Annotated in this window: 52 protein-coding genes (1 of these 52 only partly in view); 23 read left to right on the top strand and 29 right to left on the bottom strand. The window is 61.3% G+C overall.

The window, feature by feature from the left end:
• Window positions 1-330 carry the start of a GMC family oxidoreductase gene (locus tag JFT44_RS23290; RefSeq protein WP_120733546.1) on the bottom strand. It extends 1,317 nt beyond the left edge of the window, so the window shows 330 of its 1,647 coding nt (coding positions 1-330); its start codon is at window positions 328-330; its stop codon lies beyond the left edge, outside the window.
• 130 nt (window positions 331-460) lie between these two features.
• On the opposite strand from JFT44_RS23290, the gene JFT44_RS23285 reads away from it, so the two are divergent.
• Entirely contained in the window at window positions 461-1,348 is an 888-nt protein-coding gene (locus tag JFT44_RS23285; RefSeq protein WP_057439441.1) for a LysR family transcriptional regulator, read from the top strand.
• Window positions 1,349-1,505: 157 nt separating this feature from the next.
• On the opposite strand, the gene JFT44_RS23280 is transcribed toward JFT44_RS23285, so the two are convergent.
• The 5 genes from JFT44_RS23280 to JFT44_RS23260 all read right to left on the bottom strand — a co-directional run bounded on the left by JFT44_RS23280 (window position 1,506) and on the right by JFT44_RS23260 (window position 8,941).
• Window positions 1,506-3,365, bottom strand: coding sequence for a DUF3857 domain-containing transglutaminase family protein (locus JFT44_RS23280; RefSeq protein ID WP_198831233.1), 1,860 nt, complete (start codon window positions 3,363-3,365; stop codon window positions 1,506-1,508).
• Window positions 3,366-3,516: 151 nt separating this feature from the next.
• Window positions 3,517-4,614 (bottom strand): DNA alkylation repair protein, encoded by a 1,098-nt coding sequence (locus tag JFT44_RS23275; protein ID WP_169990473.1) that lies wholly within the window; start codon window positions 4,612-4,614, stop codon window positions 3,517-3,519.
• 119 nt (window positions 4,615-4,733) lie between these two features.
• Complete coding sequence (locus JFT44_RS23270) at window positions 4,734-6,080, bottom strand: glutamine synthetase family protein (protein WP_169990472.1); 1,347 nt, start codon at window positions 6,078-6,080, stop codon at window positions 4,734-4,736.
• 22 nt (window positions 6,081-6,102) lie between these two features.
• Entirely contained in the window at window positions 6,103-6,660 is a 558-nt protein-coding gene (locus tag JFT44_RS23265) for a helix-turn-helix domain-containing protein (RefSeq protein WP_057959121.1), read from the bottom strand.
• Between the two features lie 121 nt (window positions 6,661-6,781).
• Window positions 6,782-8,941 carry a WG repeat-containing protein gene (locus tag JFT44_RS23260; RefSeq protein WP_169990471.1) on the bottom strand — a complete coding sequence of 720 codons (2,160 nt, stop codon included), beginning with the start codon at window positions 8,939-8,941 and terminating at the stop codon, window positions 6,782-6,784.
• 130 nt (window positions 8,942-9,071) lie between these two features.
• On the opposite strand from JFT44_RS23260, the gene JFT44_RS23255 reads away from it, so the two are divergent.
• Window positions 9,072-9,377: an RcnB family protein gene (locus JFT44_RS23255; protein ID WP_198831232.1), complete on the top strand. Its 306-nt coding sequence runs from the start codon at window positions 9,072-9,074 to the stop codon at window positions 9,375-9,377.
• Between the two features lie 161 nt (window positions 9,378-9,538).
• Window positions 9,539-10,729, top strand: a complete 1,191-nt coding sequence (locus tag JFT44_RS23250) for an MFS transporter (protein WP_057959124.1) — start codon at window positions 9,539-9,541, stop codon at window positions 10,727-10,729.
• Between the two features lie 148 nt (window positions 10,730-10,877).
• Here the strand turns inward: JFT44_RS23250 and JFT44_RS23245 are convergent, their stop codons facing one another.
• The 3 genes from JFT44_RS23245 to JFT44_RS23235 all read right to left on the bottom strand — a co-directional run bounded on the left by JFT44_RS23245 (window position 10,878) and on the right by JFT44_RS23235 (window position 13,018).
• On the bottom strand, window positions 10,878-11,126 hold the full coding sequence (locus tag JFT44_RS23245; protein WP_057439435.1) for a DUF1652 domain-containing protein: 249 nt from the start codon (window positions 11,124-11,126) through the stop codon (window positions 10,878-10,880).
• Window positions 11,127-11,137: 11 nt separating this feature from the next.
• Window positions 11,138-11,389: a CsbD family protein gene (locus JFT44_RS23240; protein ID WP_057439434.1), complete on the bottom strand. Its 252-nt coding sequence runs from the start codon at window positions 11,387-11,389 to the stop codon at window positions 11,138-11,140.
• A gap of 132 nt (window positions 11,390-11,521) precedes the next feature.
• A complete protein-coding gene (locus JFT44_RS23235; protein WP_057439433.1) occupies window positions 11,522-13,018 on the bottom strand; it encodes a PAS domain S-box protein in 1,497 nt (498 codons plus the stop codon).
• A 211-nt stretch (window positions 13,019-13,229) separates the two neighbouring features.
• Between JFT44_RS23235 and JFT44_RS23230 the strand changes: the two genes are divergently transcribed.
• Together JFT44_RS23230 and JFT44_RS23225 are read left to right on the top strand one after the other, a co-directional pair.
• Complete coding sequence (locus JFT44_RS23230; RefSeq protein ID WP_120733539.1) at window positions 13,230-14,198, top strand: hypothetical protein; 969 nt, start codon at window positions 13,230-13,232, stop codon at window positions 14,196-14,198.
• An 85-nt stretch (window positions 14,199-14,283) separates the two neighbouring features.
• Window positions 14,284-14,904: a hypothetical protein gene (locus JFT44_RS23225; RefSeq protein WP_225923796.1), complete on the top strand. Its 621-nt coding sequence runs from the start codon at window positions 14,284-14,286 to the stop codon at window positions 14,902-14,904.
• A 40-nt stretch (window positions 14,905-14,944) separates the two neighbouring features.
• Here JFT44_RS23225 and JFT44_RS23220 read toward each other — a convergent pair whose 3' ends face one another.
• Entirely contained in the window at window positions 14,945-16,114 is a 1,170-nt protein-coding gene (locus tag JFT44_RS23220; RefSeq protein ID WP_170060312.1) for a hypothetical protein, read from the bottom strand.
• Between the two features lie 14 nt (window positions 16,115-16,128).
• Window positions 16,129-17,016 (bottom strand): nitrilase family protein, encoded by an 888-nt coding sequence (locus tag JFT44_RS23215; RefSeq protein ID WP_169990469.1) that lies wholly within the window; start codon window positions 17,014-17,016, stop codon window positions 16,129-16,131.
• A gap of 183 nt (window positions 17,017-17,199) precedes the next feature.
• Between JFT44_RS23215 and JFT44_RS23210 the strand changes: the two genes are divergently transcribed.
• The 3 genes from JFT44_RS23210 (at window position 17,200) to JFT44_RS23200 (ending at window position 19,743) form a co-directional block, all read left to right on the top strand.
• On the top strand, window positions 17,200-17,544 hold the full coding sequence (locus tag JFT44_RS23210; protein WP_057439428.1) for an FKBP-type peptidyl-prolyl cis-trans isomerase: 345 nt from the start codon (window positions 17,200-17,202) through the stop codon (window positions 17,542-17,544).
• Window positions 17,545-17,692: 148 nt separating this feature from the next.
• On the top strand, window positions 17,693-18,913 hold the full coding sequence (locus tag JFT44_RS23205; RefSeq protein ID WP_198831231.1) for a putative DNA modification/repair radical SAM protein: 1,221 nt from the start codon (window positions 17,693-17,695) through the stop codon (window positions 18,911-18,913).
• On the top strand, window positions 18,910-19,743 hold the full coding sequence (locus tag JFT44_RS23200; RefSeq protein ID WP_057439426.1) for a TIGR03915 family putative DNA repair protein: 834 nt from the start codon (window positions 18,910-18,912) through the stop codon (window positions 19,741-19,743). The genes JFT44_RS23205 and JFT44_RS23200 overlap by 4 nt, the downstream gene beginning before the upstream one ends.
• Window positions 19,744-19,921: 178 nt before the next feature.
• Here the strand turns inward: JFT44_RS23200 and JFT44_RS23195 are convergent, their stop codons facing one another.
• The 7 genes from JFT44_RS23195 to ctlX form a co-directional block, all read right to left on the bottom strand.
• Window positions 19,922-20,419 (bottom strand): Lrp/AsnC family transcriptional regulator, encoded by a 498-nt coding sequence (locus tag JFT44_RS23195; RefSeq protein WP_057439425.1) that lies wholly within the window; start codon window positions 20,417-20,419, stop codon window positions 19,922-19,924.
• A 14-nt stretch (window positions 20,420-20,433) separates the two neighbouring features.
• Window positions 20,434-21,276, bottom strand: coding sequence for an ABC transporter ATP-binding protein (locus JFT44_RS23190; RefSeq protein WP_225923795.1), 843 nt, complete (start codon window positions 21,274-21,276; stop codon window positions 20,434-20,436).
• Window positions 21,277-21,279: 3 nt separating this feature from the next.
• Window positions 21,280-21,993 carry an ABC transporter permease gene (locus JFT44_RS23185; protein ID WP_057439424.1) on the bottom strand — a complete coding sequence of 238 codons (714 nt, stop codon included), beginning with the start codon at window positions 21,991-21,993 and terminating at the stop codon, window positions 21,280-21,282.
• On the bottom strand, window positions 21,990-22,691 hold the full coding sequence (locus JFT44_RS23180; protein WP_057960092.1) for an ABC transporter permease: 702 nt from the start codon (window positions 22,689-22,691) through the stop codon (window positions 21,990-21,992). Before JFT44_RS23180 ends, JFT44_RS23185 begins: the two co-directional genes overlap by 4 nt.
• A gap of 102 nt (window positions 22,692-22,793) precedes the next feature.
• Window positions 22,794-23,573: an ABC transporter substrate-binding protein gene (locus JFT44_RS23175; protein ID WP_057439422.1), complete on the bottom strand. Its 780-nt coding sequence runs from the start codon at window positions 23,571-23,573 to the stop codon at window positions 22,794-22,796.
• Between the two features lie 257 nt (window positions 23,574-23,830).
• Complete coding sequence (locus JFT44_RS23170) at window positions 23,831-24,877, bottom strand: ornithine cyclodeaminase (protein ID WP_057960091.1); 1,047 nt, start codon at window positions 24,875-24,877, stop codon at window positions 23,831-23,833.
• 11 nt (window positions 24,878-24,888) lie between these two features.
• Window positions 24,889-25,815, bottom strand: coding sequence for a citrulline utilization hydrolase CtlX (gene ctlX, locus JFT44_RS23165; RefSeq protein ID WP_169961336.1), 927 nt, complete (start codon window positions 25,813-25,815; stop codon window positions 24,889-24,891).
• A gap of 308 nt (window positions 25,816-26,123) precedes the next feature.
• Between ctlX and JFT44_RS23160 the strand changes: the two genes are divergently transcribed.
• Entirely contained in the window at window positions 26,124-27,014 is an 891-nt protein-coding gene (locus JFT44_RS23160) for a GNAT family acetyltransferase (RefSeq protein ID WP_169990468.1), read from the top strand.
• Between the two features lie 126 nt (window positions 27,015-27,140).
• Here the strand turns inward: JFT44_RS23160 and JFT44_RS23155 are convergent, their stop codons facing one another.
• The 5 genes from JFT44_RS23155 to JFT44_RS23135 all read right to left on the bottom strand — a co-directional run bounded on the left by JFT44_RS23155 (window position 27,141) and on the right by JFT44_RS23135 (window position 33,290).
• A complete protein-coding gene (locus JFT44_RS23155; RefSeq protein WP_057439419.1) occupies window positions 27,141-28,160 on the bottom strand; it encodes a branched-chain amino acid aminotransferase in 1,020 nt (339 codons plus the stop codon).
• A 184-nt stretch (window positions 28,161-28,344) separates the two neighbouring features.
• A complete protein-coding gene (gene lpdA / locus JFT44_RS23150; RefSeq protein ID WP_198831230.1) occupies window positions 28,345-29,724 on the bottom strand; it encodes a dihydrolipoyl dehydrogenase in 1,380 nt (459 codons plus the stop codon).
• Between the two features lie 4 nt (window positions 29,725-29,728).
• On the bottom strand, window positions 29,729-30,994 hold the full coding sequence (locus JFT44_RS23145) for a dihydrolipoamide acetyltransferase family protein (RefSeq protein WP_120733533.1): 1,266 nt from the start codon (window positions 30,992-30,994) through the stop codon (window positions 29,729-29,731).
• Window positions 30,995-32,053: an alpha-ketoacid dehydrogenase subunit beta gene (locus JFT44_RS23140; RefSeq protein ID WP_057439417.1), complete on the bottom strand. Its 1,059-nt coding sequence runs from the start codon at window positions 32,051-32,053 to the stop codon at window positions 30,995-30,997.
• Between the two features lies 1 nt (window position 32,054).
• A complete protein-coding gene (locus JFT44_RS23135) occupies window positions 32,055-33,290 on the bottom strand; it encodes a 3-methyl-2-oxobutanoate dehydrogenase (2-methylpropanoyl-transferring) subunit alpha (RefSeq protein WP_198831229.1) in 1,236 nt (411 codons plus the stop codon).
• A gap of 196 nt (window positions 33,291-33,486) precedes the next feature.
• Here JFT44_RS23135 and bkdR point away from each other — a divergent pair, with 196 nt between their 5' ends.
• Window positions 33,487-33,975: a Bkd operon transcriptional regulator BkdR gene (bkdR, locus tag JFT44_RS23130; RefSeq protein ID WP_057439415.1), complete on the top strand. Its 489-nt coding sequence runs from the start codon at window positions 33,487-33,489 to the stop codon at window positions 33,973-33,975.
• Window position 33,976: 1 nt separating this feature from the next.
• On the opposite strand, the gene JFT44_RS23125 is transcribed toward bkdR, so the two are convergent.
• Window positions 33,977-34,852: a tyrosinase family protein gene (locus JFT44_RS23125; RefSeq protein ID WP_198831228.1), complete on the bottom strand. Its 876-nt coding sequence runs from the start codon at window positions 34,850-34,852 to the stop codon at window positions 33,977-33,979.
• A 494-nt stretch (window positions 34,853-35,346) separates the two neighbouring features.
• Here JFT44_RS23125 and JFT44_RS23120 point away from each other — a divergent pair, with 494 nt between their 5' ends.
• Complete coding sequence (locus JFT44_RS23120; protein ID WP_198831227.1) at window positions 35,347-36,972, top strand: methyl-accepting chemotaxis protein; 1,626 nt, start codon at window positions 35,347-35,349, stop codon at window positions 36,970-36,972.
• 46 nt (window positions 36,973-37,018) lie between these two features.
• Complete coding sequence (locus tag JFT44_RS23115) at window positions 37,019-38,242, top strand: HD-GYP domain-containing protein (RefSeq protein WP_198831226.1); 1,224 nt, start codon at window positions 37,019-37,021, stop codon at window positions 38,240-38,242.
• 15 nt (window positions 38,243-38,257) lie between these two features.
• Here JFT44_RS23115 and JFT44_RS23110 read toward each other — a convergent pair whose 3' ends face one another.
• Entirely contained in the window at window positions 38,258-39,121 is an 864-nt protein-coding gene (locus JFT44_RS23110) for an MBL fold metallo-hydrolase (RefSeq protein ID WP_198818230.1), read from the bottom strand.
• Between the two features lie 94 nt (window positions 39,122-39,215).
• On the opposite strand from JFT44_RS23110, the gene JFT44_RS23105 reads away from it, so the two are divergent.
• From JFT44_RS23105 to JFT44_RS23080, 6 genes are all read left to right on the top strand, one after another.
• Window positions 39,216-39,551, top strand: a complete 336-nt coding sequence (locus tag JFT44_RS23105) for a helix-turn-helix transcriptional regulator (RefSeq protein WP_032860171.1) — start codon at window positions 39,216-39,218, stop codon at window positions 39,549-39,551.
• A gap of 54 nt (window positions 39,552-39,605) precedes the next feature.
• A complete protein-coding gene (locus JFT44_RS23100; RefSeq protein WP_198831225.1) occupies window positions 39,606-40,850 on the top strand; it encodes an FAD/NAD(P)-binding oxidoreductase in 1,245 nt (414 codons plus the stop codon).
• A 9-nt stretch (window positions 40,851-40,859) separates the two neighbouring features.
• A complete protein-coding gene (locus JFT44_RS23095; protein ID WP_057439411.1) occupies window positions 40,860-41,663 on the top strand; it encodes a sulfite exporter TauE/SafE family protein in 804 nt (267 codons plus the stop codon).
• Window positions 41,664-41,816: 153 nt separating this feature from the next.
• Window positions 41,817-42,992: a porin gene (locus JFT44_RS23090; protein WP_198831224.1), complete on the top strand. Its 1,176-nt coding sequence runs from the start codon at window positions 41,817-41,819 to the stop codon at window positions 42,990-42,992.
• 242 nt (window positions 42,993-43,234) lie between these two features.
• A complete protein-coding gene (nosP, locus tag JFT44_RS23085; RefSeq protein ID WP_057960094.1) occupies window positions 43,235-44,398 on the top strand; it encodes a nitric oxide-sensing protein NosP in 1,164 nt (387 codons plus the stop codon).
• A complete protein-coding gene (locus JFT44_RS23080) occupies window positions 44,328-46,628 on the top strand; it encodes a PAS domain-containing hybrid sensor histidine kinase/response regulator (protein WP_120733526.1) in 2,301 nt (766 codons plus the stop codon). Before nosP ends, JFT44_RS23080 begins: the two co-directional genes overlap by 71 nt.
• A 489-nt stretch (window positions 46,629-47,117) precedes the next feature.
• On the opposite strand, the gene JFT44_RS23075 is transcribed toward JFT44_RS23080, so the two are convergent.
• On the bottom strand, window positions 47,118-47,783 hold the full coding sequence (locus JFT44_RS23075) for a response regulator transcription factor (RefSeq protein ID WP_198831223.1): 666 nt from the start codon (window positions 47,781-47,783) through the stop codon (window positions 47,118-47,120).
• Between the two features lie 27 nt (window positions 47,784-47,810).
• Window positions 47,811-48,365, bottom strand: a complete 555-nt coding sequence (locus JFT44_RS23070; RefSeq protein WP_115128522.1) for a PQQ-dependent catabolism-associated CXXCW motif protein — start codon at window positions 48,363-48,365, stop codon at window positions 47,811-47,813.
• Between the two features lie 275 nt (window positions 48,366-48,640).
• Between JFT44_RS23070 and JFT44_RS23065 the strand changes: the two genes are divergently transcribed.
• Window positions 48,641-49,267, top strand: a complete 627-nt coding sequence (locus tag JFT44_RS23065) for a response regulator transcription factor (RefSeq protein ID WP_057439407.1) — start codon at window positions 48,641-48,643, stop codon at window positions 49,265-49,267.
• Between the two features lie 42 nt (window positions 49,268-49,309).
• Here the strand turns inward: JFT44_RS23065 and JFT44_RS23060 are convergent, their stop codons facing one another.
• Together JFT44_RS23060 and exaA are read right to left on the bottom strand one after the other, a co-directional pair.
• The gene (locus JFT44_RS23060; RefSeq protein WP_057960075.1) at window positions 49,310-49,957 is read right to left on the bottom strand and encodes a pentapeptide repeat-containing protein; all 648 of its coding nucleotides are present in this window, start codon (window positions 49,955-49,957) and stop codon (window positions 49,310-49,312) included.
• Between the two features lie 87 nt (window positions 49,958-50,044).
• Window positions 50,045-51,937, bottom strand: a complete 1,893-nt coding sequence (exaA, locus tag JFT44_RS23055) for a quinoprotein ethanol dehydrogenase (RefSeq protein WP_198831222.1) — start codon at window positions 51,935-51,937, stop codon at window positions 50,045-50,047.
• 254 nt (window positions 51,938-52,191) lie between these two features.
• On the opposite strand from exaA, the gene pedF reads away from it, so the two are divergent.
• Genes pedF through JFT44_RS23035 form a run of 4 tightly spaced genes read left to right on the top strand, consistent with a single transcriptional unit; the run spans window position 52,192 to window position 55,882 of the window.
• The gene (gene pedF / locus JFT44_RS23050; RefSeq protein WP_057439405.1) at window positions 52,192-52,653 is read left to right on the top strand and encodes a cytochrome c-550 PedF; all 462 of its coding nucleotides are present in this window, start codon (window positions 52,192-52,194) and stop codon (window positions 52,651-52,653) included.
• Between the two features lie 3 nt (window positions 52,654-52,656).
• Window positions 52,657-53,412, top strand: a complete 756-nt coding sequence (locus tag JFT44_RS23045) for a quinoprotein dehydrogenase-associated SoxYZ-like carrier (protein ID WP_120733524.1) — start codon at window positions 52,657-52,659, stop codon at window positions 53,410-53,412.
• A complete protein-coding gene (locus JFT44_RS23040; protein WP_198831221.1) occupies window positions 53,409-54,335 on the top strand; it encodes a quinoprotein relay system zinc metallohydrolase 1 in 927 nt (308 codons plus the stop codon). Before JFT44_RS23045 ends, JFT44_RS23040 begins: the two co-directional genes overlap by 4 nt.
• Window positions 54,336-54,361: 26 nt before the next feature.
• Window positions 54,362-55,882 (top strand): aldehyde dehydrogenase family protein, encoded by a 1,521-nt coding sequence (locus tag JFT44_RS23035; RefSeq protein WP_169961110.1) that lies wholly within the window; start codon window positions 54,362-54,364, stop codon window positions 55,880-55,882.
• Window positions 55,883-56,223 lie beyond the last annotated feature (341 nt).

The raw sequence follows: 56,223 nt of genomic DNA, 5'->3' as shown, positions 1-56,223 counted from the left end.
CCAGCCATCGTAGTCGTTGGCCTGGCCGCGCATGTAGATCATGCCGTTGATCGACGAGCAGCCGCCCAGCACCTTGCCCCGTGGATAGCTCAGGGCACGACCTTGCAGGCCGGGTTGGGTTTCGGTCTTGAAGCACCAGTCGGTGCGCGGGTTGCCGATGCAGAACAGGTAGCCGACGGGGATATGGATCCAGGGGTAGTTGTCGCGCCCGCCCGCTTCAAGCAGCAGCACACGATGGGCAGGGTTGGCGGACAGTCGATTGGCCAGCAGGCAGCCCGCAGGGCCGGCGCCTACTACCACGTAATCGTATTGCGCAGGTGCAATAGTCATCTGGGGTCTCGCTTGTTTTTCTTATTGGCTCCATCCTAGTTGTTAGTTTTCGTCTTAAAAATGTTAGTTTTTACCCAGCTGCTGTGCGTTTTTAAACAGCGCTGCGCTCATGGCCGAGAGGGGAGGTGACATGTTCGACTGGAATGACCTGCGGTATTTTCTTGAGTTGCAGCGCAGCGGGCGCCTGCTCACCGCCGCCCAGCGCCTGAAAACCACGCATGCCACTGTGGCCCGGCATATCGAGGCCATCGAGAAAAGCCTCGGCACTGCGCTGTTTGTGCAGCATGCCCAGGGGTACGAACTGACGCCGTCGGGCGAAGCACTGCTCAAGCATGCCGAAGCCATGGAGAACGTTGCACTGCTCGCCGAAGAAGAGCTGACCCACTCCGCCGCGCCCCTGGGCAAGATTCGCCTGGGGGTCGCCGAAGGCTTGGGGGTGATGTTCCTTGCCAGCCGCATGGGCGGCCTGTTCGAGCGTTATCCGGGGCTGGAAGTGGAACTGGTGGCGGTGCCGCGTTTTGTCAGCATCCTCAACCGCGAGGCGGAGATCAGCATCCACCTGGAGCGCCCTAGCGTCGATCAACTGGTCACGCGCAAACTCACCGACTACCGCCTGGCCCTCTATGCCAGCCGCAGCTACCTGGCGCGTTCGCCAGCCATCGAGAAACGCGAAGACCTGGCCGCCCACGCGTGGATCGACTACGTCGACGACCTGCTATTCAGCCAGGAACTGAAACTCCTCAGCAGCTTTTGCCGCAACCCCCGGGTGGTATTCCACAGCACCAGCGTCATCGCCCAGCACCAGGCGGCGCGCTCGGGGTTGGGGATTGCCGTGTTGCCGTGTTTTGTCGCCGCCGGGGACCCGGACCTGGTGCCGCTATTGCCGGAAGAGGGCATCCAGCGCAGCTACTGGATCAGCTCCCGACGCGAATTGCACAAGTCGGTACGGTTGCGGGTGTTGTGGGATTACGTGGTGGAGTTGTGTGCCAAGGAGCAGGGGCTGCTGTTGGGCGCGTAGCGAAGGGCAAGGGGGATCTACAGAGATCAAATGTGGGAGCTGTCGAGCCCTAGCGAGGCTGCGATGGCGGCGGTACTGCCAGCATTGATGTTGACTGACCTGCCGCCATCGCAGCCTCGCAGGGCGAGACAGCTCCCACATGGGACTGTGTGTGGGCTTAGAGTTTTACTGTCTGGTGTACCTGTTCACCACACGCACGAGCATCGTTGATCATCTTTTCAAACGGCGCGCTGACGATTTCATCATGGCTCAACCAGCGCACTTTCTGGGTCAACCGGTAGTGGTAGCGCAAGCCATCCTTGAGCTGTTCGCCATCGAGTTCCAGGTCATACCACGGCGAGTTGATCTTGCAGCCTTGAACAGGCTTGTCCATCTGCCCGCCGGTCAAGGTAAAGGTGTAGTCGACGGTGTCCGGGTTGCCCATGTACAGGTCGCCCCGTTGCCCGTTGCGGCGGTAGTTGAGCAGGCCGTCCCATTTCTCTTTGAGCGACTGGTCGGTGTAGACGTAGCCTTCGTCGAGTTTTTCCAGGGCGCCCAGGTCGGTCATGCTGGCCTTGACCGTGTAGCTGTCGGGCTGCACGAACCCGGTGGGCTGGCGGGTGACCTGGCAATCGCTGATCTCGCGGCCAAAGTTGTCGCAGATGTTCTGGTCGGTGGCGGTAGCCCCCTGTTCGCGATCAGCCATGCTCAGTTGCATCAGTGGCAGGCGGCTGAAGGTGACGCTGGCGCGGGTCGTGCCGTTGCCCTGTTTGTCGTAATGCACCTGCTTGTCCAGGCGGATGCTGGTGTCAGGGCGTGCCAGGGGGATATGTTCCTCACGCACCCGGCCCTGGGCATCGTTGACCAGTACCCAGCGGTCCTGGATATCGGGCAGGGTCTGGCCTGGAGCGAACACCGGGTTGGTCGGGTCCAGCCACCACACCTGGCCGGCCACTTCGGCGCGCACGATGGCATGGTTGGGCGCACCGGTGCCCGGCACCAGCAGCGAATCCACCACATCCCCACGGCTGACCCAGGCAGTCTCGGCCTTGATCCCGCTGGCCTTGAGCATGGCGGTGAGGAGGATGGACAGGTCCTTGCAGTCGCCATAACCGTGCTGTTCGATCTCCTCCAGGTTAAACGGCACATAGCCGCGATCGGTGGCACGCCAGTCACCCAGGTAACGGTAATGGTCGTTGATGTGCTGCATCAGGCCGGCCACTTGCTGCGCCGGGTCCAAGCCCTTCACCGCAGCTACGGCGGCGGCACTATCAGCCGGCAGCTTGGCCGCGAGGATCTGGTTGTAGCGCTGGGCAAAGCCGCCGAAATGTTTTTGCACATCGAGGCTGCTGCCCACTTCGATCCGTGGGATCAGGCGGATATAGGCGTGGCCCGATTCGTTGATGTAGTTGAGATAGGTCGGCGTCTTTTGCTCGATATCCAGGGTCTTGCGATTGACCGAGGGGGTAATGGTGAAGCCGTCCATCAACTCGGCGCGCCACTCGATCGGCCGTTCCGCGGTGAAGCGCGCCTTGAGCCGGTCGCGCCGCGCATTGCTGGGGCCGAACTGCAGGGCGTAGTGGAACTCGGTCATCAGCGGCTTGGCGGGGTGATGCTCGCGCACGGTGTAGCGGATCTGCGTGCCGACCCGCAGGTTGGGGAATGCCAGGGACGTTTGCTTCAGCCTGGAAAACCCCTGGTCAGGGTTGGGCGCGGTGCGCGTGTCGATCTGTGCTTCGCCAAGCCGCTGTGGCTTGCCGCCGGGCTGGGTGGATTCGGCGTGCAGCACTTCAAAACTATCGCCTTCGGCATAGTTGAAGTCGATTCGCGACAAAATTTCCCGGCCGCTGGGCTTGAGAATGGTGTAGCGGTAGGTGGTGGTGCAATCGGTGCTGGCATCACGGTTGAAGTGGCAGTGCAGCTCGGATTCGTTGGCAAGTGCAGCTTCGGCCATGGGTTGCAACGCGGCATGAGCAGTGTGCGAAACAAGCCCCAGACTGGCGCAAATCAAAGGGCAGTAAAACGAGAAACGGTGCATGGGCGCCTCAGGTGGAACATTGACACAGATACCCTGGCGGGTACCAAGAAGGCGGCAGATGATAATGGATCGCAACACCAAAAACCAGTATTGTCGGACAATAAATATCGCTGAAAGGCCCGAGATAGAGCCTTCGTCTTGGTAAGGGTGGTCAGTCGAGCAGCTCGAAGTCGCTGCTGGCCAGGCGTTCGCCGTTCACCAGCACATGCACCGTATGCCGGCCGGGGTAGTGCTTGCGCGTGGTCATATCGCGGATATGTTGGCCACGCAGCAGCGTATGCCGTTCACCCGCGCCGAGGGTAAAAGCCTTGAGCTTGAACACTTTGGCGGCGCTATGGCCTGCGCTTTTTACATAGTCGATGGCGTAGTCCACCACCAGTTTTTGTGGGGCGCTGGTGGTGGATTCGAGGCTGAACGACAGGTTGATCCGCTCACCCAGGCGAATCACCGGGGGCTCGACCTTGAACTGGTGGATTTTCACCTCGGCCCGCGCCCCGGCCCCCATGATCGTCAGCGCGCGGGTATTGCCCTGCTTGATCAGGCTGCGCAGGGCGTGGCGGGCGATCCAGGCGGTGTGGGGGTTGTCCAGGGACCAGCTTTCGATGACATCCAGCACCCAATCCGGATGGTCCTTGGTGATGTCATTGAGGTGGTTGGCCACGGACTTGCGTACATACAGACTGCTGTCGGCCTTGAGGTTCTCCAGGATCGACGCGCACAGGCGCGGATCGGCCTGCACCTGGGCCAGGCGAAACGACCATGGCAACCTCGGCCGCGAGCCCTCGCTGGCGAGGCGGCGTACGTGCTCGTTGTCATCCAGCGACCATTGCTGCATCACCGCCAGGGTGCGTTGGAAATCCTTGAGCAGAAAGGCCCGCACAGCAAATTCGGCAGAGCCAAATGTGGTGAAGTACTTGAGCGCCGCCATTGAGCGCTGGAAATCATCCAGGCCATAGCTGGCCACATAATGCCCGAGGAACAGGCTGACAAAACCACTGTTCAGGCGCGGGGCCAGGGCATACAAATGTTCGAGGGTTTGCGGATAGTCCAGGGGCATCACTGCGTGCAGGCTTTCACTGACCCGAGCCATGCGCTGCATGACCGACAACCCGGCCAGGTCACGCTTGGCGTGCTTGAGAAAGCCCTTGGCATCGAAGGGCGGGTACACCGCGCTCATCTCATCGGCGATGTGTTGCAGGCGTTCGACGTTGAAGATTTCCTTGAGGGCAGGGGCGCTTTGGTCGGTCATGGGGCAGTCCGCAGGAGAGGGCGATGGTCGGGCTTTTTCAAAGTAGCACCTTACTCAAGGTCGCGAAGCTCAAAATGTGGGAGCCAGCTCCCACAAGGAATGTGCAGGGTGCTCGGTATCTACAGGTACCAGCGATATTCCCGCGCATTGATCTCCTGCTGGAAGGCCAGATGATCCTGGCGTTTGTTTTCGCAATAGACGTCGACAAACTCCGCACCCAAGCCCTCGCGCAGGACCGGTTGTTGCTGCATGGCGCGCACCGCCTCGAGCATTTCCAGGGGGAAGTCATGGCCGCTGGTGCGGTCTTCGTTCAGCGGTGCGATAGGCTCCTGCGCGGCGTCCAGGCCGTGCTCCAGCCCGACCAGGATCGCCGCCAGCACCAGGTACGGGTTGGCGTCGGCACTGGCCAACCGATGTTCGATCCGCAGGTTGCGCGGGTCGGACTCGGGAATGCGCACGCAGGCGTCACGGTCCTCATAGCCCCAGCAGGCCTTGGTGGCCGCATTGACCGTGCCGCCCAGGCGGCGGAAGGCGTTGTGGTTGGGCGAGAAAATCGGCATGCAGTGCGGCAGCAGTGCCAGGCAACCCGCCACCGCGTGGCGCAACGGCTGTTGCTGGTGCGCCGCCAGCAGGTTGTTGCCGGCGGCGTCATACAGGCTCACATGCACATGCATGCCACTGCCCGGATGTTGCAGGTAGGGCTTGGCCATGAAACTGGCGCGATAGCCATGCTTGAGCGCCACGCCACGGGTACTGCGGCAGAACAGGGCGGCCCAGTCGGCGGCGCGCAGGCCATCGTCGAGGTGACCAAAGTTGATTTCAAACTGGCCGGGGCCCAGTTCGGCAGTGACCACCGTAATGTCGATCCCCTGGGCCTGGGCGGTCTGCACCATGTCATCGAGCACCGGCGCAAAACGCGACAGCCGCTCGATATGCAGGGTCGGTTGGTCATCGGGGTCGTCGCTCAACGGGTCGCGGGCAAATTGCGGCAGGCCGTCGTTGAGCTTTTTATCGAACAGGTAGAACTCCAGCTCAAACGCCACTACCGGGTGAATGCCCTTGCGGTGCATGCGTTCCAGGACTTTGGCCAGGACTTCACGGGGTTCGAATTCGATGGGGGCCTCGGTGCCGTCGGAGGTGATCAGCATTTGCCCCAGGGGCTGGGCTTCCCAGCTCACCGGCTTGAGCGTGCCGGGCACCAGGCGGCGGTTGGCGTCGGGGTCGCCGTCATGGAAGCAGTAGTCGCCAATCTTGAACAGACCGCCCTGGGCGCCCAGCAGCACGGCGTTCTGCGGCAGCTTCAGGGGGCTGCCGGCGGCGACTTTTTCCAACATTTCAACCGGGTAGCGCTTGCCGTAGAAACGCCCTGGGATATCCAGGGCGATCAGGTCGACATAACGTACATCCGGATGGTTCTGGCGAAAGGTCCGTACTTCGGCCAGTAACGTGGAGGAATGGCTTTTCACGGGTGACGCTCCTTGGTGTGCCTTAGTTGTAGACCCACAGCACGCGTGCCGGCAGGTCGGTCAGGTTGCCGTAGCGGCAGTGGGCAAAACTGGCGAGGTGAAAGCTGTCGCCGGGGCCGAGAGTCACCGCGTCGGCCTCGCCTTCGACCCACAGCGTCAGGTGGCCTTCGAGTACATAACCGGCCTGCTCGGCGCGGTCGCTCATGGTCTGCTCGCCACTGTTGGCGCCGGGTTCGAGCAGGCTGTCGAGGATCGAAAACGCCCCCTGCATGCTGGGGGAGACGAGGATGTCGGTGATGCCGTTGGCGTAATACACCGTGCGCCGCTCGTTGGGGCGGGTGACCCAGGCCACAGCCTTGGGTTTGGACAGGCTGTAGAAGTAGGTGGTGGGTACGTCCAGCGCATGGCTGATGGCAGTCAGGTCCGCCACGGTGGGGCGCGACAAGCCACGCTCGACCTGGGACAGGAACCCCACGGAGCGCTCGATCTTCTGCGCCAGTTGGGCCAGGGTGAGCTTCTTGTATTTGCGCAGGTCGTGAATCAGGATCGCCAGGGCGTCCAGTTCTTCTTGTTTGTCCATGGGTGCTTCGTGAAATTCTTATCTAAAAATTTCATGAAAAATTACAGGATTAATTTCATGCGCGCAATAGAGAGCCCTTGTAAGAGCCGGCCAGCCAGCTCCTGCAAGGGCCTGTATCACCTCACTCGCGCTCGAAGCTATCGGTCTGGTTGCCATCGGCGTCGAACACATTGACCCGGTTTGGCACCTGGGTATCCCAGATGCTATAGGTCGCTTCGTTGCTGTTGTACGGGAAGCTGTACTGGGTATACGACCCCAGTTTTTTCACCACGCGGTTGTTTTTGTCGATCAATACCAAGCCTTCAAACCCATCCATTTCTGCCGAGGCGAGGTTCTTCTGGAAGGGGTTGAGTTTGCTGTAGGTCACGGGCACGCGCAGTTTGCCGTGTACATCAATGGCGCCATAGCGGCTGCCCTTTTGCACCACCGCCATGCCGTTGGAGAACGGGTTGACGTCATCGAATGGCAGGCTCAAAGGCAGCGCCTTGCCCTGTTCGTTGATAAAGCTGTATTTGCGGCTGCCACGGTCCTGGATCAGCAGGGGCTGGCCCTGGACAAACTGGCCGAAAACGGTCGCGCCGGGAGGGTTGAGTTTCTTCATCTGCAGGTTGTAGACGTCGGTCTGTTTCTGGTCGGCGGAGGTGGCGTAGATAAACTCGCCGCTGCCGTTGATTGCGGAGTAGCGCGGTGCCAACAGCTCCTTGCCGCTCAGGCTCCAGGCGCCGTACAACGAGTTCGAGCCATAGGTGGTCTCGCCAGGGCGGGCGATGAACACGTTGCCGATCACACTGGGGTTGACGTACTTCATGGGCACCACGACCTGTAGCTTCTTCACGTCGTAGACCCCATAGGGGCCGTTGGTTTCACGCTCGACAATCATCAGGTCGTCGTTGACCGCGCTGTCGATGATTTCGAAGGGCAGTTCTTTCAACGTCTGCGTACCCGGTACAAAGGCAAAGTATTTGAACAGCAATTCGCTCCAGCCCTCGCCGGAAGATTTTTCGCCGACCATGATGTGGTACACGCCGGGCATCTCGGTGGTATCAATGCGCTTGAAGCGCGGCTTCACCACCCATTGCCCCTTGCTGTCGATAAAACCGCTGCTTTCGCTGGCGCTGTCGTAGGCGATGTAGCGCTCGCGAGGGGCGGTGCTGCTGTGCATTTCCCAATCAAGGGTTTGGGGTTGGAGCGGGTCCAGCACGTAAATCACGATGCTGGCGGGGGTGTCTTCGAATTGGTAGGTGGCCTGCACGTTACTCAGCTCGCTGTCGGAGCTGGGCAGGTTGCTGGCGAACTGTTCCAGATGATCCTGCACCGCCGCGGCACTCTTGAAGTCGGCGAAGTTGTCTTCCATACGCAGCAGTTCGTTGTAATAGGCCCGCAGGTTGGCCTTTTGTTCGGCGGTGGGCGAGGAATTGGAGCTGTTGCCGCCGCTGTACAGGGTCTTGCCATCGGCCGTCAGGCCCTGGATCACATAGGATTTGTTTTTCGGCGTTGCCAGTTGCAAGGAGGCGCTGGCGTCGCCCAGATGGGTCAGTTGGTACACCTCGCCACCCTCGGCGGTGGCTTTCGGGTGGGCCCGGTCCAGGACGATTTTATTGAAGCCGGGGTAGGCCTGATACGTCAGGGCCAGGCTGATGCGTTCCAGGGGCTTGTTGAGCTTGAGTTCGGCCTGGGTGGTGTCCTGGTCCTGCTCCTCACTGTCCTCATCCTTGATCGCCACCTCGGCGAAGGGCTGCTGCGAGCCGTCGCGAAAGTACAGGGTCTGGATGCGATAGCTGGCTTCGGTCTGCTGATCGGGCAGGGCCCCGCGCTTGAGCACCTCGCGAATCGCCTCGACTTCCAGTTTCAGCCCGGATGCATTGTCGAAGAACAACTGCTGGAACTGCCCCGGTGTGCGCTTGAGGTCGGTCAATGCCGCTTTCAGTTCGGCGGCGGGGAAGGGCACGAACGGCTCCTCATAGTTCAGCTCTTTCTGTTCGCCTGGTGTAGCGGTGGCCGGGCCGACTTCCAGGCGCATGCTTTCGAGCATGGCGATGCGGTTGATGCCGTCGCGCATATCGAGGATCAGGTAATTCAGGCGTTTTTTTGCTTCTGGCAACGGCAGGTCCCGGATGCCATCCACACCGCCCTCATTGAGTTGCGCTTCGCTGTATTCGGGACCGTCAAGCAGGCCGTGGGTGGCGCGGCGGTCCAGCAAGTAATAAGTGGCACCGCCAATCACGGCGATCACGATCAGGGCGCTGGCCAGCAGTTTGGTTCGGGTCAGGGCTGTTTTCATTGTTCTCGGACTCGATGGAGGGCTGGCGCAAGATTAGCAGGCACCGATACCCGTGGCTGTATTGCGGGTGAATGATTGCAGGGCCCTGCTGTCGGAACCTGGGTACGCATTATTTACTGAAGGAATACCCATGAAAGCAACGTCCCTGATTGCCAGCCTGCTGGTTGCCGCCAGCCTGTCCACCGCCAGCGTTACCGTGCAAGCCGAGGACAATCCGCAGAAAACCGTGGAGCCTTCGAACATCAACACCCGAGACTTGAAAGTTGGAGACCGTGCGCCGGATATCCTGGTGCGCAAGGAGTCGGCCCTGGGCGACTGGAAAAAGCGCAGCCTGAAACCGCCCCACGACGACAGCCAGTGGGCGCGGATCAATGATCGTTATGTGCTGGTGAAAATCACCAATGGCACCATCCTCGACATCACCCCTGCCAAATAACGGGTGTGGGGGGAAATGGGCTGATGCCGCTTTCCCCCCCTTCGCTGCGCGCATTTAAAAATTGCATGCACGAATGCATAAAACAGTCTTTTTTGCTGCTCATCCTGAGGTAAGGTAGCTGCGCACGTGTGCTACGACTCTTTTCAGGAAACGAGAGCAGGATGCTGAAAACAATAAAAAACTACCCCCGCAGCGTAAACCTGCTGCTATCGGCCACGCTGGTATTGACCCTGGCCAAGGCGATCACCTTTCCGTACATGGTGATCTACCTGTCCAGTCACTTCGCCCTGGGCATCAGCCAAGTGGGCCTGGTGATCGGCAGCTCGTTGATCGTCGGTTCCCTGTTGAGCGTGTACGGCGGTTTCCTCGTGGACCGGGTCAATAGCTACCGGCTGTTGCTGGGCCTGAGCCTGCTGTTCGTCCTGGGATTCGTCGGCACCTTGCTGGCTCGCGAGCTATGGCTTTTCTACAGTTGCCTGATCCTGATCAACTTGGCGTATGCGGTGATCGATGTCGCGGTCAAGGCCGGCTTTGCCAGCCTGTTGCCGGTCGATGCGCGCAGCGAAGTGTTTTCCATCAAGTACACCCTGACCAATATCGGCTACGCGGTAGGGCCGTTTCTGGGGGCGATGGTGGCCAAGGTCGATATGAGCTTGCCGTTTGTCTTGTCGGTGTTGCTGGGGATGGGGTTCTTCCTGCTGTACTGGCGCTGGGGCGACCGCAGCCTGGCCACGGTGGACGCCGCGCAAAAACCGGTGCCGTTCCTGGCGGTGGGCCGGGTATTGCTGCGCGATCATCGCCTGGTGTGCTTTACCCTCGGCGGCCTGCTCAGTGCCGTGGTATTCGGGCAGTTCACCGCCTACCTGTCGCAGTACCTGGTGACCACCTCGGACGCCGAATACACCTACACCGTGATCAGCGCCATCCTGACCACCAACGCCCTGCTGGTTATCGCCCTGCAATACGTGATCGGTCGGCAGATCAGCCACCGTCACCTGAGCCGCTGGCTGATCTTCGGGCTGGGCATGTTCATGCTCGGGGTGATGGGTTTTGCGCTGTCCACCAGCGTGTGGTGGTGGGTGGTGTCGATGGCGATCTTCACCGTGGGGGAGATCATCGTGTTTCCCGCCGAATACATGTTTATCGACCGCATCGCCCCTGACCATCTGCGCGGCATGTACTACGGTGCGCAAAACCTCTCCAACCTCGGCGCCGCACTGGGGCCGGTGTTGTGCGGCCTGGTGCTGGCCAGCCTGCCGGCGCACTACATGTTCTACATGTTGGCGGGGTTTATCGTGGCCGGGGGGCTGTTCTACTTTATAGGGGCATCGTTGAAGCCGCGCCCGTTGTAGACAAGGCCAAAGCAGCGGAGCTGCGCCCCTGTGGGAGCGAGCTTGCTCGCGATGGCGGTGGGTTAGTCAAGTCACTGTTGGCTGTCTCACCGCCATCGCGGGCAAGCCCGCTCCCACAGGGGTAGGCGTCCCTGCAGAAGGGGTGTTGTCAGATGGAGAGCGCGCCGCCCACGGTGTTGCTGTGCAATTCGTAGCGCAGTTCCTCGACCATCGTTGCGACGTCCTCCGGGGTCTTGAGTTTGTTGACGCTGATCCCGGTGACCACCAGGTCCACGCGGCCGCTCTGGGCGTCAAACACTTTCAAAGTCAGTGACGAGTCGCGGCACAGGGTGAATTCGCAGGTCAGCGGCAACAGGGCTTCTTCGATGCAATTACGCAGTTGGGCCAGGGTAAACATGCCAGCCCCCATCAACGACGACGCAGCAACAGGCCCAGCACCAGGCCCACGCCAGCAACGATCGCCACGGTGGCCAGGGGCTTGCGCTGGGCAAAGTCACCAACAGTGTCCAGCGCATCGCCATAGGTCTGTTGCAATTGGCCGGCCGCCTGGCGCGCTACGCCCTGGGCCTGCAGTTGTTCGTCGTCGGTCATTTCGCCGAGAAAGTCCTGAGCCTTGCCCACGGCTTTTTTCACGCGGCCGGTGACTTGTTCACTGTTCATGCTGCCTCCTTCAAGGGCAAAAAACTCGCCATGACACAGGGCATCAAACCCTGTGCCTACCCTTCAAGGTTAAGCAGCCCATCGCCCGGCAATAAGGCGAATTTGCACTGGTCGCCCTAGTGCATTTGCACCTTATTTCGCACTTTTTGCCCGCCGTTCCCCGGCAAACAACCCGCGTTCCCTGGCCCAGACGATGGCGGCGCTGCGGCTGTGCACGTTGAGCTTGGAGTACACCGTGGCCACATGATTGCGCACGGTATTGGGTGCCAGCTTCAAGCGCGAGGCGATTTCCTTGTCGGCCAGGCCTTCACAAATCAGCCCCAGCACATCCCGCTCGCGGGCGGTCAGGTCGGTGAAGGCGATGGTCGTCAGGTTGGGGCTGTTGACGCTCTTGGCGTTGGCCAGTTTTTCGATCAGGGTCTGGCTGAACCAGGACGCGTCTTTCATCACTTCCTCGATGGCCGACACCAACTCCAGCTCCGAGCGTTTGCGCTCGGTGATATTCATCATCACCAGCAGGTAACAGGTCGTGTCCTGGATGCTCACGGTGTCGGCCGACACCACGCAATCAATCACCTCATTGCCTTTCTTGCGGATTTTCAGGTCCTGGCCGTCGAGGTTGCCGGCTTTTTCCAGAGTGGCGAACAACTGCGTGCAGGCCTCCTTGCTGTCGATGAAGTCGATATCGCTGATGGACTTCCCAATCAACTCTTCGCTGGTGTAGCCGGTGACGCTCATGAACGCGTCGTTGACGTCCACCACCTGCTGATTGTCCGCGTCGCACACCAGGGTCGGCACCGGCGTCAGGCGGAAGGACTTGGCAAACCGCTCCTCGCTCTGGCGCAGGGCGGTTTCGGCCTTGCGCCGGGGCTCAAGGTCAGTGAAGGAAAACAGCATGCATTCCTCATCGTTCATATCCAGCGGCTGGCCGGCGACAATCACCAGCTTGCTGCCGCCTTCGGGCAGCTTCAGCTCGGCTTGCATCTGCGGGATGGTCGCGCCTTCGCCCAGGCGCTGGATTGCCAGCTCCTTGCGCTCGGCCTGTTCCAGCACGTCCAGTTCGTACACTGAACGGCCGATCACCTGGTCGCGGTTGTAGCCGGTCATCTCCAGGAAGCCCTGGTTGACCTTGATATAGCGCAGATCGCTCAAGCGGCAGATCACCGCCGGCGCCGGGTTGGCGTTGAAGGTCTTTTCAAAGCGCTGCTCGGCGCTGGCCCATTCGGTGGCATCGCTCAAAATCAGCACCAGCAGTTCCGGCTTGCCGGCGCTGTCGGTGAGCGCCAGGCTGCGCAGGCGGTGGACCCAGGTGCGGTCGGTGTCGGCGCTGGGCGTGACTTCGACCACCACATCACTGAACTCTTCGCCGTTGGCCACCCGGCTCAGCGGATAGGCTTCCAGGGGCAGCGGGTGATTGTTGCGGTAGCGCAGGGCAAAGCGCTCGGCGTATTCGGCGGTGTTGGCGCCGAGCCCGGCAATGTCATCCAGGCCATGCATGGCCAGTGCGGCTTCGTTGGCCCAGAGAATGCTCTGGTCGATCTCGGCGAGAATCACCCCATCGGACAGTCCGGAAATGATCTGCTGCAATTGGCGGCGATTGGTTTCTTGGGCGAGAACGGCCTGGCTCATGGTTTCTCCAAAATGGCTACATAACGACATCGGCGCCTGCAACAGGGCATGTCTGGCTTGTGTGGAGTACGACAACTGGCCTTGAGCATAGTGCAGACCGATTCAGCTTGACGGGGTGCGAATGCACCAGTCGTCCTAGTGCATTTGTGCCGAGACCGCAGGCGTCGGCCTGGACAAACTGAAGGTCTACTCATTTGTCCAAGGAACGATTATGACCTCCCTCTATGAAACCCATCGCTCGCCTTTTCGTGTGTCCTGGGGCTCGGTACTGGCCGGCAGTGCAATTGCCCTGGTGACCTACCTGGTACTCAGCGTACTGGGCACCGCCATCGGCGCCAGTGCGGTCGACCCCATGGCGGCAGGCAACCCGTTGAGCGGCTTTGGCACTGGCGCCGGGATCTGGCTGTTTGTGTCCACGCTGTTGGCGATTGGCGTGGGCGCCTTTGTCGCCGGCCGCACAGCCCCGGATCGTGGCGGCCTGCATGGTGTCCTGAGCTGGACCATCACTACCTTGCTCACCACGTGGCTGCTGGCGGCATTGGCCACCAGCGTGGTCGGCGCCGCGGGCAATGTCGTAGGCAAAGGCCTGTCGGCGGCCGGTAGCGGCATTGCCGCCGTGGCCCCCGGCATCAGCGACAGCGTCAAGCAGCAGTTGGACGAAAAGGGCATCAGCCTGGATTGGGATAGCCTGCAGGGCGAACTCGACACCTTGCTCAAGCAAAGCGGCAAGGCTGAACTGGATCCGGCTAACGTCGAGCAAACAGCTAACCAGGCAGCGGCAGACGGTCAGCAATCGGCCACTGATGCCGCCACCAACCCGGCCCAGGCCGCGAGCGAACTCAAGCAATGGTTCGAGCGCGTCAAAGCCTCTGGTGAGCCGGCGTTGAATGCGGCCGACAAAGAGGCGCTGGTGAACATCGTCGCCGCCCGTACTGGCAAGAGCCAGGCCGAGGCCAGCCAGATTGTCGAGAACTATGCCCAGGCCTATCAGCAGGCCGTGCAGAAAGTCGAGGAACTCAAGGCCCAGGCCGAACAAAAGGCCCGCGAGGCCGGTGAAGTGGCGGCCAAGCAACTGTCCCGCGCGGCGTGGAGCACCTTGTTGATGTTAGTACTGGGTGCCGCATTGAGCTTTGGCATCGGTCGCCTGGCCATTTCGACCCGCAAAGTGCCCGTGGCTTGATCAAGGCCCATTGATTCGTAACCGCAACACCTTGCGTGAGCGCGTAAACTGTCGGCTTTTTTCGCGCTCACGCAAAGGTATGCTTTTGACCCCGGTAAAAACCACAGCCCTCCTGCTATTCACCACCCTGTTGGCGGCGTGCGGTACCTCACCGCCACGCACCCCTGACGACATCTGCGGCATCTTCCGCGAAAAGGACGACTGGTACGACGCAGCCAAAGTCACCCAGAAGCGCTGGGGTGTGCCGATCCAGGTGCCGTTCGCCATCATGTATCAGGAATCGGGCTTCCGGCAGAACGCCAAGACTCCGCGCAAATACCTGCTGTGGATCATCCCCTGGGGCCGCGTCAGCACCGCTGCCGGCTACGCCCAGGCCAAGGATGAAGTGTGGGGCGACTACCAGAAAAGCACCGGCCGCAACTGGGCCAGCCGCCAGGACTTCGACGACGCGATCGACTTTGTCGGCTGGTACATGGACAAGACCGCCAGCATCAACGGCGTATACAAATACGACGCCTATGGCCAGTACCTCAACTACCACGAAGGCTGGGGCGGCTACCGTAACCGCACCTATGCCAGCAAGGCGTGGCTGTTGCCGGTAGCCGGCAAGGTCAAGGCCCGTTCCGATCTGTATGCGCGCCAGTATGCAGGGTGCAAGGCGGATCTGGAGCGGGGGTTCTGGGGGCGGTTTTGGCGGTGGTTGTAAGGCTGGGAGCGGGTAAGGCTCAAGAGCCTTACCCGGCTGTTTACGCGATCAACCTTCCAACGACGGGCACAATCAGCAAGGTGCTCAACGCCATCGAGATCACATTACCGATATAGGGGTGAAAGTGTGTCGGCAGCCGCCCGGCAATGGCACAGGCCAGCGGCGGCGCGATCAACGCGCCAAGCAACGCACTCGATCCAATCACCATCCAACTCCCGCCATGGGTCAGCACCGCTGCCGGTACGACCGAGACCAGCGGCACGTAGGTGGGATACCAACCGCGCTTGATCCACTGACTGCGCCAGATCAGCACACCCAGAGCCGATGTCAGCGCCTGGGCACCGATCAGTTGCAGCACCAGTCCCGACCCATAGGCGGCACTCAACGGGTTCAAGGCATATGCCAGCAGGACTCCCGCCAGCAGGCCAAGGCTGGCCCACTCATTGCCGAAGAACGGCGCTTCGGAAAAATCGGCCAAGACCCTGCGCAAGCTCCAGCCCAGGCCATAGGTTGGCGGCTTGAGCGGCAATGGTTTGTCTGCGGCGATATAGTCCGAGCGCACCAGAATCGGCACGCGGCGACAGATGACAAAGGCAATCACGCTGCCCGCCGCCATGCCCAGCACGTTACCAATCACCACCGGCAAATCCAGCGGTACACAGACAAAATTGACGATCAGCAAGCACATCGGCGTGACCAGCAGCGCCCCCAACAACGCGCCATTGAGGGTGACCTTCCAACCACCCCCAAACATCAGCACCATTGCTGCCGGCAGTGAAACAAACGCGGCGAAGGTGGGTTGCCAGGTCTCGGCGGTGACCGTCCAACCCCATAACAGGTTGCTCAGCAGCAGGCCCAGCAGGGAACTGGTCACCAACCACGGCCACAGCCCACTGCCGTAGCAAATCGCAAAGCCTTGCCAGCGCTTGCCGGTGCGGCTGGCCCACCAGGCCAGGTATGCACCCGCCAACAACCCGAGGGAGGCAAGCTCATGCTTGTAGAAGGCCACTTCGCTGACATCTCCCAGTACCCAGCGTAGCCAGGCGATGGGGTCGGGAAATGCTGCCACCATATCGCCGTAGCTAGGCCAGGAGCCTTGGTGCGTGAGGACCGTCCAGACAATCAGCGAGATGCTGATGAGCCCCAATGCGATGATCGCCTTATCGACCCGAGATCGCTCGTTCCCAGGTTTCATGAATAAATTTTCCATGACTCGCCCTCCCTTTAGCGTGGCAGGGCGGGGTGCTGGCAATACCCGAGCATCTGATCGTACAGATCATCGCGCCGGTCACGGTGCAGGTCGTTGAGACTGTTCCAGATCGGTGCACTGCGGGCGCTGGTCAGGTCGATATCGGCGAAGAGGATTTCCTGGTGGTTAGCCGACGCCACTTTGCCGATAGGCCAGCCATTGGTCCCGGCAATCAACGAACACCCCAGGTAGCGTGCATCACGCTCCTCACCGATCCGGCTGGCGGCGGCGATAAACACATTATTGACGTGGGCGGCGGTCATGGTCAGGTACGACGCCATGCATTTACCGGCCTCGTCGAACAGCGGCGGCGGCGTCCACACCCAGTTGTTGAGGCTACAAATAATATCGGCGCCTTGCTGGCTGAGGATGCGTGGTACTTCCGGGAACCAGATGTCCCAGCAGATCAACAGGCCAATGCGCCCGATAGGCGTTTCAAACACCGGAAAGCCCAGGTTGCCAGGGGTGAACCAGAGCTTCTCGAGGTTCCATAGGTGGGCCTTGCGGTACTTACCGATCAACCCATCCGGCCCCAGCAATACCGCAGTATTGAATAACTGCCGACCCTCGATCTCATTCAGGCCCGCCACCAGATACACCTGATGGGTGGCGGCAAACGCCATCCAGGCTTGCACACTGGCCCCGCCGGGAACGGGCTCGGCATGCTCGAATGCGTCCTGGCGGCTGCTGAAGAAGTAACCGCAGTTCGACAACTCGGGCAGTACGATCAGGTTAGCCCCACCATTGACCGCCTCGGCAGCCAAGGCCAGGCTGCGATGCAGATTGCTTTCGCGGTTATCCAGGCCGACCTGGGGGTCGAACTGCACGACAGCGACGCGGACAGGGCTTGTTGGTTGGCTCATTGGGGTGTGACCTCTTATTGTTGTGCAACCGGGGTGGTTGATTTTTTATAAGAGGGGAAAAGATGGCTGAGGTTAAGTCAGGCGCTTCTGGCTGAGGCGTAGTCTGGATCCTTAAGAGTGCACTTGCCAAAGGCGCTTGATTCTGGGAAAAAGCCAGCCAGTGTGAACCCAACGAGATCCCCCATGAGCAACGAAGAACTGCAAATCACCGACATCCGCCAAGGCGACGGTAAAGCCGTGGTCAAGGGGGCGCTGATCACCACTCAATACACCGGCACCCTGGAAGACGGTACGGTGTTTGATTCGTCCTGGGAGCGGGGCAAGCCGTTCCAGTGTGTGATTGGCACCGGGCGTGTGATCAAGGGGTGGGACCAGGGCTTGATGGGGATGAAGGTCGGCGGCGTGCGCAAGCTGTTTGTGCCGGCGCATCTGGCGTATGGCGAGCGGGCGATGGGCGCGCATATCCAGCCCCATAGCAATCTGCATTTCGAGATTGAGTTGCTGGAAGTGCTGACGCGCGACGATTGAAGGCTCGGGGTCGCTCAACTGTTCTTGATATGTTTGAAAAAACGTCGGCAGCTCCCACAACTATTTGTTCTACCGTTCGCCGATCTCTCCTTGAATGCCGGGTATCGCTGCTGATACTGTACAAAAATACAGTATCCGGTAGCCCGCCATGCAGTTGATCGAAAAACTCAGCATCCTCGCCGATGCGGCCAAGTACGACGCGTCTTGCGCCAGCAGCGGGGCGCCCAAGCGCACCTCCGAGGGCAAGGCCGGGCTGGGTTCGAGCGATGGCATGGGCATCTGCCACAGCTACACACCCGATGGGCGCTGTGTGTCGTTGCTCAAGGTGCTGCTGACCAATTTCTGCCTCTACGACTGCCAATACTGTGTCAACCGCCGCTCCAGTGACGTGCCCCGTGCGCGGTTCAACCCGGAGGAGGTGGTGAGCCTGACCCTGGACTTCTACCGGCGTAATTGCGTCAGCGGGCTGTTTCTCAGTTCGGGGATCATTCGTTCGGCGGACTACACCATGGAGCAACTGGTGCGGGTCGCCAAGTTGCTGCGTGAGGAGCATGACTTTCGCGGTTATATCCACCTCAAGACCATCCCCGAAGCGGATCCTGCATTGATTGCCGAGGCCGGGCGGTATGCCGATCGCTTGAGCGTGAACATTGAGTTGCCCACCGATAAAAGCCTGCAGATCCTCGCGCCGGAGAAACAGATCGGTTCGATCAAGCAGGCGATGCAGACGATTTTCACCGGCGAGCAAACCGTGCTCAACGAGCCCCGGGCACCGCGGTTCGCCCCGGCCGGGCAAAGCACGCAGATGATTGTCGGCGCCGATGACACCGACGACAGCACCATCCTGCACGGTGCCGAGACGCTGTATGGCAACTTCAAGTTGCGCCGGGTGTACTACTCGGCGTTCAGCCCGATTCCCAATAGCCCGAAAAGCGTGCCCCTGGCGGCGCCGCCGCTGATGCGCGAGCACCGTTTGTACCAGGCCGATTTCCTGCTGCGCAGTTATGGCTTCCGCGCCAACGAACTGTTCGCGGGGCCGGGGGATCTGGCGTTGGATATCGACCCGAAGCTGGCCTGGGCCCTGGAGCATCGCGAGGTGTTCCCGCTGGACCTGAACCGTGCCGAGGCGACGTTGATCGCACGTATCCCGGGGATTGGCCTGCGTACCACCGAACGCCTGGTGGAGCTGCGCCGGCAACGCAAGATCCGTTTTGAAGACCTGGCGCGTATGCGCTGCGTGTTGACCAAGGCCAAGCCGTTCTTCATCACCAGCGACTACCACCCCCAGCAGGCGGAAAGCACCAGCGTGCTGCTGCGCGAGCAACTGCGCGACCGCCCGCAACCGCAACAGATGGGGTTATGGGGATGATCAGCCTGGAATGCGACAACCTGTTCAGTACCTGGCGCGAGCAGGCGCGCTGGCTGCTCAGCCATCAGATCGACCCCAGCCATGTCAGTTGGGGCGAAGTGGAAGTGGCGGACCTGTTTGCCACCGATGAACACTACCCCACGCACAATGGCCCGTTCCAGGCACGCATTCCCAAGGCGCTGCTGGAGCTGCTGGAAAGTGCCGCCTGTTACCACGGTGAGCAGCGCTGGAGCCTGCTGTATGAAGTGCTGTGGCGCGTCAGCCATGGTGACCGCACGGCGATGATGGCGGGGGATCAACTGGGCAGCGAGTTGCAACGGCGGATCAAGCAGGTAAGGCGTGAGGCCCACCATCTGCATGCGTTTGTGCGTTTTATCGCGCTGCCGGCGGCGGCGGGGCCGGAGTTGCCGGAGTACGTGGCCTGGCACGAACCGGCCCACGATATTTTGCACAGTGCCAGCCAGCATTTTGTCGGGCGCATGGGCCGTCATCGCTGGATGATCGCGACGCCCCTGGATGGGGTGTATTACGACGGTGAGCAGTTGATTCATCAACGCCAGTGCCCGGAGCAATGGCAGCAGTTGGCGCAGAATGTCGAAGATCCACACAGTGCCATGTGGCTGACCTATTACAGCCATATCTTCAACCCGGCGCGGTTGAATCCCAAGGTCATGGAGGGGCACCTGCCGAGCCGGTTCTGGAAGAATTTGCCGGAGGGTAAGTTGATACCGGGGTTGATCAGCGAGGCGCGGACGGGGAAGCAGCGGGATGGGCAGGCGAAGCTGATTGGTGAGCGCCCCGGCAAGCGGATTTCAGGCGGGCACGGTTAAAACATGTGGGAAGCATATGGGAAGCATATGGCGGGCTGGCTTGTGTGGGAGCTGGCTTGCCTGCGATAGCATCACCTCGGTATAGCTGATAGACCGAGGCGTCTGCATCGCAGGCAAGCCAGCCCCCACACCAGCCCACCCGCCCACATCTGATCTGCATCGTGTGAGGCGATGGGGTTCAGGCCAACTCAGTCGCGGTGTTTTTCACCACCGCCAGCTCCGGATGGGCCACCAGTTTGTCGATGTGCAGCTCATCATTGTTCAACCAGGTTTCCGTCAGCACGCGGTAGTGCTCCATGTCCCGGCAGCGCATGCGCAGGCTGTAGTCGAAGGGGCCACTGATCAATTGGCACTCGAACACCTGTGGGCAGGCTTTGACGCAGGCTTCGAAGGCTTTTTGCGCCGAGCGCCCGCTCTGGTTCGACAAGGCCACCAGTACCAGCAAGGACAACCCCGGCGAGACCATTTGCACATCAATGATCGCGCCGTAGCCGCGAATCACCCCGCGCCGCTCCAGCTTGCGCACCCGCTCCAGGCAGGGCCTGGGCGTCAGGTGCACCAGCGAAGACAGCTTTTCGTAGGTGATACGCCCCTGATGGCGCAAGACATCAATGATGGCTTCATCAATGCGATCCAGCACTGGGGTGGAATGGGGTCCGTTGGCCTTGGTATCCATGGTCGATTCTGTGTTCACTTCAAGCGGTTGGAGAGAAATTGCTGCAAGCGTTCGCTGGTCGGATGGTCGAGGATCTCGGCGCTGCCTTGTTCTTCGACACGGCCCTGGTGCAGGAACAGCACCTGGCTGGAGACTTGCCGGGCAAAGCCCATTTCGTGGGTGACCATAAGCATGGTACGACCTTCCTCGGCCAACGTCTGTATGACTTTGAGGACTTCTCCTACAAGCTCCGGATCCAGCGCCGAGGTCGGTTCATCGAACAGGATAATCTCCGGCTCCATGGCCAGGGCCCGGGCGATGGCCACGCGCTGTTGCTGGCCACCGGAGAGAAACGCCGGGTATTGATCGGCGACCCGGCCCGGCAGGCCGACTTTATCCAGGTACATCCGCGCGCGTTTCTCCGCCTCGGCGGCACTGACGCCCAACACCCGGCGTGGCGCCATGCAGATGTTTTCCAGCACGGTCATGTGGCTCCACAGGTTGAAGTGCTGGAACACCATGGCCAGGCGCGTGCGCAGGTTCTGCAGTTGTGCCTGGTGCGGCGCCTGCACCCCGGCGCGACCCTGACGCATTTCAATGCTGATGCCGTCCAGGGTGATTACCCCGGCGTCGGGCTGTTCGAGGAAATTGATGCAGCGCAGCATGGTGCTTTTGCCGGAGCCGCTGGCGCCGATCAGGCTGATCACATCGCCCTTGCTGGCGTTGAGCGAAACCCCCTTGAGCACTTCGTGGTCGCCGTAGCTTTTATGCAGGTCTTCGACTTTGAGTTTGACGTTGGCGCCGGCCGCCACCACGTTCGGGCGGGGCGCGGCAGTGTGTGTGGGATGAGCGGCCAGGGCCTGTGCGGACTGATTCATGGGTTAGCCTCGGGTCGGGACAAGAAAGCGCATCCAGCGTCGTTCGGCCAGTCGGAACAGGCCCACCAATGCGAAGGACAGCAGCATGTACAGCAGCGCAGCAATGCCGAAGGCCTGGAACGTGAGGAACGTTTCGGCATTGGCGTCACGGGCCACCTTGAGGATGTCGGCGATGGTTGCGGTAAATGCCAGGGACGTGGCGTGCAGCATCAGGATCATTTCGTTGCTGTAGGCCGGCAATGCGCGGCGCAGCGCGGCGGGGATCACCACGAACAGGTTCATCCGCCAGCCGTGCAGGCCGTAGGCCCGCGCGGCTTCAATTTCGCCATGGGGAATATTGCGAATGGCCCCGGCGAAGATTTCCACGGTATAGGCGCAGGTGTTGAGCACAAAGGCCAGCAGCGTGCAGTTCAAGGCATTGCGGAAAAACTGATTGAGCAGGGCGTTATCCTGCACCACTTCCAGGCTGTACAGGCCGGTGTAGCAAATCAGCAACTGGATATACAGCGGCGTGCCACGAAACAGGTAGGTGTACACCTCCACCGGCCAGCGTAGCCAGAAGTGCTCGCTGACGCGGGCGATTGCCAGGGGGATGGACAGGAAAAACCCGAGGATCACCGACACGATAAACAGCCACAAGGTCATGGCCACCCCGGAAAACCCAGAGCCATCGGTCCACAGGTACGCCAGGCCATATTGCTGGATCAGTTCGATCATCGCGCCACCCCTTTGATGCCGACGTTGTAGCGCCGTTCCAGGCGTTTGAAGATGCGGTTGGAGAGGGTGGTGATCACCAGGTACACCAGGCCCGCAAGGATCAGGAAGTACAACGGGTCATTGGTGGTCTTGCCGGCGTTCTGCGCGGCCTTGACCAGGTCCGCCAGGCCGATGATAGACACCAGCGCCGTGGACTTGAGCAGTACCAGCCAGTTATTGCCCAGCCCCGGCAACGCAAACCGCATCAATTGCGGGAACATCACCAGCCGAAACCGCTGCCAGCGGCTCAAACCGTAGGCGGTCGCTGCTTCCAGTTGGCCCACCGGCACACTGAGCATCGCGCCGCGAAAGTTTTCGGTGAAATACGCACCGTAGATAAAACCCAGGGTGATCACACCGGCGGTGAAGGGATCAATTTCGAAGTAGTTCCAGCCAAGCATCTCGGTCAAGTCATTGAGCCACAGTTGCAGGCTGTAGAAGATCAGCAGGATCAGTACCAGGTCCGGCACGCTGCGGATCAAGGTGGTGTAGAGGGTGGCGGGGATGCGCAACAGTTTATGGCTGGACAGCTTGGCACCGGCGGCGATCAGGCCCAGGCTCAGGCTCAGGACCAGCGCGAGGAACGCCAGCTTGATGGTCATCCAGGCACCCTGGGCCAACAGCGGGCCGAAGCCTTGCAGGTTGAGGAGTTCATTCACGGGAAAGTCTCGATAGAACCGGTAGGAACCTGCCGCAAATGGCGGTGTTTATCGCACCGCCAGCGCTGGCAAGCCGGCTCCTACAGGGGATAGGGCGGGGGATTACTCGTGATAGATATCTTCGTCACCGAAGTACTTCTTCTGGATCAGCGCGTAAGTGCCATCGGCCTGGATGGCTGCGATGCCCTTGTTGATCAGCGCCAGCAGTTCCTGGTCGTTCTTGCGCAGGCCCATGGCAATGTCCAGCGGCAAGGTCGGGTCCTTGAAGGCCGGGCCGGATTGGTAGTCGGCGCCTTCAGGCTTGGACAGGAAGTTGAGCTGGGCTTCGAGCTTGTCGGTCAGCGTCGCGTCGAGGCGGCCGTTTTGCAGGTCGGCATAGTTCTGGTCCTGGGACTGGTATGCCTTGACCTGGGCACCGAGCTTGGCCAGGTGGGCGCGGGCATAGGCTTCCTGCAGCGAGCCCTGGAGCACGCCGACCTGTTTGCCCTTGAGGGATTCGGGGGTGTCGCCGAAACCGGCGCCCTTGCGGGTGATCACCGAGGTGGGGCTGAGGAACAGGCGATCGCTGAAGTCGATCTGTTTTTGCCGGGCCGGGGTCACGGCCATGGAGGACATGATGGCGTCGAACTTGCGCGCACGCAGCGCCGGGATCATGCCGTCGAACTCGTTGTGGACCCAGGTGCACTTGACTTCAAGCTTGGCGCAGATAGCGTTGCCCAGCTCAATGTCGAAACCTTGCAGGCTGCCGTCGGCGGCCACGGATTCAAAGGGTGGGTACTCGGGGAACACGCCGAAACGGATTTCTTTCCATTCCTGGGCCTGGACGGCGGTGGCGCACAAAGGCAGGAGCAGCGCGGCGACGAGTGATCGGAGCGGAGTCATGGTGTTTTCCCTATATTTTGTAATTGATGTCAGGGCAGTAGAAAGGGTGCGGCATGCATTCATTTGCTGACTCTTTGGTCGCGCTCAGAATGCTTCATGATGGTGCGTTTTTTGTGTCGTTTACCTAGTCCTTCGCATGCGGAATACGCTGTTAAAACGCGGATTGCAGCAGAATCGGCTGCGGCACCCTGTATATCGGCTTTTCAAACCGCGGTTTAGGGCCCGCCGCTTGCGCAAAGCGGCAGGCCAGAGCGGTTTCAGGCGCGCTTTTTATGCTGTGCGGTTGGTCGCTGGGCCAGGCGGGCGAACAGGTCCTTGGGGTCGGCCAGGTCCGGTACCAGCTCCAGCTCGCTGCCCACGTCCAGGGCCTTGGCCACATCCAGTACATAACGCAGGGCCGAATAGTCTTCGAGGGCAAAACCTACCGAGTCAAACAGGGTGACCTGGCGCGCATTTTCCCGGCCCGGCTTCTGGCCGTTGATCACTTGCCACAGCTCGGTGACCGGCGAATCCTCAGGCATATGCTGGATTTCGCCTTCGATACGGCTTTGTGGTTCGTACTCGACGATCACCCGCGCGCGCTCGACGATGCGCCGGTCCAGCTCGGTCTTGCCGGGGCAGTCGCCGCCCACGGCATTGAGGTGCATGCCGGGCTCGATCATGTCGTCGGTAAGGATGGTGGCGTAGGCCTTGTCGGCGGTGACGGTGGTGACGATATCGGCGCCTTTCACCGCTTCGGCGACGCTACCCGCGAGGGTCAGCTTGATCGCCGGGAAGGCCTTGAGGTTGTTCGCCAGCTTGTGCATGGCCTGGGTATCTATATCGAACAGGCGGATCTCATTGATGCCCAGCAAGGTGTGGAATGCCAGGGCCTGAAACTCACTTTGCGAGCCATTGCCGATCAGCGCCATGCTGCGACTGTTGTCCCGTGCCAGGTAGCGCGCAACCAGGGCCGAAGTGGCGGCAGTGCGGATCGCCGTGGTCAGGGTCATCTCGCTGAGCAGCACCGGTTTGCCGGTATCCACATCCCCCAGGGCGCCGAACGCCATGACCGTGAGCATGCCGCTCTGGGTATTTTTCGGGTGGCCGTTGACGTATTTGAAGGCATACAGCGAAGCATCCGAGACCGGCATCAGTTCGATCACGCCCTCGGGCGAGTGGTTGGCCAGGCGCGCGCATTTTTCGAAGTCATTCCAGCGCAGGTAGTCGGCGCGGATGTACTCGGCCATCTCGGTGATGCAGGTTTGCAGGCCTTTTTGCGATACCAGGTAGCTGAGGTCGTTGACGTCGATATAACGGGTCATGGAAAAACTCCTTATTGGAATGAGGCGCGGGCCGGAAGATGCACTTCGGCCAACATGCAGCGGGCACTGCCGCCGCCGATGCGTTCGATGTTGTCGATATTCACCACGACTGGGTGGGTGTGGCGTTCCACATGCAGGCGCTGCGCCGGCTTGAGCGAGCGCCAGGCGCTGGCCGACATCACCAGCAGCGGCTGGCCGTCGCGGTCGTGGAGTTCCAGCATGTTGCCGGCGAAGGCTTCCAGTTGGTCGAAGTCCAGGGCCAGGATGTCTTTGCCTGTGTCGCGCAGGGAGCGTTCCAGGCCCTGGCGTTCTTGGGTTTCGGGCAGCGCGTCCAGGCACACCACCGACAGGTCGCGGCCGACGCTCATCATCACGTTGCTGTGGTAGATCGGTGCGTGATGGCGGTCGACGGCGTGGAAGGCGCAGACCTGATAGTCCAGGCGCTCGGCAAACTGGCGCAGGGCATCGTGATGGGTGCGCCCGGAGTGGCAGGCGTAGCTGATGCGGTGCTGGCGGTCGAGGACCATGCTGCCAGTACCTTCGAGGAACATGTTCTGTTGTTCCAGGTGGCTGAAGTCGATGGTGTCTTTGATTGCGAAGCGCTGCTCCAGTACTTGCAGCACGCCTTTATCGCGCTCCAGGCGGCGGTTCTGGCCCTCCATCGGGTACAGCACCAGGCTGCCGTCGGCATGACTGCTCCACCAGTTATTGGGGAAGATCGAATCCGGGGTATGGGGCGCGGGTGTGTCCTGCACCACCAACACTTCCACACCATGCTGGCGCAGGGTGTCGACATAACCGTCGAACTCCTCCAGCGCTTTTTGCTGTGCGGCCACCGGATCGACGGGCGCGCGCTGGAAGCGGTTGTTGATCGCGGTGTCCGGGTTAAAGGCAAAGTGCGCCGGGCGGATCATCAGGACGGTATTGGTGGTTTGCATGGGGGCACGAGTCCATGGGGTTGGGCATTGAGGCTATTTTGTGCGCTCTGGCCGCAGAATCCCGGCTGAAACAGGGGAGCAGCCCAGCCGGGAAAGCTGAAAAGAGGGGTATGGCAGCCGAATCGGCTGTCAGGGGGCGCTCAAACCTGTAGGAGCCGACTTGTGTGGGAGCTGGCTTGCCTGCGATAGCATCAGCGCGGTGTGGCGGACACACCGAGGCGCCTGCATCGCGGGCAAGCCCGGCTCCCACACAAGCCCACACATGGGTATTGTGGTGGCTGTCATTACGTCACCCGTCAGGAGGAGTCATGTCTACCGCCGTCCGCCTCGCCCAACCCACCGATGCCGAAGGCATCAGCCAGGTCATCCTGGCGGCCCTGCGCAGCAGCAACGCCCGTGACTACCCGGCGGATGTGATTGCGCGGGTGGCGAGCAACTTCACGCCGGAGGCGGTGCTGCAATTGCTCACGCGGCGTACCGTGCTGGTTGCACTCCAGGATCAAGAAATCGTCGCGACCGCCGCCTTGGACGCCAATGTGGTGCGTTCGGTGTTCGTCAACCCGGTGCTGCAAGGGCAGGGCATCGGCCGCCAACTGATGGCCGATATCGAACAGCGGGCCCGTGAGGCTGGGGTCACGGTATTGAGCGTACCGTCGTCCCTCACCGCCGAGCCGTTTTATACCAAGCTGGGGTTCCAGACCGTGCGGGATGTGTACCACGGCAACGAGCGCACCCTGGTGATGGAGAAAGTATTGTCGTCTCGCCACCCCATCGGCGTGTATCGCGACCGTTTGCATCGGGCCCAGGTCGCGGCGTTATGGCAGACGGCGTTTGGTTATGACACCCCACATAACCGGCCGGAACTGGCGATTGATAGAAAGCTTGCGGTGGAGGACGGGCTGTTCTTTGTCGCCACCCACGGCAAGGCCGTGATCGGCACCTTGATGGCAGGTTACGACGGGCATCGGGGTTGGTTGTATTCGGTGGCCGTGCATCCGGACTATCGCCGGCAAGGCCTGGGCGCGTCGTTGGTGCGCCATGGGGAACAGGCGTTGATCGCCCTCGGCTGCCTGAAGATCAACCTGCAGATCAATCTGAGCAACGATACGGTGGTGGGTTTCTACGAAGCACTGGGGTATGGCGTGGAGCCGAGGATCAGCATGGGCAAGAAGATTGCGCAGAACCTGCCCAAATCCTGAAACCACCCGTAAGCAAATGTGGGAGCGGGCTTGCTCGCGAAAGCGGTGGGTCAGTCACTGATGACGTTGACTGATCCACCGCTTTCGCGAGCAAGCCCGCTCCCACATTTTGTTGCGCAGCGGGGCTTAGACCTTGACGATCCAGCCAGCTGGCGCTTCAACGTCGCCGGACTGCACACCGGTCAGCTCTTTGTAGAGCTTCTGGGTCACTGGGCCGACTTCTTTTTCGCTGTAGAACACGTGCAGCTTGTCTTTGTACTCGATCCCGCCGATAGGCGTGATCACTGCCGCCGTACCACAGGCGCCGGCTTCCTTGAAGTCTGCCAGCTTGTCGATCAGCACGTCGCCTTCGACCACGTCCAGGCCCAGGCGGGTCTTGGCCAGTTCGATCAGCGAAAGGCGGGTGATGCCTGGCAGCACCGACGGCGAGTTCGGGGTGACGAACTTGTTGTCGTGGGTGATCCCGAAGAAGTTGGCCGAACCGACTTCTTCGATTTTCGAGTGGGTGGCCGGGTCCAGGTAGATGCAGTCGGCAAAGTTGGCTTTTTTCGCCAGGGAGCCGGGCATCAGGCTGGCTGCGTAGTTGCCACCGACCTTGGCGGCGCCGGTGCCGTTCGGCGCGGCGCGGTCGTAGCCGGAGATCAGGAAGTTGTGCGGGGTCAGTCCGCCCTTGAAGTAGGCGCCGACCGGGATGCAGAAGATCGAGAAGATGAACTCGGGCGCGGTACGCACCCCGATGTTGTCACCGGTGCCGATCACGAACGGGCGCAGGTACAGCGCGCCGCCAGTGCCGTACGGCGGGATGAACCGCTCGTTGGCGCGGACCACTGCCTTGCACGCCTCGATGAAGGCTTCGGTCGGCACCTGCGGCATCAGCAGGCGGGCGCAGCTGCGTTGCATGCGGGCGGCGTTCTGGTCCGGGCGGAACAGGTTGATCGAACCGTCCTTGCAGCGATAGGCCTTCAGGCCCTCAAAGCACTGCTGGCCATAGTGCAGGGCGGTGGAGCCCTCGCTGATGTGCAGCACGTTGTCTTCGGTCAGGGTGCCTTCTTGCCAGGCGCCGTCTTTCCAGGTCTGGAGAAAACGCTTGTCGGTCTTGATGTAGTCAAAACCCAATTTGTCCCAATTGATGCTTTCGTTACCCATGACACCCTCTATCTCTTTTCAACCGCCTGGTCGAAGGCAGGCTTTTGGTTTATTTCTGGATGGGCGCAACAATACTTCATTCTTGGCCTGTGTGGGAGCGGGCTTGCTCACGAGAGCGGTGGGTCAGTCAACGCCTCTGACACTGACACATTGCTATCGCGGGCAAGCCCGCTGCCACAGTGGGTCAGAGGTGCAGGGCATGCCCCAGCGCCCGCAGCGCCGCTTCCTGCACGGCTTCACCGAGGGTCGGGTGGGCATGAATGGTGCCTGCCACATCCTCCAGGCGCGCGCCCATTTCCAGGCTCAGGCCAAAGGCCGTGGACAGTTCGGACACGCCAACCCCCACGGCCTGCCAGCCAACAATCAGGTGATTGTCGCGGCGTGCCACCACCCGCACGAAGCCGGTCTTGGACTCCAGGGTCATGGCCCGGCCATTGGCCGCAAACGGGAAGCTCGAGACAATGCAGTCCAGGCCCGCAGCCTTGGCTTCGTCCGGGGTCTTGCCGACCACCACCAGTTCCGGGTCGGTAAAGCACACCGCCGGGATCGCCGCCGGGTTGAACTCGCGGGATTTACCGCTGATCAGCTCCGCGACCATTTCGCCCTGGGCCATGGCCCGGTGCGCCAGCATCGGCTCGCCGCTCAGGTCGCCAATGGCCCACACATTGCGCATGCTGGTCTGGCAACGACTGTCGATCTGGATTGCCGCGCCGTTCATCGTCAGGTTCAAGGCTTCCAGGTTCCAGCCCTGGGTGTTGGGTTTGCGACCGACGGCAACCAGCACCTGGTCGGTGCCGAGGGCCAGGGTCTCGCCATTCGGATCGCGCACTTGCAGGCTGCCACCTTCAAAACCCGTCACGCTGTGCTTGAGGTACAGCTTGACCCCCAACTGCTTGAGGGATTCGGCGACCGGCTGCGTCAGCTCGGCGTCGTAGGCCGGCAGGATGCGGTCCTGGGCTTCGACCACGCTGACCTCGGCCCCGAGTTTGCGATAGGCAATCCCCAGTTCCAGGCCGATATAACCGCCACCCACTACGATCAAGCGTTTTGGCACACGGCTCGGCGCCAAGGCTTCGGTGGACGAAATGATCGGCCCGCCAATCGGCAGCATTGGCAGGTTGACGCTTTTCGAACCGGTGGCCAGCAGCAGGTGCTCGCACTGGATGCGTTGGCCGTCCACGTCCACGGTCTTGCCGTCGACGATCTTGGCCCAGCCGTGGATCACCTGCACTTTGTGCTTTTTCAGCAGCGCGGCAACCCCGGTGGTCAGGCGGTCGACAATGCCGTCCTTCCACTCGACGCTCTTGCGGATATCCAGGGTCGGCACATCCACTTCGATGCCCAGGGCCGAACCCTGGCTGTGGTGCACGGTTTGCTGGAACTGCTCGGCAACGTGGATCAGGGCCTTGGACGGAATGCAGCCGATATTCAGGCAGGTACCGCCCAACGCCTGGCCTTCTACCAGGATGGTCGGGATGCCCAGTTGGCCGGCGCGAATCGCCGCCACATAGCCGCCCGGGCCGCCGCCGATAATCAGCAGCGTGGTATGCAAAGTCTGAGTCATGCCCTTACTCCAGGAACAGGCTGGCGGGTTGTTCGAGCAGGCCACGGATGGCCTGGATGAATTGCGCCGCGTCCATGCCATCGACCACCCGGTGATCGAAGGAGCTGGAGAGGTTCATCATCTTGCGGATCACGATCTGCCCCTTGATCACCATTGGTCGCTCGACGATGCGGTTGACGCCGACAATCGCCACTTCCGGCAGGTTCAGCACCGGGGTGCTGACAATTCCGCCCAACGCGCCGAGGCTGGTCAGGGTGATGGTCGAGCCCGACAGTTCGTCACGGCTGGCCTTGCCATTGCGCGCGGCGTTGGCCAGGCGGGTGATTTCTTCGGCGGTGCCCCACAGGCTGCGTGCCTCGGCGTGACGCACCACGGGCACCATCAGGCCGACATCGCTCTGGGTGGCGACGCCCACATGCACCGCGCCAAGGCGGGTGATGACTTGGGCTTCGTCGTCATAACGCGCGTTGATCTGCGGGAAATCGCGCAAGGCCACAACCATCGCGCGCACCAGGAATGGCAATAACGTCAGCTTGCCGCGGCTGGCGCCGTGTTTTTCATTGAGGTGTACGCGCAAGTCGTCGAGGGCCGTCACGTCGATCTCTTCGACGTAGCTGAAATGTGCGGCGCGGCGCGTGGCGTCCTGCATGCGCTGGGCGATCTTGCGGCGTATGCCGATCACCGGGATCTGCTCTTCGTCGTTACGCTCGGCATACGGGTTGGCGCCGGCCGAGGCGCGGGTGCTGCCCTGTTGCAGATAGGCGTCGAGGTCTTCATGCAGAATACGCCCGGCCGGGCCCGAGCCCTGGACCAGGCGTAGCTGGATCCCGGCGTCCAGCGCATGCTTGCGCACGGCGGGCGAGGCCAGCGGGCGCTCATTGGCGTCGCGGGCCACCGGTGCCTGGGCGGCCACCACCGGCTTGGCGGCCGGTTTGCTTTCAACCGCAGGAGCCTTGATTTCGGCTTTTGAGGCCGGCGCGGCTTCTTCAACCACCGCCGACAACGCCGACTCCCGGGTATTGCCCGCGCCTTCGACTTCAATGCTGATCAGGATACTGCCCACGGCCATGACTTCACCCGGCTCGCCGCCCAGCGATATCACCTTGCCATGGACCGGCGAGGGAATATCCACCATCGCCTTGTCGGTCATCACATCCGCTAGCACCTGGTCTTCCACGACCATATCGCCGACCTTGACGTGCCATACCGACAACTCAACCTCTGCGATGCCTTCGCCAATGTCCGGCATCTTGATAACGTGCGTGCCCATTCAGACCTCCATGACCCGTTGCAAAGCCGCGCCCACACGGGTCGGGCCAGGGAAATACGCCCACTCTTGCGCGTGGGGGTAGGGGGTGTCCCAGCCGGTCACACGCTCGATAGGCGCTTCCAGGTAGTGGAAGCAGTGTTCTTGCACCAACGACACCAGCTCGGCACCAAAACCGCAGGTCCGGGTGGCTTCATGCACCACCACGCAACGGCCGGTCTTTTTCACCGACTTGACGATGGTTTCCAGGTCCAGCGGCCACAGGCTGCGCAGGTCGATGACTTCGGCGTCGATGCCGGTTTCTTCGGCGGCCACTTGCGACACGTACACGGTGGTGCCGTAAGTCAGCACCGTGACGGCCGAGCCTGGACGCACGATGGCAGCCACATCCAGCGGCACCGTGTAGTAGCCGTCCGGCACCTGGGCTTGCGGGTGTTTGGACCACGGGGTCACCGGGCGGTCGTGGTGGCCGTCGAACGGGCCGTTGTACAGGCGCTTGGGCTCGAGGAAGATCACCGGGTCATCGTTTTCGATGGAGGCGATCAGCAGGCCCTTGGCGTCATAGGGGTTGGACGGCATCACCGTGCGCAGGCCGCAGACCTGGGTGAATACCGCTTCGATACTCTGGCTGTGGGTCTGGCCGCCGTAGATGCCGCCGCCGCAGGGCATGCGCATGGTCAGCGGTGCAGTGAACTGGCCGGCCGAGCGATAACGCAGGCGCGCCGCTTCCGAGATGATCTGGTCGGTGGCCGGGTACACGTAGTCGGCGAACTGAATCTCGGCCACCGGGCGCAGGCCATAGGCACCCATGCCCACGGCCACGCCGATGATGCCGCTTTCGGAGATCGGCGCATCAAACACCCGCGAGGTGCCGTACTTGCTCTGCAAGCCTTCGGTGCAACGGAACACGCCGCCGAAGTAACCGACGTCCTGGCCGAATACCACCACATTGTCGTCGCGCTCAAGCATCACATCCATGGCCGAGCGCAGGGCCTGGATCATGGTCATGGTGGTCGTGGTCATGGCGGTTTCCAGCTCGATTTTATTGTTGTGATCGTTCATGTCAGATCCCCAACTCTTGACGCTGGCGCTTCAAGTGCTCCGGCATCTCTTTATAAACGTCTTCGAACATGCTCGCGGCGCTTGGAATCTGGCCACCGGCCAGGGTGCCGTACTGTTCGGCTTCTTTCTGCGCGCTGATCACTTCGGCCTCCAGCTGCGCACTGACCGTGGCGTGTTCCTCTTCGGACCACTGGCCAATCTTGATCAGGTGCTGCTTGAGGCGGGCAATCGGGTCGCCCAGCGGGAAGTGGCTCCAGTCGTCGGCAGGCCGGTACTTGGAGGGATCATCGGAGGTGGAGTGCGGGCCGGCGCGGTAGGTGACCCATTCGATCAGGGTCGGGCCGAGGTTGCGGCGTGCGCGTTCGGCGGCCCAGGCAGAGGCGGCGTACACCGCGATAAAGTCGTTGCCGTCCACCCGCAGGGAGGCGATGCCACAACCCACGCCGCGTCCGGCGAAGGTGGTGGCTTCACCACCGGCGATGGCCTGGAAGGTGGAGATCGCCCACTGGTTGTTGACCACGTTGAGAATCACCGGCGCGCGGTACACGTGGGCGAAGGTCAGGGCGGTGTGGAAGTCCGATTCGGCGGTGGCACCATCGCCGATCCATGCCGAGGCAATCTTGGTATCGCCCTTGATCGCCGAGGCCATGCCCCAGCCCACGCCCTGTACGAACTGGGTGGCGAGGTTGCCGGAAATGGAGAAGAAACCGAAGTCTTTTACCGAGTACATGATCGGCAACTGGCGGCCCTTGAGCGGATCGCGCTCGTTGGACAGCAGTTGGCAGATCAGGTCTACCAGCGGCACTTCACGGGCCATCAGGATGCTTTGCTGGCGGTAGGTGGGGAAGCACATGTCGTCGATGTTCAAGGCCAGGGCCTGGGCGCTGCCGATGGCTTCTTCGCCAAGGCTTTGCATATAGAACGACATCTTTTTCTGACGCTGGGCGACCACCATGCGGTTGTCGAAGATCCGCGTCTTGAGCATGGCACGCATGCCGCGGCGCAAAATGTCTACCGGGACACCTTCGGTCCATGGGCCCAGGGCCTGGCCCTGGTCGTCGAGCACGCGGATCAGGCCCTTGGCCAGGTCGGCGGTGTCGGCGGCTTCTACGTCAATTGCGGGTTTGCGCACCGTACCCGCATCGGTCAGATGCAGGTAGGTAAAGTCGGTCTTGCAACCTGGACGGCCAGAAGGCTCGGGAACGTGCAGGCGCAGCGGTTCGTATTGCTGGGTCATGGCTTTCTACGCTCGATCTTGTGAATTTCTTGTAGTGGGCGCGCTTAGCTGACAGTCAGTCCCCGGGTAGGAGAAATCTTGTCCTACAACAATCATAGGCCGGGGCGTGGAGAATATTTATCTCTGTTTGGTTGCGCCTGAGATCATTTGAGGATAAAAAATCTGCATAAACATAATAAACAGGTGGTTTTGTCTCATGCGCAAGCTGGACCGTATTGATATCGGGATTCTCAACAGCCTTCAGGAGAATGCCCGCATCACCAACGCCGACCTCGCACGTTCGGTCAACCTGTCGCCCACGCCGTGTTTCAACCGGGTCAAGGCGATGGAAGAATTGGGCTTGATCCGTGACCAGGTCACGCTGCTGGACGCCGATTTGCTGGGGCTGCACGTCAATGTGTTTATCCACGTCAGCCTGGAAAAGCAGAACGAGGAAGCCCTGCAGCAATTCGAGGGGGCGATTTCCGACCGGCCGGAGGTGATGGAGTGCTACCTGATGGCCGGCGACCCGGACTACCTGATCCGGGTGCTGGTGCCGACCATCCAGTCGCTGGAACGCTTTATGATGGATTTTCTGACCAAGGTGCCGGGTGTGGCGAACATCCGCTCGAGCTTTGCACTCAAGCAGGTGCGCTACAAGACCGCGCTGCCGCTGCCGGCCAATGGTTTGAACCTAGGCAGCTGACTTATTCATAACGGTAGTCAAGTTGCTCAAGGTCCAGGGTCTGCCTGACGGTCCAGCGCTCTGGCCAGGGTGCCGGTTCGTTTGGCGGGTTGAACACCAGGCTTGAGTCCAGCACGCCGTTGGGGGCGTCAGCCCTGGGCTGGAACGGCTCGCTGATCGGATGCTGCTGGCGCCACTGCTCCCACAGAAAGTCCAGATGGCAATGGTGCAGGAAAAACAGCGGGTCATTGGAAGAGGAGGCGGTGGTCATATCGCCGCCGATCCAGGCATGAACCCTGTTGTGCAATCGGTCTTCACTGACATTTTCCCAACCGCCGGAGGCTTCAGCCACGGGGACTTGCCAGTACGGGGTGCGCGCCAACGTTGAAATCACTTCCAGGGGGCCTGGCAAGGGCTGCTCGGGATTTGCCCCCAGGTCGCGACGCAGACCCTGATCACCCGAATTGTCGTCCCACACCTTGAGTTCGAATGCGCCGTTGAACACGGAAAATGGGCCGGTGGTGACACGTTGGTTTTGCATGTTGTCGCCGTTGCCCCCCATGAAATCGGCGGTGAAGGGGTTGCTGCGACCCTCTAGCTGCCAATCCCAATAGGGCAGGGTGATAGACGGATCATTTGCGGCGGTTTTGAGCGCCAGTTCGAACTGCCGAATCAGGATCCGGTGCCAGGGATAGAACAGCGGGCTTTGGTGGGGGTTGGGGACCAGTGGGTTGGGCCCGCCCATAGAGTTGCGATGGATCTGCACGAAATCGTCATAGCGGCTCTGCAGGCCGGGGCGCAGGACACTTGGAACGTCGTTCTTGAGCCGCAGAATGGCGGTGACAAAGGCTCGTTTCTGCTCCCCGGTCAGGTCGCGGTGGTTGCGTCGGATGTCCATGTTTCAGATGCTCCATAGAATGTGGGTTCCTGGAGTATCCGTGGGGGAGGCAGCGGAATGTGGTGTATAGATCTTCCTCTCGTAACGTCGGTAATACGCAATTGTTTCTATTCATACGAGGCGATGTGACTGATAGCGATCATCTGGAAGTGTCTGGTGAGCAAGCCATTATTATAAAAAACGCTTGTCCTTATGGGCAGTAAGGTATCTGCTAAGCTCATGTCTTATTCGGAAGAGCGAGTCATAGAGAATGAGAAACTAGTCCATCTGGCTATTTAAGGCTCTAAGGGTGCTCGCCCGTCTGTTATCGTCGCGGCGTATTCTTGGTCTACTTGACTTATATGAGTAGTTAGCTAAGTAGTGGTTTGCGTGATTTTTTGTTTGTCGGCTCCATAAAACAACGATAGGCCTACATTTTTTTCACAGAACGCTCCACACACTGATGCCATCGAGGCTGTAAAAGTCCTTGAGCCAGTAAGCCTAGGGGAATTGCCATGTCAATGAGATCCATAAGATTGAACTCCCGTACCACCCTGTGTTTTGGCGTGGTGTGCCTGTTGCTTTTAATACAAGGCGCGATGACCCTGGTGAAAGTTGACAAAGTCTATTCGTCCACTGTGCAAATAGAAACTAACTGGCTACCCAGCATTCGTCAGGCTGGAAAGATGGAAAGTACGTTATTGAAACTTCGCTTGGAGTTGCGCAGGTTTGCACTGGATGCTAATCGGCTAAGTTCAACTTCGGTCGCTGCTGTTAAAGAGGCGAGTAGTGCGCTGGTTAAAGTAACCAATGAGTATGCTTCGTTTGTATCCAGTCCCGAAGAAAAGAATAAATATGATCAAGTCATACGGGATATACAGGCCTATAACCTGAAAGTTGATGAGTTGCTGGCCATGGACAGTTCACATTCGGCTGCTGACTTGAGTGTGTTTTTTAGAGATTACACCAGCCCTCTGGCCGTTAAGCTGCAGTCCATGATTGGGGAATTGTTGGCTATCAACGAAACGGGTGGGCAGGCCGCAGTGGCCACTGCGGCCCATGAATATGATGCTGCCCGATTGTTCACATTGATCCTGATGTTAGCTTCGGTGCTGTTGACCATTGTGGTCGCCCGACTGTTCACCAAAAGTATCATCACGCCGGTTGGCGAACTGTTGGCCGCGACGGCGAAGATTGCCCAGGGAGACTTGCGTGTCGCCATCCAGATCAGCGGCAAGGACGAACTGACCGACCTGCAACAGTCCACTGCAGCCATGCAGATGAGTTTGAAAAGTACTTTGCAGCATATATCCGAAGCATCCGGACAACTGGCATCGGCTGCTGAAGAGAGGAGTTCGATCACCAAGGAGTCCAGTGCCGGTATTGAACGACAAAGTATGGAGACCGATCAGGCCGCCACGGCGGTCAATGAGATGACTGCCGCGGTAGAAGAAGTGGCGCGTAATGCGGTGTCGGCCTCCCAGTCGACACAGGACTCCCAACGCTCGGCAAAAGTCGGCCAGGAGCGGGTGACCCAGACCATCGCATCGATTGAAAAATTGAGCGCCACCGTCCAGCAAACCGGGGTCGAAGTAGAGGGGCTGGCCAAACAGGCCCAGGACATTGCAAGGGTGGTGGAAGTCATCCGCTCCATTGCCGAGCAAACCAACCTGCTGGCCCTGAATGCGGCCATCGAAGCGGCCCGGGCCGGCGAGCAGGGGCGCGGCTTTGCGGTGGTGGCCGACGAGGTCAGGGCGTTGGCCCATAGAACGCAGACCTCGACCCAGGAAATCGAGCAGATGATCGCGAAGATCCAGAGCTGTTCCAGTGAGGCGGTGCTCTCGATGGGGCTGAACCGAACTGAAGCCGTGGATTCGTTGAAAATCGCCCATGAAGCGGGTGCGGCCATTACTCAAATCACCCACGCGATCGAGGATATCAACGAGCGAAACCTGCTGATCGCCACCGCGTCGGAAGAGCAGGCCCATGTCGCACGCTCTGTCGACCAGAACCTCATCAGCATTCGTGACCTGTCTATCCAGAGCTCGTCGGCCGCCAGTCAAACCTCGATCGCCAGTAATGAACTGTCGAAGCTGGCGATTGATCTCAAACAGATTGTTTCGAGGTTCTCCGTGAACTGAGTCGAGTCGGGCAGGTTGTTTGATCTTGAACTGTGAGGTAATGCCTATGTTGAAATGCATTCCTACTTCGCAAGTCAGGTTGGGTATGTACGTCCAGAAGCTCAACGGCGCCTGGACTGACCATGGTTTTTGGAAAAACAGTTTTTTGCTGACCCGTCTGCAAGACCTGCAGCGTTTGCGTCAGTCACAGGTGCAGAGCCTCTGGATTGATACCGAGAAGGGGGACGACGTGCTGCCGGACGAGCTGCCGCGTTCGCCAGCTGTTACCTTAACGGTCGCTGCACTGGCGCAATCTGCGGTGCCCCCGCGTGTTGATATGAAGGTCGAGGTGGCGCGTGCCGTCAAGGTGTGCGCGCGGGCCAAGAGTGCCGTCGTCGAAATGTTCAGTGACTTGCGCATGGGGGGCGCGATCGACCCTACTCGCGTGGTTAGCCTGGTGGATGAAATTTCCCAGTCGATTTTGCGCCACCCCCATGCCTTGATCAGCCTGGCCCGGTTGAAGCGGGCCGATGAATACACCTACATGCATTCGGTCGCGGTCAGTGGCTTGATGATCGCGTTGGCCAGGCAGTTGGGGCTGTCGCCGGCATTGGTCCAGGAGGCAGGGCTGGCAGGGTTGTTCCATGACGTGGGGAAAATGGCCATCCCGGAGGGCATTTTAAGCAAGGCCGGCAAGCTGACTGAGGCGGAGTTCGAGATTGTGCGCAGCCACCCCCAGGAGGGGGTGAACATGTTGCGCAACAGCCCGCATATCAGCGCCCTGGTATTGGATGTGTGCTTGCATCACCATGAAAAGTGCAACGGCGAGGGTTATCCCCACGGCCTGCGCCAGGATCAGATCAGCTTGTTTGCACACATGGGCGCGGTGTGTGATGTGTACGATGCGGTGACCTCAGAGCGGCCTTATAAACAAGGCTGGGGGCCGGCCGATGCCATTCAGAAAATGGCCGAGTGGAAAGGCCATTTCGATGAGCGGGTGTTCCAGGCGTTTGTCCGGTGCATGGGGATTTACCCGGTGGGCGCCTTGGTGCGCCTGGAGAGCGGGCGTATCGGTGTGGTGATTGAGCAAAGCCAGAAGTCGTTGCTCACGCCACGGGTCAAAGTGTTCTTTTCGGCGCGCTCCCGCTTGCCCATTATCCAGGTGGTGGTGAACCTGGCCGAGCAGCGCGACAAGATTGTCGGTCGCGAGAGCATCGAGGACTGGGGCTTCAAGCATATCGACGAGCTTTGGTCAGGCTTGCCCAAGCCCAAGGGCTCTTACTTCAGTTGAGCCCGATGTGCCGTGTCACAGCTGGTTGATCGGGATTTTCAGGTACACCACGCCATTGTCTTCCGCCGGCGGCATATTCCCCGCTCGTACATTCACCTGGATCGCCGGCAGCAACAGCGTCGGCATGCCCAGCCCGGCATCACGGGTGGTGCGCATTTGCACAAATGCCGCTTCATCCACCCCGTCATGCACATGGATATTGCTCGCTCGCTGTTCAGCCACGCTGGTCAGGCATTTGGCCTCGCGGCCCTCGGGTGGATAGTCATGGCACACGTATAGCGGGGTGTCGCCGGGGAAGGCCAGCAACTTGCGCATCGAGGCATACAACTGGCGCGCATCGCCGCCAGGGAAGTCACAGCGGGCGGTGCCCACGTCGGGCATGAACAGGGTGTCGCCCACCAGGATCAACTGGTCGTCGATCAGGTAGGCCATGTCTGCCGGGGTATGGCCGGGCACGTGCAGGGCCTGGGCCTTGAGGTTGCCGATGTGGAACACCTCGTCGGGGGCGAACAGATGGTCGAACTGCGAACCGTCAACGCGAAACGCCGGCTCCAGGTTGAACAGGTGCTTGAACACGCCCTGCACCTGGCTGATGGACTGGCCAATGGCGATTTTGCCGCCCAAGACACGGCGCAGGTACGGCGCGGCGGACAGATGGTCGGCGTGGGCGTGGGTTTCCAGCAGCCATTGCACCTGCAAGCCATGGGCCTGGACGAACGCCACGACGTGGTCGGCCTGGCGCGTGTCGGTGCGTCCGGACGCGGGGTCGTAGTTGAGCACCGAGTCGACAATGGCACAGGGTCCACCGTCCGCTTCATAGACGATGTAGGTCCAGGTCGACGAGGCCTCGTCCAGGAAGGGTTGAATCAGCGCAGGCATGACGGTTGTCCCTGATGGCTAAAAAAAGGCGTGATATTCACTTTATGTTTAAACATAATGTTTTGAGCTTAAGTGAGAGAAAGGACCGAAGCAAATGGAATCCAGTCTGAGTGAAGGTGAAGTCGCCCAGTTGCGTGCGTCTGCGTCCAAGGCCTGTACCTTGCTCAAGGCCCTGGCCAATGAGGACCGGCTACTGATCCTCTGCCAGTTGACCCAGGGCGAGCGCAATGTGGGTGAGCTGGAAACCATGACCGGCGTGCGCCAGCCGACGTTGTCCCAGCAACTGGGGATCCTGCGCGACGAAGGGCTGGTGGCGACCCGTCGTGAAGGCAAGTACATCTTTTACGGGTTGGCCAGCCACGAAGTGATTCAAGTGATGAAAACCCTCTCCGGGCTGTACTGCGGGGCGGTGATAAAAAGCTGGGCGTGACGCCATACGGCAACGACCCTTGTGTGCATTGTTGAAATAAGAAAGGCCAGGACTATGAACGACCAACACTGGGGACCGACCATCAGTGGCGACATCGTGGTCATCGGCGGCGGCTCGGCAGGCATCGGCCTGCTGGCCAGCCTGCTCAAGCGCGACCCGCAGCTCAATATCATCCTGATTGAACCCAGCGCCGAACATTACTACCAACCCGCCTGGACCCTGGTGGGCGGCGGCGCCCATGACATCCGCAAGACCATGCGCCCCATGGCCCGGGTATTGCCCGACGGCGTGACCTGGGTGCAGGCGGCGGTCAGTCAGTTGCTGCCCGACGAGCAGGCCCTGGTGCTCGACAGCGGCCAGCGTGTGACCTGGAATAACCTCATCGTCTGCCCCGGCCTGCGCCTGGCCTGGGAGAAAATCCAAGGCCTGGAGCAGACCCTGGGCCACAACGGCGTTACGTCCAACTACAGCTACCAGCACGCGCCCTACACCTGGCAACTGGTGCAGCAGCTCAAGGGCGGCAAGGCGATCTTTACCCAGCCAGCCATGCCGATCAAATGCGCGGGTGCGCCGCAAAAGGCCATGTACCTGTCTTGCGATCATTGGCTCAAGCAAGGTGAGCTGAACACGATCGACGTCGAATTCAACCTGGCCGGCGCCGCGCTGTTTGGCGTGGCAACCTTTGTGCCGCCGTTGATGAACTATGTCGAGAAATATGGCGTGCAGTTGGCCTTCAATTCCAACCTGATCAAGGTCGATGGCCCGGCGCGCAAGGCCTGGTTCGAGGTCAAGGACGCCGAAGGCAATGTCAGCGTCGAAGAAAAATCCTTCGACATGCTGCACGTCGTCCCGCCGCAAGTGGCCCCGGACTTTATCCGCCACAGCCCACTGGCCGACGCCGCTGGCTGGTGCGAGGTCGACCCCCACAGCCTGCAACAGGTGCGTTACCCGCACATCTTCGCCCTGGGCGATGTGTGCTCCACCAGCAATGCCAAGACGGCGGCGGCGGTGCGCAAGCAAATCGTGGTGGTCGCCGAGAACTTGCTGGCCCTGCGCAGACAGGCGCCATTGCCGCTCAAGTACGACGGTTATGGCTCCTGCCCGTTGACGGTGGAGAAGGGCAAGGTGGTGCTGGCCGAGTTCGGTTATGGCGGCCGGCTGCTGCCGACCTTTCCCCTCGACCCGACGGTGGCGCGGCGCTCGGCGTGGTTTTTGAAGGCGACGCTGCTGCCGTGGTTCTACTGGAACGGCATGCTCAAGGGCCGCGAATGGCTGACCCGTCTGGCCAAGGTGGAGTGAGAGAACCCTATGCTGCTGGCAAGTTTTTTTGGCGTGTTCATGGGGCTGGTGATGGGCCTGACCGGGGCCGGGGGCGGGATCCTGGGGGTGCCGGCGTTGGTGCTGGGGCTGGGCTTGACCATGACCCAAGCGGCCCCGGTGTCATTGTTCGCCGTGGGGGCGGCGGCGGCGGTGGGGGCGATTGATGGCTTGCGCCATGGCCTGGTGCGGTACCGCGCGGCGTTGCTGATTGCCTTGCTTGGCGCCCTGTTTTCGCCGCTGGGGGTGTTCTTCGCCCATCAGTTGCCGGACAAGATCCTGATGGGCCTGTTCAGCGCGCTGATGGTGCTGGTGGCGTGGCGCATGTTGCGGCGCGAAAAGCTCGAGGCCGGCCCCAGCGACCATGGCGCCGCGTCCTGGGGGCAGAAGAACTGCATGCTCGATCAGCAGACCGGGCGGTTTTCCTGGACCGCCAAATGCACCGCGACCCTGGCCGCCCTCGGTGCGGTGACCGGTGCGGTATCGGGCCTGCTGGGGGTGGGCGGCGGTTTTCTGATCGTGCCGGCGTTCAAGCAACTGACCGATGTGCAGATGCGCGGGATTGTCGCCACCTCGCTGATGGTGATCAGCCTGATTTCGCTGATTGGTGTGGTCGGCGCGTTCCATGCCGGGGTGGTGATCGACACCCTCGGCTGGGTGTTTATTGGTGCCAGCATCGTCGGCATGCTCATCGGCCGGCGCCTGGGCTCGCTGATTCCGGCGCGGGCCTTGCAAATCGGCTTTGCCAGCCTGTGTATCGTGGTGGCAGGCGGGATGTTGTTCAACGCCCTTTGACCCCAACCCCGCGCCTACCGGTGTAAGCCTTAAGTGGCGGGCCCTCGGCGCCCTCCAAAGCACCGCGCATTTCCCTCCAAGGCAGCGTTTAACCGCGCTGCCTGGCTTTCGATAATCGCCTCCGACACCCAGACCCCCGTCGCGGAGCGCGCCATGCATAACAATAAGAACTTCCCCCGTCGTTTGTTGCCAGCCTTTATCGCCAGCCTCGGTTTGAGCTCGGTGGCCCAGGCCGAGATCGTGCTGTACGACAAGGACCAAACCACCTTCTCCACCGATGGCTACGTCAACGCCTTCTACGTCAACAGCGATGTGGACCGTGCCGGCGAGCAATACGACCGGCGCCAGTCGCGGGTGAAAATGGGCTTTTTGCCCAACTACCTGGGCTTCAACATGGGCAAGCAGGTCGATGACCTCAAGCTCGGCGCCCGTGCCTCGTTCTGGGTGACCATCAACGACAGTGAAACCAACGGCACCGACACCGCCATCGACGTGCGCCAGTTCTACGGCACCGTGGCCAACCCCGAGTGGGGTGAAGTGCTGATCGGCAAGGACTTCGGCCTGTTCGCCCGTTCCAACATCCTGCTCGACGAACTGCTCGCCGGCTATGGCCAGGTCAGCGACAGCCTGGGCCTGGTGGACGGCGGCGGGGTATCGTTCGGCAATATCGGCAGTGGCTACCCATACCCGTTCCCCACCTCGCAAATCACCTACCGCACCCCGGTAATGGACGGCCTGCGGGTGGCCGTGGGCATCATGGACCCGGTCGACACCAACGACAGCAGCCCGTTGGGCAAGGCCTACCAGAAGAACCCGCGTACCGAGAGCGAGATCACCTACCAGTTCGACGTGGGCGGGGCGAAGATCTACAGCTGGCTCAACGGCAGCTACCAGACCTCGGACAACACCGACTCCAGCGTCGAATCGGTGACCTCCAAGGGCCTGGGGTATGGGGTGCAGGCGAAGATGGGCGGCTTGTCGCTCACCGGCTCCGGCTTCCAGGCCAAGGGCCTCAACCCGTTCTTCACCAACAACGCCGGGGAGGCCACCTTGCGTAATGTCGACAGCAATGGCTACCTGCTGCAGGGCTCCTACAAACTGGGCAAGAACCGCCTGGCGCTGTCCTACGGCAAGACCAAGGACGACGGCAACGGCGTGGTCGGCAGCGGCGCCGACTACGAAACCCGGGGCATTGCCCTGTTCCATGACATCAACGACAACCTGAAGCTGGTGGCCGAGTACAACCAGTTCGAGATCAACGGCCACGACACCAGTGCGCAGAATGAAGACACCGATACCTTTGCCGTAGGCGCGGTGCTGACCTGGTAATGACCTGGAACACGCTCAAACGTGTGGGAGCCAGCTTGCCTGCGATGCTTGCGACTCGGTGGGTCAGTTACACCGCGGTGATGCAATCGCAGGCAAGCCAGCTCCCACACAAAGCCAGTTCCCACAGAGATTCATCTGTTGCCCGGTGGCTCTCATCCCATCGAAGCCCCGACCCAGTACCCAAGTAGCATAGGTCGCCACCCCGCGCGTTCGTACACTTGAGCTTCAACGGGGAGATGACCATGCAACAGGTGCACAGCGAAGGCGTAGTCACAGCCATGTCCCAGGCCAGCGATGCGCAGCAGGTGGCCGATGAGCTGGCGTGCCAGTTGTTGCACCCGTACCTGGGGTTCGTGCTGTTCTTCTGCTCTGCCACCTATGACCTGCAGGCCCTCGGCCAGGCCCTGCAACACAGTTTCGGTGGTGTCCGCGTGGTGGGTTGTACCAGCGCCGGCGAGATCACGCCCCAGGGTTACGGGCGCAATTGCGTGACGGCGGTGGGGTTTGACCATGCGCACTTTTCCATTGCCACCGAACTGATCGACCAGGTCGAGCACTTCAGCCTGATCGACGCGCAACAAATGGTCGAACGCCTGGTGGGTGGCTGTCGCAGTAACACCCTGGCCCCGATCAAGGGCAACAGCTTTGCCTTGACCCTGCTCGACGGCCTGTCCAGCCGCGAAGAAATGGTCCTCGCCGCCCTGAGCGCAGCGCTCGGCGATATCCCGCATTTCGGCGGTTCGGCCGGCGATGACAACCACCTGACCCACACCCACGTGTATTTTGACGGCGCCTTCCACAGCGGTGCGGCTGTCGTGGTGCTGGTCAATACCTGGCTGGATTTCGAGGTGTTCACCACCCACCATATCCTGCCCTTGGCACACAAACTGGTGGTGACAGGCGCGGACAGCGCGTCGCGGCGGGTCTTTGAGTTGAATGCCGAACCTGCCGCCGAGGAGTACGCACGGCATATCGGCGTGGCCGTTGCACAGTTGGATCACCGGATCTTCGCCGCCCATCCGTTGGCGGTGCGTATCAACGAGCAGTACTACGTGCGGGCGATCCAGCAGGTCCACGATGACTTGAGCCTGAGTTTCTACTGCGCGGTGGAAAACGGCATCGTCCTCACCGCCATGACCCCGGGGCCGATCCTGCCCAACCTGCAGACCCTGTTCGACGGCCTGCAAGCGCGTCTCGGCGACCTGCTACTGACCATCGGCTGCGACTGTTTCCTGCGGCGCCTGGAGCTCGAGGAGCACGGCACCCTGGAGCCGATCGGCGCCTTTTTGCGCGAGCAACGGGTGATGGGGTTCAACACCTACGGAGAACAGTTCAATGGCATGCACATCAACCAGACCTTTACCGGGGTCGCCATTGCCCGTGGTCGAAGCTCTGGACAGCGCTGAACTGCACGCGCAGATCCGCGCCCTGCAGCAGGACAATCGTAAGCTGGCGCGGATCAACGCCGCGCTGATCGAGCGCGTCGAGTCCGGCGCGACTCGTGGCAACGACCCTTATGCGGCGTTCCAGCATTCGGTGGTGCTGGCCGAGCAGGTGCGCGAACGTACCGACGCCCTCAACCAGGCGATGGCCGAACTCAAGGCCAGCAACCATCTGCTGCGCGATGCGCGGCTGCGCGCGGAAACCGCCCACCAGCATTTGATTGATGCCATCGAGAGCATTTCCGATGCCTTTGTGCTGTTCGACCAGCACCAACATATTGTGTTGTTCAACAGCCGCTTCCAGGGGTTCTGGAGCAACAGCCCGGTGCAGATTGTCGCGGGCATGGGCCTGCGTGAGGTCAAACGGCTGATGACGGTCAACGGCCTGTTCACCGAAGAGGCCCACGGGCACGCTGATGAAACCCTGTTTTACCGTCTGGATAACGGCCGTTGGCTGCAAGTCAGCGAGCGGCCGACCCAGGACGGTGGGCGGGTGATTCTGTTTACCGACATCACTGACGTCAAACTGGCGGAAACCCTGCGCCGTGAACAGGCCGTCGCGCAGAAATCCCAGGAAAGCGAACGCTGGATCCGCCTGATCACCGACCATGTGCCGGCGTTGATTGCCTACCTCAATGCCGATCTGGTCTACGAGTTCACCAACAAGGTCTACGAGCAATGGTATTGCTGGGCGCAGGGCGCGATGCTCGGCAAAAGCCTGCGCCAGGCCCACAGCGAACAGCATTACCAGCGCCTGGAAGCCTACGTGGCGCAGGCGCTGGCGGGGGAGAGCGTGACCTTCGAGTTCGCCGAAACCAATATCAACCATCAGGAGCGCTACATGCTGCGTTCCTATGTGCCCAACCGCCTGGCCAGTGGCGAGGTGGTGGGGATCTTTGTGCTGATCCGCGACATCACCGAACGCCGGCGCACCGCCGAGGCCCTGCACCAGGCTTATCAGAACCTGGAACTGCGAGTGCGCGAGCGCACCGCCGAACTGACTTCGCTCAACGACCAACTGCTGCAGGAAATCGACGAGCGCCGCCGCGTGGAGTCGCGCCTGCGCGAAGCCAAGCTGGAAGCCGAGCAGGCCAACCTGTCGAAAACCAAGTTTCTGGCGGCGGTCAGCCATGACCTGCTGCAACCGCTGAATGCCGCTCGCTTGTTTACCGGGGCCTTGCTGGAGCGGCGTGACCCGGTGGCCAACGAGACCCTGGTGCGCAACGTCAGCAATTCCCTGGAAGACGTGGAAAACCTGCTGGGCACCCTGGTGGATATTTCCAAGCTCGACGCCGGGGTGATCAAGGCCGATATCGCACCGTTTGCCTTGAGCGAACTGCTGGACAACCTCGCCGCCGAATACACCCAAGTGGCGCGCAGCGAAGGCTTGCAGCTGCACTTTATTGGCTGCTCGGCCCTGGTGCGCAGCGATATCCAGTTGCTCGCCAGAATCTTGCGCAACCTGTTGAGCAATGCCATCCGCTACACCTACGGCGGGCGCGTGGTGCTGGGTTGTCGGCGTGAGCATCAGCGGTTGTCGATCCAGGTCTGGGACACCGGCATGGGCATCGCCGAGGAGCGCCTGGAGGAGATTTTCCAGGAGTTCAAGCGCGGCGATGTGCAACGCCCGGACCAGGATCGTGGGTTGGGCCTGGGGTTGGCGATTGTGGAAAAAATCGCGCGGATCCTCGGGCACCGGATCAGTGTGCGCTCCTGGCCGGGACGGGGCTCGATGTTCAGTGTGGAGGTGCCGTTGAGCAGCACCGCACCCAGGGTCTTGCCTATGCCGGTGATGAGTGAGCCGATGCTGGAGCGTTTGCAGGGCGCCCGGGTGTGGGTGCTGGATAACGACGCGGCGATCTGTGCCGGTATGCGTACCTTGCTCGAAGGCTGGGGCTGCCAGGTGATTACCGCCTTGTCCGAACAGGACCTGGCACGCCAGGTGGACAACTACCATGCCCAGGCGGACTTGCTGATTGCTGATTACCACCTGGATGACGAACAGAACGGCGTGGACGCGGTGGCCAGGATCAATGCGCGGCGGGCCAGCGCCATTCCGGCGATGATGATCACCGCCAATTACAGCAACGAACTGAAACTGCAAATCCGCGAGCTGGGGCATACCCTGATGCACAAGCCGGTGCGGCCGATGAAACTCAAGACTGCCATGAGCCACCTCTTGGGCCGTCCCTGACATGCCCTCGATCAAAATGTGGGAGCGGGCTTGCCCGCGATAGCGGTGGGTCAGGCAAATAAATGCTGAATGACACACCGTTATCGTGGCGTAGGTATCTACACAGGTCTTTTCTGGGGTTGTGTACATATCCGTTGCTGCGGTCATGGCCACTTAGGGTTCCGCCCTTACGGCGGCTCACTTTTGGAAAAGAGCCCCAAAAGTAACCAAAAGGGCTTTTGCCCCACCACTCGGCACCTCGCCTAGGCTCGGTGTGCCCGTCATCCGACATTGATTTGGGGGGCCGCCGCGATGGGCCATCCATGGCCCAGCGCGGCTAACCCGGCGTCCTGCCGGGTTACCCCCCAAATCAAAATCGGATGACGGCCAGCGTGGTTTAACGGGGCGCCTCAGATCAAGATCAAGATCAAAAGCAAAGCGAGGCGGCCTGGTAGCCGATCTGATCGTTGAGGCGTGCGCTCCCACATTTGATCTCAGTTGTAAGGAAAATCAGCGCCGCAGGTAGGAGCCGAAGTCGATATCTCCAGCGCTAAGGATCGCCTGCACCCGGTTATGTACGTTCAACTTGCGCAGAATCGCCGACACGTGGGCCTTCACCGTGGTCTCGGCAATTTCCAGGGTGTAGGCAATCTGCTTGTTCGACTCGCCCTTGGTCATCCGCTCCAACACCAGCAACTGCTTGCGTGTAAGGGCCTGCAGCAGTTCCGGGGCGAAGGCCGGGTTGTCGTGCATGCGCCGCTGGCCGGGGTTTTTCTGGGTGCGGATGATGTCGGGCGGCAGGTACACGTTGCCATTGAGGATCTGCTGGATCGCTTCGGTCATCTGCGCCCGTGGCGAGGATTTAGTGATAAAGCCCACCGCGCCATAGGTGATGGCTTGCAGCACGATCTGCTTGTCCTGTTCGGCCGAGACGATCACCACCGGTATGGTCGGCGCTTCGTTGCGCAGGTTGATCAGGCCGTTGAGGCCGTGCATGCCGGGCATGTTCAGGTCCAGCAGGATCAGGTCGAGGTCGTCGTGCTCCTGGGTCAGGGCCAGGGCGCTGTCCAGGTCGGCAGTTTCCATCACTGCGCTGCCGGCAAAACCGTCGCTGATGACGTTATGGATCGCTTCGCGAAACAGCGGGTGATCGTCGGCAATCAGAATTTTATACATGGCCGTTCACCTTTTTATTGTGATGTTTCAGGGGGCAAGCTCAAAGGGCTCTGGGTGTGCCGCGGCGACGGGCAGCTTGGCGGCCTCCCACGCGTCCAGGCCATCGCGATACCAATACACAGTGTTATAGCCCAAGGCTTTGGCCCGTTTTACCGCGTTCCAACTCAACCAGCAATCGGCGCGGCAGTAGAACACCAAGGGGTGGGCAAGGTGACCGTCGGTGTAGGTGTACAGGTGGCGGGCAAAGTAGCTCTGCCACTCGGGCGTCAGCTCGCCATCGCCGGTATTGGCCAGCCAATGGCTGCCGGGCAGGTTGGCGTGGGGCAGGTCTTCGATGAACTGGCCGTGCAGCCATTGCCGGCGGTAAACGTCGATCAGCACCGGGCGCGGTTGTTGCGCCAGCAGGGTTTGCAGGGCCTGGGTATCGACGATGGTCGCGCCCGGCAGGTGTTCGGGGGTGGGGCTGCGATAGAGGTTGATGCGGTAGCCGTCGCGGGAAAACAGCGCGGTTGGCGGCTGGGCAGCAGCCAGCAGCGGGGTCAGCGACAGCACGGCAGCCAGAGTCAGTCGGGCGGGCAGCATGGCAGGTACGATCCTTATAGTTATGCGCCTATTACATGCCAGTCGCGCTGCCTTGGGAATGCGACGATAGACAGTAAAACCAGTACCAAAGTAGTAAATCAGCCGGCGCTTGAGGGCTCTAGCATGAAAGTACCGGTCATCCTCAGGAGTTGTACGATCATGCGAATTCTCAAGGCGCTGCTCTTGCCGTTTTTGCTGATTGTCAGCCTGATCGGCGTGGACAAGCTCCACGGCCCGCGACCGGCGCCGCTGCTGGTGATGCCGGCGCATGCCTCATGAATATCCTGTTGGTAGACAAGCACGCCGTGGTGCGCCTGGGTTACAGCAGCCTATTGCGGGCGCTGCTACCGGGCGTGGAAGTGCGCGAGGCGGGCACTGGCGAGGAGGCGCTGGCGCGGGTGCAGGAGGCGGTGCCGAACCTGGTGATCACCGGTTTTGGCCTGCCGGGCATCAGCGGCCTGGAGACCACTCGCCGCCTGCGCCAGCGCCTGCCGCAATTGCGCGTGCTGTTTTTCAGCCAGCATCAGGAGCTGCCCCTGGTACGCCAGGCCCTGGAGGCCGGTGCGTCGGGCTATATCACCAAGGGCGCGACGCCTGCGGTGATGAATGAAGCGGTGCAGCGCATTCTCGACGGCCACACCTATATCGAACAGGCCCTGGCCACCGAGCTGGCCTACCACCCGGTCGATCATCGCCTGCAGGGCATGACGGCCCGTGAGCTGGAGATTTTCCTGATGCTGGCCAAGGGCACACCTACCCGGGCCATTGCCGATCAACTGAGTATCAGCAGCAAGACCGTGTCCAATCACCTGACCTTGCTCAAGAGCAAATTGCAGGTCAGCTCCCATGCGGAGCTGGTGCATGTGGGGATTGATATGGGCGTGGTGCGGGCGGCGGGATAAGTCGCTCCTCTGCAGGAGCCGGCAAGCCCGCGCCTGCAAAAGTTAACGGTCCCAGGTGGTGGGGCAATCCTTGCAGCCCTCCATATTCGCGTCCTGGAAGTTTGCATAGTGCTGGCGGGTGCCGGTGAGGGTGGCCTGTTCCAGGTTGCTTTCACCGAACTTGGCCTCTTGCAGGTTGGCGTCGCTCAGGTCCGCACCTTGCAGGTCGGCTTTGCTCAGCCAGGTCATTTCCAGGTCCGCTGCACGCAGGTTGGCCTTGTGCAGCTTGGCCCCCGACAACCGCGCAAATTGCAGGTAAGCCGCGCTGAGGTTGGCGTTTTCAAATTGCGCGCCCTGGGCAAACATGCCCCAGCCTTGCACGGCCATCAAAGTGGCCCCGCTGAAATCTGCCAGGCGCAGGTTGGCTTGCTGCAGGCTGGCGCGGGTCAGGTTGGCGCCTTGCAGTTGGGCTTTTTCCAGGTTGGCCAGGTCGAGGTTCGCGTGGCGCAGGTCGGCCTCGCGCAGATCGGCCCCGGCCAGGTTCATTTTGCTCAAGTCCTGGTTGCGCAGGTTGGCGCCCTTGAGGTTGGCGCCGGGGCATTGGCTGTGGGGGGCGAGGGTGCAGCCGTTGATGACCAGGGGTTGGTCGTCGCCGTCGTCGGCGTAGGCCAGGGGGAGGGAGAGCAGGAGTAGCAGGGGCAGGTAGTTCATGGCAGGGACCTCGTGGTGGCCGTTGGGGCGCGGAGCGCCCTGGGAGGCATTCCCACGCAGAGCGTGGGAACGATCATCAACGGGGGGTTATTTTTGCGCGGTTTTGTTATCCCAACTCGGGATTTTGAACACCCAGAACGACCCGCCCTGTGCCACCGGTTTGGTCAGCTCGGCCATGTCGCCGCCCCACAACGGCACGGCGCCGCCGTAGCCAACGGTCACGCCGATGTATTGCTCGCCATCCTGTTCCCAGGTGATCGGTGGGGAGACGATGCCGCTGCCGGTCTGGAACTTCCACAGCTCCTTGCCGGTTTTTGCGTCGAAGGCTTTGAAGAAACCGTCGCCGGTGCCGGTGAACACCAGGTTGCCCTTGGTCGCCAGCACGCCGGCCCACAATGGCAGGGCCTCCTTGTGCTCCCACACCACCTTGCCGGTGGTCGGGTTCATCGCGCGCAGGGTGCCGACGTGGTCGTCATACATGCGCTTGATACGGAAGCCCATGCCCAGGTACGCCGAGCCCTTCTTGTAGTTGACCTCTTCGGTCCAGTATTCCTCTTTCCACTGGTTGCCGGGGATGTAGAACAGGCCGGTGTCCTGGCTGTAGGCCATGGGGTTCCAGTTCTTGCCACCGAGGAACGGCGGCGAGACTTCCACCGGCTTGCCCTTGGTTTCACCCGGCAGCGGCTTGGCCGGACGCTGGCCTTCGTTTTCCACGGGGCGGCCGGTCTTCAGGTCGATATGACTGGCCCAGGTGATGTTGTCGACGAACGGGAAGGCGTTCTGCAGCTTGCCGTTGTTACGGTCCACCACGTAGAAGAAGCCGTTGCGGTCAGCGTGGCCGGTGGCCTTGACCACTTTGCCGTCCTTGTCCTTGTAGTCGAACAGTACCAGCTCGTTGTTGCCGGAGAAGTCCCAGGCATCGTTTGGCGTGTGCTGGTAGAACCACTTCACTTCGCCGGTGCTTGGGTCGACACCCACTTGGCCGGAGGTATAGAGGCTGTCGAAGTCGTGAGGGTTGCCATCCTTGGAAGTACGCGCCCAGGTGTTCCACGGGCCGGGGTTGCCGGCGCCGACGATGATGGTGTTGGTCTCGGCATCGAAACTGGCGCTCTGCCAAGGGGCACCGCCGCCGTGGCTCCAGGCCTCGACCTTGCCGGTTTCGGTGGTCGGATCATCCGGCCAGGATGGTGCTTTCACATCGCCGGTGGTGGTGCTGTCCTTGCCATTCAGGCGGCCCATGTGGCCTTCGACGAACGGGCGCATCCACACTTCTTCGCCGGTGTCCGGGTCGCGGGCAAACAATTGGCCGACCACGCCGAATTCATCGCCGGAGCTGCCGTGGATCAGCAGGACCTTGCCGGTGATCTTGTCTTTGATCAGCACCGGGGCGCCGGTCATGGTGTAGCCGGCGGCGTGGTCGCCGAATTTCTTGTTCCACACCACTTTGCCGGTGTTTTTATCGAGGGCGATCAGGCGCGCATCGAGGGTGCCGAAGTAGATCTTGTCGCCAAAAATCGCGGCCCCGCGGTTGACCACGTCACAGCACGGGCGGATGTTGTCGGGCAGGCGGTGGTTGTAGGTCCACAGGCGCTTGCCGGTCTTGGCGTCGAGGGCGAACACCCGGGAGTAGGAGCCGGTGACATACACCACGCCGTCGTTGACGATGGCCTGGGACTCCTGGCCGCGCTGCTTCTCGTCACCGAACGAGTACGACCAGGCCGGGGTGAGCTTGAACACGTTCTTGTCGTTGACCTGGGCCAGGGGGCTCCAGCGCTGGGCGTTGGTGCCCATGCCGTATTGCAGCACGTCCTTGGTGGTCAGGTGGTCGTTGGCAATGTCTTCCCAGGTGACGTTGCGCGTCTGCTTTGCAGGTTCGGCAGCGGCGAAGCTCGCCGCACTCAAGGACAGGCTGCCGACCAGCAGGAAAGCCTGCACGGCAAGGCTCAGCGGCGAGAGGGCGGGTAGCGATCTTATTGTCATGGTTGCAGTTCCCAGTGGAGGTTTTGGCCTGCACAGGTTGCTGGCTGGACGGTGCCCGCGGATACGGAAAATATCCCGGTGTGGCCGGGACAATTTCCCGAACCGCATCTGATTTAGCAGGGGCCCGCAAGCCTTACTACGAAGGGAGTAGAGCCCGGCCACCAAAGCAGCATACGGGCCCTGGCGAGGCGTTCCTATGATGGTTGCCATAGCCTCTGTAGAGAGGTTTTGCGTGCAATCCTGAGGGGACAATAATGACAACAAAACGCAACGCCTTGCTGGTTGCCGGCCTGTTGGCCGGGGTGATCGGTGCAGGCTCCGTCTGGGCTCACGGCAACGTGACGCCAACTGCCGTGGAAACCCAAGGCCTGACCCCGATCAAGGACGCCGGCGTACCGCTGGATGCCGATGGCTGGGCGGCGGTGAACCCGTATCGCCAGTCGCCGGAACACGCCAAGGCCGTCGAAGTGGGGGCCTCGGCCTATAACCAGAACTGCGCCGCGTGCCACGGTCTGGAAGCCAAGTCCGGGGGGATCGCCCCCGACCTGCGCATGCTCGATGAGGGCGATGCCGGGGACGAATGGTTCGTCGAACGGGTGCGCCACGGCGCGGTGCGCGATGGTCGGGTGTACATGCCGAAAATGGCCGACTACTTGAGCCAGGAAGCCTTGTGGGCGGTACGCACTTATCTTGATAGCGTGCACGTCGAGGAGTAAGCCATGGGCTGGCGCGCACGTTGGCTGTTGGCTTGCTGGTTGCCAGTGGCCGCCTACGGGATGGACCCCGGCAAAGACCCGGTGCCATCGGTGATGTGGAGCTATTTCCACCAGCAGTTCCTCGGCAATGCGCCGTTTGTCTTTGATGAACGGGTCAAGTTGCTGGCGCCGCCATTTGCCGAAGATGCGCGGCAGGTGCCCCTGGAAATCGACGCTCGCGCCTTCAAGGGCCAGGTGGTGAAAATCATCGCCTGGGCCGAACTCAATCCACTGCCGAAAATCGTCGACTTCCAGCCGGGCGAGGGCGTGTTGCCGTGGTTGGCGATCCGCGTCCGGATCGAGCAGGCCACGCCGTTGCGCGCCGCCGTGTTGACCAAGGATGGCCTGTGGCATGTGGGTTCGACCCTGATCGACGCCGCCGGCGGCGGCTGTACCGCGCCCAGCGTGGTGCGCAGCCAGCCGGGCTGGGAAGAACACCTGGGGGAAGTGTTGGGCGGTCGTTACCCCCGCGAGGATTTCAGCCGGCTGCGCCTGCAGATAGCACACCCGATGGACAATGGCATGGTCAGCGGCATCCCTGAGTTCTACATCAACCACGCCGAACTGCGCGACGCCCAGGACCGGGTGTTGGCGCGCCTGGAGCTGTTTGCGGCGGTCAGCGAGAACCCCGACCTGGCGTTTGACCTGCAAGGCGCCGGGCCGGTGCGCTTGCTGTTGCGCGATACCAGCGGTAGTGAATTCGCCGGGGCCATCCCATGAAGTGGCTATTACTGCTGTTACTCGGCCTGGGCCTGCCCGCGCTGGCCGACCTCGACTACGCCCTCAAGCCCCGGCAGATCGCCGCCGACACCTGGCTGCTGGAAGGCAGCACGGATAATTTCGCCAGGGCCAACGGCGGCAACATCGTCAATACCGGGTTTATCGTGACCCAGGCCGGGGTGGTGGTGATCGACACCGGGCCGTCCCGGCGTTACGGCGAAGCATTGCGCCAGGCGATTGCCACGGTCACCGACAAGCCGGTGATCCAGGTCTTGTTGACCCATCATCACCCCGACCATGTGCTGGGCAACCAGGCGTTCACGGATATGCCGATCGCTGCGCTGGCAGGCACCACCACGCTGCTGCGCGAACAGGGCGATGGCATGGCGGAAAACCTGTACCGCATGGTCGGCGACTGGATGCGCGGCACCGAAGTGCTGCTGCCCAGCCAGACGTTGAGCCCCGGAGTGCAGACCGTCGGCGGCCACGCTTTGCGATTGTTGAGCCTGAGCGGCCATACCGGCGCCGACCTGGCGATTTTCGACGAGACCACCGGCGTGCTGTTTGCCGGCGACCTGGTGTTTTACCAGCGCGCCCTGACCACCCCCAACACCCCGGGCCTGGCGGAATGGCTGGCGGATATCGCCACCCTGCAAGGCCTGCCCTGGAAACTGATCGTGCCCGGCCACGGCCCGGTGGCCAGCGATGCCCAACCCTTCGCACAAATGCGTGATTACCTGGGCTGGCTCGACCAGCTCATGGCCACCGGTGCTGCCAACGGCAGTGCCATGGGCGAGATGATCCGCAGCCCCATTCCCGAACGTTTTGCGGCCATCAGCCTGAGCCGCTACGAACTGATCCGCAGTGTCAGCCACCTGTATCCCCGCTATGAACGCGCTCAGATGCAACGGATAGATCAATAACAACATCCCCCGAAAGAGGCCTCATCATGATCTACGCACAACCTGGCACCCCCGGCGCCATCGTCACCTTCAAGCCGCGCTACGGTAACTTTATCGGTGGCGAGTTTGTGGCCCCGGTCAACGGTGAATACTTCACCAACACCTCGCCAGTCACTGGCGAGGTGATTGCCGAATTCCCGCGCTCCAGCGCCGCCGATATCGACAAGGCCCTGGACGCTGCGCATGCTGCCGCCGACGCCTGGGGCAAGACCTCGGCCCAGGACCGCGCCCTGGTGCTGCTGAAAATTGCCGACCGCATCGAGCAGCACCTGGAAGTGTTGGCCGTGACCGAGACCTGGGACAACGGCAAGGCCGTACGCGAGACCCTGAATGCCGACGTGCCATTGGCCGCCGACCACTTCCGTTACTTCGCCGGCTGCATCCGCGCCCAGGAAGGCGGCGCCGCCGAGATCAACGAACTGACCGCGGCCTATCATTTCCATGAGCCCCTGGGCGTGGTCGGGCAGATCATCCCGTGGAACTTTCCGTTGCTGATGGCCGCCTGGAAACTCGCCCCGGCCCTGGCCGCCGGCAACTGCATCGTGCTCAAGCCGGCCGAGCAGACGCCGCTGTCGATCATGGTGTTTGCCGAACTGATCGCCGACCTGTTGCCGGCCGGCGTGTTGAACATCGTCCAGGGTTTTGGCCGCGAAGCCGGCGAGGCCCTGGCCACCAGCAAGCGCATCGCCAAGATCGCCTTTACCGGCTCCACCCCGGTGGGTGCGCACATCATGCATGCGGCGGCCGAGAACATTATTCCGTCCACCGTCGAGCTGGGCGGCAAGTCGCCGAATATCTTCTTTGAAGACATCATGCAGGCGGAGCCGGCCTTCATCGAGAAAGCCGCCGAGGGCCTGGTGCTGGCGTTCTTCAACCAGGGCGAAGTGTGCACCTGCCCGTCGCGGGCGCTGGTGCAGGAGTCGATCTACGAGCCGTTCATGGCCGAGGTCATGAAGAAGATCGTCAAGATCAAACGCGGCAACCCGCTGGACACCGAGACCATGGTCGGCGCCCAGGCGTCCGAGCAGCAGTACGACAAGATCCTCTCGTACCTGACCATCGCCCAGGAAGAGGGCGCCGAACTGCTGGCCGGTGGCGCCGCCGAACACCTGGCGGGCGACCTGTCCAGCGGCTTTTACATCCAGCCGACCCTGCTCAAGGGCCACAACAAAATGCGCGTGTTCCAGGAAGAAATCTTCGGCCCGGTGGTGGGCGTGACCACCTTCAAGGACGAAGCCGAAGCCCTGGCGATTGCCAACGACAGCGAATTCGGCCTGGGTGCCGGGCTGTGGACCCGCGATATCAACCGCGCCTACCGCATGGGCCGGGCGATCAAGGCCGGGCGTGTGTGGACCAACTGCTATCACCTGTACCCGGCGCATGCCGCGTTTGGTGGCTACAAGAAGTCCGGGGTAGGGCGTGAGAACCACAAGATGATGCTCGATCATTACCAGCAGACCAAGAACCTGCTGGTGAGCTACGACATCAACCCGCTGGGGTTCTTCTGATCGCCTGATTGAACTGCCAGCTTCCACCCTTTGATGGGTAGGCATCAGCCGCCCTGCTTGAAATGCAATCAAGTGTGGGAGCTGGCTTGCCTGCGATAGCGGTTGTTCAGCTTGCATCATTGGCGGCTGACCTTCGGTCATCGCAGCATGAGTAGCTACACAACCCTCTTCTGGGTATGTGTACATATCCATTGCTGCGGTCACGGCCACTTAGGGTTCCGCCCTTACGTGAACTGCCCCCCGAATGTTGGACACCTGACCCCTCGGGAGGGTGTTCCATGACGAAATACAACCTAGCGCTCAAGCAATCACTGATTGAAGAGTGTCTGTCTGCCAGTAGC

Origin of the sequence: Pseudomonas sp. MF5691, assembly GCF_016405645.1 — a bacterium.
Lineage (GTDB): Bacteria > Pseudomonadota > Gammaproteobacteria > Pseudomonadales > Pseudomonadaceae > Aquipseudomonas > Aquipseudomonas shahriarae.
The sequence above is the reverse complement of the archived record's forward strand: the minus strand, read 5'-3'. Positions and strand labels throughout refer to the sequence as shown.

Bases quoted from the DNA above. Each gene is read 5' to 3' on its own strand.
- JFT44_RS23175 (WP_057439422.1), bottom strand. From the start codon at position 23,573: ATGACTCCGCTCCGATCACTCGTCGCCGCGCTGCTCCTGCCTTTGTGC.
- JFT44_RS23235 (WP_057439433.1), bottom strand. From the start codon at position 13,018: ATGAGCCAGGCCGTTCTCGCCCAAGAAACCAATCGCCGCCAATTGCAG.
- JFT44_RS23140 (WP_057439417.1), bottom strand. From the start codon at position 32,053: ATGAACGATCACAACAATAAAATCGAGCTGGAAACCGCCATGACCACG.
- nosP (WP_057960094.1), top strand. From the start codon at position 43,235: ATGCAACAGGTGCACAGCGAAGGCGTAGTCACAGCCATGTCCCAGGCC.
- JFT44_RS23070 (WP_115128522.1), bottom strand. From the start codon at position 48,365: ATGCTGCCCGCCCGACTGACTCTGGCTGCCGTGCTGTCGCTGACCCCG.
- JFT44_RS23280 (WP_198831233.1), bottom strand. From the start codon at position 3,365: ATGCACCGTTTCTCGTTTTACTGCCCTTTGATTTGCGCCAGTCTGGGG.
- JFT44_RS23190 (WP_225923795.1), bottom strand. From the start codon at position 21,276: ATGAATCAGTCCGCACAGGCCCTGGCCGCTCATCCCACACACACTGCC.
- JFT44_RS23220 (WP_170060312.1), bottom strand. From the start codon at position 16,114: ATGGAAAATTTATTCATGAAACCTGGGAACGAGCGATCTCGGGTCGAT.
- JFT44_RS23285 (WP_057439441.1), top strand. From the start codon at position 461: ATGTTCGACTGGAATGACCTGCGGTATTTTCTTGAGTTGCAGCGCAGC.
- JFT44_RS23065 (WP_057439407.1), top strand. From the start codon at position 48,641: ATGAATATCCTGTTGGTAGACAAGCACGCCGTGGTGCGCCTGGGTTAC.
- JFT44_RS23105 (WP_032860171.1), top strand. From the start codon at position 39,216: ATGGAATCCAGTCTGAGTGAAGGTGAAGTCGCCCAGTTGCGTGCGTCT.
- lpdA (WP_198831230.1), bottom strand. From the start codon at position 29,724: ATGACTCAGACTTTGCATACCACGCTGCTGATTATCGGCGGCGGCCCG.
- JFT44_RS23185 (WP_057439424.1), bottom strand. From the start codon at position 21,993: ATGATCGAACTGATCCAGCAATATGGCCTGGCGTACCTGTGGACCGAT.
- JFT44_RS23245 (WP_057439435.1), bottom strand. From the start codon at position 11,126: ATGTTTACCCTGGCCCAACTGCGTAATTGCATCGAAGAAGCCCTGTTG.
- JFT44_RS23115 (WP_198831226.1), top strand. From the start codon at position 37,019: ATGTTGAAATGCATTCCTACTTCGCAAGTCAGGTTGGGTATGTACGTC.
- JFT44_RS23170 (WP_057960091.1), bottom strand. From the start codon at position 24,877: ATGACCCGTTATATCGACGTCAACGACCTCAGCTACCTGGTATCGCAA.
- JFT44_RS23255 (WP_198831232.1), top strand. From the start codon at position 9,072: ATGAAAGCAACGTCCCTGATTGCCAGCCTGCTGGTTGCCGCCAGCCTG.
- JFT44_RS23215 (WP_169990469.1), bottom strand. From the start codon at position 17,016: ATGAGCCAACCAACAAGCCCTGTCCGCGTCGCTGTCGTGCAGTTCGAC.
- JFT44_RS23095 (WP_057439411.1), top strand. From the start codon at position 40,860: ATGCTGCTGGCAAGTTTTTTTGGCGTGTTCATGGGGCTGGTGATGGGC.
- JFT44_RS23135 (WP_198831229.1), bottom strand. From the start codon at position 33,290: ATGACCCAGCAATACGAACCGCTGCGCCTGCACGTTCCCGAGCCTTCT.
- JFT44_RS23060 (WP_057960075.1), bottom strand. From the start codon at position 49,957: ATGAACTACCTGCCCCTGCTACTCCTGCTCTCCCTCCCCCTGGCCTAC.
- JFT44_RS23275 (WP_169990473.1), bottom strand. From the start codon at position 4,614: ATGACCGACCAAAGCGCCCCTGCCCTCAAGGAAATCTTCAACGTCGAA.
- exaA (WP_198831222.1), bottom strand. From the start codon at position 51,937: ATGACAATAAGATCGCTACCCGCCCTCTCGCCGCTGAGCCTTGCCGTG.
- JFT44_RS23155 (WP_057439419.1), bottom strand. From the start codon at position 28,160: ATGGGTAACGAAAGCATCAATTGGGACAAATTGGGTTTTGACTACATC.
- JFT44_RS23090 (WP_198831224.1), top strand. From the start codon at position 41,817: ATGCATAACAATAAGAACTTCCCCCGTCGTTTGTTGCCAGCCTTTATC.
- JFT44_RS23230 (WP_120733539.1), top strand. From the start codon at position 13,230: ATGACCTCCCTCTATGAAACCCATCGCTCGCCTTTTCGTGTGTCCTGG.
- JFT44_RS23145 (WP_120733533.1), bottom strand. From the start codon at position 30,994: ATGGGCACGCACGTTATCAAGATGCCGGACATTGGCGAAGGCATCGCA.
- JFT44_RS23120 (WP_198831227.1), top strand. From the start codon at position 35,347: ATGTCAATGAGATCCATAAGATTGAACTCCCGTACCACCCTGTGTTTT.
- JFT44_RS23100 (WP_198831225.1), top strand. From the start codon at position 39,606: ATGAACGACCAACACTGGGGACCGACCATCAGTGGCGACATCGTGGTC.
- JFT44_RS23075 (WP_198831223.1), bottom strand. From the start codon at position 47,783: ATGTATAAAATTCTGATTGCCGACGATCACCCGCTGTTTCGCGAAGCG.
- JFT44_RS23200 (WP_057439426.1), top strand. From the start codon at position 18,910: ATGATCAGCCTGGAATGCGACAACCTGTTCAGTACCTGGCGCGAGCAG.
- ctlX (WP_169961336.1), bottom strand. From the start codon at position 25,815: ATGCAAACCACCAATACCGTCCTGATGATCCGCCCGGCGCACTTTGCC.
- JFT44_RS23260 (WP_169990471.1), bottom strand. From the start codon at position 8,941: ATGAAAACAGCCCTGACCCGAACCAAACTGCTGGCCAGCGCCCTGATC.
- JFT44_RS23040 (WP_198831221.1), top strand. From the start codon at position 53,409: ATGAAGTGGCTATTACTGCTGTTACTCGGCCTGGGCCTGCCCGCGCTG.
- JFT44_RS23080 (WP_120733526.1), top strand. From the start codon at position 44,328: ATGGCATGCACATCAACCAGACCTTTACCGGGGTCGCCATTGCCCGTG.
- JFT44_RS23160 (WP_169990468.1), top strand. From the start codon at position 26,124: ATGTCTACCGCCGTCCGCCTCGCCCAACCCACCGATGCCGAAGGCATC.
- JFT44_RS23205 (WP_198831231.1), top strand. From the start codon at position 17,693: ATGCAGTTGATCGAAAAACTCAGCATCCTCGCCGATGCGGCCAAGTAC.
- bkdR (WP_057439415.1), top strand. From the start codon at position 33,487: ATGCGCAAGCTGGACCGTATTGATATCGGGATTCTCAACAGCCTTCAG.
- JFT44_RS23125 (WP_198831228.1), bottom strand. From the start codon at position 34,852: ATGGACATCCGACGCAACCACCGCGACCTGACCGGGGAGCAGAAACGA.
- JFT44_RS23035 (WP_169961110.1), top strand. From the start codon at position 54,362: ATGATCTACGCACAACCTGGCACCCCCGGCGCCATCGTCACCTTCAAG.
- JFT44_RS23250 (WP_057959124.1), top strand. From the start codon at position 9,539: ATGCTGAAAACAATAAAAAACTACCCCCGCAGCGTAAACCTGCTGCTA.
- pedF (WP_057439405.1), top strand. From the start codon at position 52,192: ATGACAACAAAACGCAACGCCTTGCTGGTTGCCGGCCTGTTGGCCGGG.
- JFT44_RS23195 (WP_057439425.1), bottom strand. From the start codon at position 20,419: ATGGATACCAAGGCCAACGGACCCCATTCCACCCCAGTGCTGGATCGC.
- JFT44_RS23110 (WP_198818230.1), bottom strand. From the start codon at position 39,121: ATGCCTGCGCTGATTCAACCCTTCCTGGACGAGGCCTCGTCGACCTGG.
- JFT44_RS23045 (WP_120733524.1), top strand. From the start codon at position 52,657: ATGGGCTGGCGCGCACGTTGGCTGTTGGCTTGCTGGTTGCCAGTGGCC.
- JFT44_RS23210 (WP_057439428.1), top strand. From the start codon at position 17,200: ATGAGCAACGAAGAACTGCAAATCACCGACATCCGCCAAGGCGACGGT.
- JFT44_RS23240 (WP_057439434.1), bottom strand. From the start codon at position 11,389: ATGAACAGTGAACAAGTCACCGGCCGCGTGAAAAAAGCCGTGGGCAAG.
- JFT44_RS23265 (WP_057959121.1), bottom strand. From the start codon at position 6,660: ATGGACAAACAAGAAGAACTGGACGCCCTGGCGATCCTGATTCACGAC.